Raw genomic sequence first — 56,958 nt, 5'->3', positions numbered from 1 at the left:
TGTGACACCCGCACCACCAGGTAAGTCCGGAGGTGTTTCGCGGTAGCCGGGCCTGCCCATCGCGGTGGTGTTACGCGACCGGAGGGCGAGCGCAAAGTGACAACACTGCACGGCGGAGGTGCCCGGTTCCTGCGGACCGGGGTCATGGGAATTCTGGTCGTCTCGGCGCTCGCCGCTCCCGCGGCGGCCGATGTCGGCTTCATCAGCGGCAGCAGTTCCGGTTCGGGGACCGGATCGGCCTCGCTCAGCGCCGACGGTCTCGCGAGTATGCCGATGGCGAGCCCGCGGGCGATGGCCGCGCTGAGCGTGGCGACCTCGCAGACCGGTAAGCCCTATCAATGGGGCGCGGTCGGACCGCACTCATACGACTGTTCGGGCCTGGTGCAGTGGGCATTTCGTCAGGTCGGCATCCTGCTGCCGCGCACCACCTGGCAGCAGGCGCGCGCCGGTAGCGCGGTCCCGTTCTTCGCCCTCATGCCCGGCGATGTGGTCATCGTGAACCCCGACGGGTCGCATGAGGGCATCTACGCGGGCGGCGGACTGCTACTCAACGCCTACGACTACGGGGTGGGCGTGGTCGCGACTCCGTTGAGCCAGTTCCACATCTACGCGATCCGCCGATTCTTCTGAACCGACTTCTACACTCCCACAGCCTCTTCCATCTCCTCCTCGGCGGCCTCGGACGGCGTCGATTCGCTCTCGGGAGCCGACTCGGCCGCATGCCGCCCGTGCTCCGCGGGAGCATTCGCGACGGCCCGCCGATGTTCGGTCAGTCCCGCGATCGCAACCAGCGCCAGCCCGGCCGCGAACCACAGCGCCAGGCTCGCGATCCGCCCGCCGAATCCGGCCGCGCCGTCGAAGTAGAGCAGGCTGCGGGCGCCCTCGACGAATCCCGCGCCGTTCCAGAAGGAATGCAGCGTACCGAAGAACCCGTTCTGCAATTCGGGCCGGTAGATGCCGCCGGAGGTGGTGAAGTTCAGCATCACGAACAGCACCATCATCGTCAGCGTCGTCCACCGCTTCAGGAAGGTGTGCGCGCCGATGCCGATCAGCAGGATGCCCGCCGAATACAGCCAGCCCATCGCCCAGATCTGCGCGTAGTCGTGGTCGACGACGCCGAAAACCGGTCCGGCCGTGACGATTCCGATGATGCTGACCAGCAGTGAGGTCACCAGTCCGCACAGCACCCGGATCGTCATGCTCGAGCCGGCCCCGGCCGCGCCGATCGCCGCGACGCTGCCGTAGGAGCCGATGCTCAACGCCACCAGCAGGAAGAAGATCCCCTGACCGGTCGGATCCCCGGCGGGCAGGGTGGTGATATCGGTGGTCCGCAGCGGCACATTCTGCTCGGTGGTGATGCGGCCGAACACCGCCTGCACGGCCATCGCCGTGGTATCCGAATTCGCCTTGGCCACCAGCAGTTCCGGCTGCCGCGCGTCGGGCACGTATGCCCCCGCCAGATCGCGGTCGCGCAGCCGTGCCACCGCCGCGTCGCGGTCGGCCAGGGTGATGACCTCGAGCCGATCGCCCGCGGTGTCCTTCATCGTCTGTGCGAGCACCTTCACCTGCGCGGTCTCGCCCACGACCGCCACCTTCAGATGGTTGGGCTCGGGGTGGTGGAACGCGCCCAGATACGCCAATGCCATACCGGCGCACATCAGCAGCGGGGTCAGGAGATGTCCGGCGAGATGCCGAAGCTGATGAGGGGCCATACGATCCACTCCAAGGGTTGGTAAATACAACTATCAATGGTTGTACTCTACAACTTGATCGTTGTACTATGCAACAATGACCCTCACCACGCGGACCGTGGCGATCCAGACCATTCAGCGCGAGCTGACCGCCTTCGCCCGGCGAGCCCGGGGCCGCGCCGCGGAGCTACATCCGGAGCTGTCGCTGGTCGCGGCGAGCATCCTGGATCTGGTCATCGATCGGGACGGCTGCCTGGCCACCGAGCTGGCGTGCCACTTCCTGCTGGACAAGTCCACGGTGAGCAGGCAGGTCGCGGCGCTCGAGCGCGAGGGCTATCTCGCCCGGGAGGTCGATCCCGCCAACCGCCGCAACCACATTCTGCGGGCCACCACCGAGGGCAGGCGCGTGGCCCGGGCGGCCCAGCGCGCCCGCGGACGCGCATTCGCCGAACGCTTCCAGGATTGGGACGATCGCGATATCGACCGGCTCGCCGCCTATCTGGTGCGTTACAACGCGTCCGACGGTTCCTGATTGGCGACCAGCTGGCGCAGCAGCGGACCGTAGGACGAATGCGCCAGCGCCGAGGCGAACTGGGCGGTCAGATAGTCGGCCGGATTGCCCGTGTCGTACCAGCGGCCACGAATCACCTGTCCGTATACGGCATTCGAGTCGGCGAAGGTGTTGATGGCATCGGTCAGATACACCTCGCCGGTGCGATGGGTGTACCAGTCGGCCACCTGCTTGCGCAGCTCCTCGACGATGCCCGGGGTGACCACGTAGCCGCCGATAGCGGCATAGGCGGACGGGGCGTCCTCCTGCTTCGGCTTCTCGCGCAGGCCGCCGATGCGCAGCAGCCCGTCCTCGAGGGTCTCGCGCACGACCGGCACGCCGTAGCGCTGGGAGTCGGCCGGATCCATCGGCATGAGCGCCAGCACCGGGGCCTTGGTCTTGTTGTAGGCGTCGATGAGCTGCTGGGCGCGCGGGATCTCGGCGACGAACACGTCGTCGGGCCAGAGCACCAGCATCGGCTCGTCGCCCAGGTTGCGGGCGGCGTTGAGCACCGGGGTGCCGTTGCCGTAGGGGCCGTGCTGGTCCAGGTAGCTGATATGACCCAGGCGGCCCAGCTCGCCGACCTCCTCGACGGCGTCGGCGTAGGCGGTCTTGCCGTCGGAGCGCAGCTGCGCCACCAGCGCCGGATTGGGCCGGAAGTGGTCCTGGATCAGAGACTTACCGGCGCTGACCACGATCGTGATGTCGGTGATACCCGAGGCGACCAGCTCGCGCACGGTGTGCTCGATCACCGGTTTGTCGCCGACCGGCAGCATCTCCTTCGGGATGGCCTTGGTCAGCGGCAGCAGGCGAGAACCGATGCCCGCGGCTGGGATCACGGCCTTGCGGATAGTCATGGAGCGATCATCACATACTCGTCCGGGCGGATTTGTCAGTAGGCGAGCGTAGATTTCGGTGCATGAACCTCGAACCCGCCTCGGCTACGCCACGGTTTTGGCCAGGTCACGAGGCGTTTAACGGGGTAGGCCAGGGTAGTGCCTCGCGGGCGGTGACGGGTTCGGATACCCAGGAATTCAACAGCAATTACGCAGCAATTAGCACTGATGTGCCGATCGGGGTCTCCGACCTCACGGTCACCGCCCGGCGTTGGGTGTTGCATATCGATATGGACGCGTTCTTCGCCTCGGTCGAACAGCTGACCAGGCCGACGCTGCGCGGTCGCCCGGTGCTGGTCGGCGGCATGGGCGCGCGCGGGGTGGTCGCGGGGGCCAGCTACGAATCGCGGGTGTTCGGCGCGCGGTCGGCCATGCCGATGCATATGGCTCGCCGGTTGGTGGGGGTCACCGCGGTCGTCGTCCCGCCGCGCGGGGTCGTCTACGGCGAGGTCAGCGGGCAGGTGTTCGACACGCTGCGTTCGGCTATCCCGGTGCTCGAGACGCTGTCGTTCGACGAGGCCTTCGGCGAGCCCGCCGAACTGGTCGGGGCGAGCGCCGGGCGGGTGCTCGAATTCTGCGAGCGGCTGCGGATGCTGGTGCGCGAGCGCACCGGATTGGTCGCCTCGGTCGGCGCGGGCACCGGTAAGCAGTTGGCCAAGATCGCCTCGGGCCTGGCCAAACCCGATGGGGTGCGGGTGATCTCACCGGTCGATCAGCAGACGCTGCTGGCCGCGTTGCCGGTGCGCAAGCTGTGGGGGATCGGGCCGGTGGCCGAGGGGCGGCTGCGCTCGGTGGGCATCGAGACGGTCGGCGCCTTCGCCGCGCTGCCCGAACAGGAGGCGATGTCGTTGCTGGGCGGCGCCGTGGGCGCGGCCCTGCACCGGCTGGCCCGCGGCATCGACGACCGCCCGGTCGCCGAGCGCGCCGAGGCCAAGCAGATCAGCGCCGAAACCACCTACGAGAGCGATATTCTCACCCTCGCCCAGCTGCGGGCGGCCATCGAGGAGATGGCGGCGCACGCGCATCGGCGGCTGGTCCGCGACGGGCGGGCCGCGCGCACGGTGGTGCTGAAGTTGCGCAAGGCCGATATGAGCATCGTGACACGGTCGTTCACGCTGCCGTACGCGACCGAGGATCCGGCCACACTCACCGCCGCGGCGCTGCGCTCGGCGATCGATCCGGAGGAGCTGGGCTCGATTCGGTTGGTGGGGGTGGGTTTCGGCGGATTGTCCACGGTGCGCCAGGAGTCGCTGTTCCCGGAACTGGATCAGGATCTCGCGGCCCGGCGCGCGCCCGGCCCCGCCGAACGCGGTCCGGGTCCGCTCGACACGCTCGACGAATTCGTCACGCCCGAGCCCACTCTGGCGATCGCCGAACCCGCCCCCGCGGGTCCGCAGGCGCCGGTTCCGCCCGCGACCCGCTCCTACACCACCGCGTTCTGGTATCCGGGCCGCGATGTGTCCCATCGCGAACACGGCCACGGCTGGGTGCAGGGCAGCGGGCACGGACGCGTCACGATCCGGTTCGAGACACGCTCGACAGGGCCGGGTCCGGCGTATACGTTTGCCGCCGACGATATCGATCTCTCCCCGGCCGACCCGCTCCTTAGTCTTCGTTGAATTTCGGCGGGTAGCGTGAGGCCACTCGTGCGGCGCTGCCGGCCCTGGTGGTCGCTGTCACGTGCACGGAACCAGACCAACTCGAACGCAAAGGACGAGCATTGAAGCTTCAGACGACTGGACGTATCGCGGTCGCCACCCTGGCCGTTGTGGCGGCGCTCGGGATGTCGGCGTGCGGTAGCGGCGACAAGAACGGGAACGGCAGCAAGGCCAGTAAGACGACCAGTGCGGTCGCCACCTCGGTCGCCAATGTGCCGCCGACTCCGACCGTCGCGGAGCTGAACACGGAACTGCAGCAGACGCTGGATCCGAATGTGCCCGACGCGCAGAAGGTCCAGTACCTCGAGGACGGCGAGGCCTCGCTGGCGAAGGATCCGGACATGATCAAGAAGCTGGTCACCGCCTACCAGCAGAACAACGCCAAGATCGATGTCATCAGCGTTTCCGCGCTGCTGGACCAACTGACGGCGAAGGTGAACTTCTCCGTCAACGGCGCCGCCCCCACCGAGGCCGATGTGCCGTTCATCGCGCAGGACGGCAAGTGGAAGCTGCAGAAGAGCTGGGCCTGCGCCGGTCTGCAGAATCTGGGCCAGACCTCGCCCGCCTGCAGCTGAGCGATCTCCTAGACATTCCGGCCGGTATCCGACGAATCGGATGCCGGCTGGAGTCGTTTCCACGCCCGGCGATATTAAGCGGACGCTGAGAATCGTCGGACGACTTCGCCGATCACGAAAGCGTCGCGCTAGCATCTGCCTCCGTGACGGACACGATGGTGAGAGCGGACGAGGCACCCGCGGCAGGCGAACAATCCGGACTTACCGGACGTCGCGGTGGTTGGGCCAAGCCCGTAGCCTTCGTCGCCGGTCTGTTCGCCGTGCTGTTCGCCGTCGCGGTACCGCTGCTGCCGATCCGCGTCGACAAGACGACTCTGTCCTGGCCGCAACAGGATTCGCCGCGCAGTATCACCGCGCCGCTGATCTCCTACGCGCCGTTGACCTTCGATGCCACGATCCCGGGCCGGGCCGCGGCGCAACTGGGTTCGCGCGGCGGGATCGTGACCTCGACGCTGCCCGACGGCGCACCGGATCTGGAGCATTACGGATTCGTCGCACGGGTGCGGCCCGCGCAGGACGATAAGCCCGTGCGGCTCGACCTGGTGCTGCGCAATCAGGCATTGCTGAGCGTGCCGCTGGCCGAACTCGGCGACGGCGCGATCACGGTGCACTCCACCATGACCTCCACCACGGTCACCGGCCCGGGTGTGAAACCGATTGAGCTGCAAGGCGATCAGCGGCCGCAGCTGGTGGGCATCTTCAGCGATCTGCCCGCCGCCGACGGCACCGTGGTCACCGCGCAGGTCGACAGCCGGTTCTCGATCACCCCGACCCTGCTCAAGCGGGCGGTGAGCGTGCTGGCGGTGGTGTTCACGCTGATCGCGCTGTTCGCGCTGAGCCGGTTGGATCTGCTCGACGGCCGCCGGATATGGCGGTGGGCGCCGCAGCGGTGGCGCACCTTCTCCCTCGTCGACGGCGTGGTGTTCGCGACCCTGCTGATCTGGCATTTCATCGGATCCACCACCTCCGACGACGGCTATCAGTTCGGCATGGCCCGCGCCTCGCTGAAAGCGGGGTACACGGCCAACTACTTCGCCTACTGGGGCGTTCCCGAAACACCCGTCGGCACACCATGGTTCGACCTGCTGGCTCGAATGTCGGAGATCAGCACCGCGAGCCCGTGGATGCGGCTGCCGACCCTGCTGGGCGCGGTCGTGTGCTGGCTGCTGGTCAGCCGCGAGGTGATTCCGCGGCTCGGCGTCGCGGCGCGCAACAGCAAGGTCGTAGTGTGGACCGGCGCGCTGGGCTTCCTGGCGGTATGGCTGCCCTACAACAACGGGCTGCGGCCCGAGCCGATCGTCGCGACCTGTGTGTTGCTGACCTGGTGCCTGGTCGAACGTGCCATCGGCGCGCATCGGCTGCTGCCCTACGCGCTGGCCATCGTGGTGGCCTCGTTCGCGTGTACCGCGAACCCGTCGGGATTGATCTGCTTCGCACCGCTGATCGCCGGAATGCGGACGATCTGGCGGCTCGGGGTGACACGCGCGGAATTCCTCGCCGGTGCGAATTCCGGTGCGCGCGTGTCCCGATGGGGCTGGATTCGGGCCTACGGCGCGCTGCTCGCTCCGCTGGCCGCCGCGGGCGCGATGGTGCTGGCCGTGGCCTTCGCGGTCATTCCGCTGGCCGATATGTTCGAGACCAATCGCATCCACCATATCGTCGGACCCGCCGACCCCTGGTACAACGAGTATCTGAGCTACCAGTGGCTGTTCATGCCCACCGCCGACGGCTCGATCGGCCGTCGTTTCGGCATGGTCGCGATGTGGCTGGGCCTGCTGGTGTGCGTATTCGTCCTGCTGCGCAAGGGCGGACGCATACCGTTCACCGCGGCCGGGCCGTCGCGGCGGCTGCTCGGCATCATCTTCGGCTCGATGCTGCTGATGGCGTTGTCGCCGACCAAGTTCACCCATCACAACGGGGTGTACGCGGGTTTGGCCGGATGTCTCGCGGCATTGACCGCGGTCGCGGTCGGTCCCCGGGTGATGCGCTCACCGCGTAATCGGGCGCTGTTCGCTGCGGTGGTCTTCCTGGCGCTCGCGCAGATCTTCACCAGTGTCAACGAATGGTGGTGGATCTCCAGCTTCGGCATCCCGTGGAACGACAAGGCGCCGTCGATCCACGGCTTCGGGCTGTATCACCTGTTCCTGCTGGTGGCCCTGGTGTGCCTGGCGCTGGCGGCCTGGTGGCATGTGCGTGCGCCGGAACCCGGTACGCCGCACCGGATCTCGCCGCGCGCCTGGCGACTGGTCAGGATTCAGCCGCTGACGGTGGCGGCGGCGCTGGTGGTGCTGTTCGAGGTCGCCTCGTTCGCGAAGGGCGCGGTCGCGCAGTATCCGGCGTTCTCGCTGGCGAAGTCGAATATCAGTGCGGTACTGGGTAAACCGTGTGGGCTGGCGAACGAGGTGCTGGTCGAGACGGATCCGAACGCGTCGCTGCTCACACCGCTGACCGGTGATCCGTTCACCGCCTTCGGCGGGCAGGCCGACGGCTTCGTGCCCAATGGCGTCGGCGATCTGACCCCCGACGGCGAACCGAACAACGGCAGCAGTATCGCGGGCGCCTTCAACAACAAGCCCGGCGGTGACAGCGGTACCCAAACCGGCGGCGCGCCACTGCCTTTCGGCCTGGATTCGGCGACCACACCGGAACTGGGCACGGCCGGGCATCCCGGCACGGCCGATCTCACCACCGGCTGGTACCGCCTGCCCGAGGGTGGGGATCGCAGCGGTCTGGTGGCGATCGCCGCGGCCGGGCGCATCCGCTCGCTGGACAAGGACGGCATCGCGACGCCGGGCCAGTCGGTCGAGATCGAGTACGGCGCCACCGATTCCGCGACCACCGCGCAGCCGCTGGGCCGGATCACCCCGATGGATATCGGCCCGATGCCGTCGTGGCGGAATCTGCGGGTGCCGATGGACGAGATTCCCGTGCGGGCCAACGTGATTCGCATCGTGGCCGCCGCCCGCGGCCTGGACCCCGGCCAGTGGCTCGCGCTGACCCCGCCGCGGGTTCCGCGCACGCGGACCCTCAACGATCTGGTCGGCTCGCATAGCCCGGTGCTCCTGGATTGGGCTGTGGGCCTGCAGTTCCCGTGCCAGCGGCCCTACGATCACAAGGACGGCATCGCTCAGACCCCGGCCTGGCGCATCCTGCCCGACCGCGGCGGCGCGCACGACACCAACCTGTGGGAGAGCCACGACGGCGGTGGGCCGCTGGGCTGGAGTCAGCAGTTGCTGCACTCCCAGACCCTGGCCACCTACCTCGATCACAGCTGGCGTGAGGACTGGGGCGAGCTGCAGCGGCTGAGCCCCATCAACGTCGATGCCACTCCGGCGGTCCCCGCGGTCACGCAGGAAACCCATACGGGCATGTGGACTCCGGGGCATATCAACACCACCTGGTGAGGGCGGCGTAACCCGCCGTCCGGCCGCGGGGCCGGGCGGCGGGGACTACTCAGCCGCGCCGGTAGTTGGTGTACTTACGCGCGGGTGCGACCGCGCGGCCGTTGGCGGGGAAATTCGCGTTCGGATAACCGCTTCCGGCCTGCGGCTGGGTCGCCTTGCGGCGGCGTTCGCGGCGGGACAGCGGCTGCTGGTCGTCCGACGGCGTGGGTTCGGGGACATGGTTCGCAGGCATGGAGGCCTCCTGAGGTATGTGGGCCGACGTACCGGGCGGTGGCCGGCCGGATCGGAATGCCGCAGGGCGGCAAAGGTCAACGCCTAGGGCCCGGAAGGGCGCAGGCGTGGGCGCTACGAATGCGCTCTAGGGATACAGTGCGGACCACATGGGATGAGACCCTATCAGCGAACGCGGGGGCGGTGCATCCCATTTGTCCCGTCAGGGCCCGACCACGCCCCGCAGGCGCATGACCTGTCCGGCGGTCAGATCCCGCAGGCCCGCCGGATCGACGGGTTCGGTTGCGGTGCGGGCCACTTGGACCACAGTGCTGCCCACCACCGCGACCGTGGCCACCGAATACAGCGTCATACCCTCGCTGGTGGTGCGCACCTGGAACGAGGCCGAGGCATCCCCCGCCCGCGGCTGATCCAGCACGCCCGCGCGGTAACTCAACGCCGTGCCGTCGGCATCGGTACCGGAGTACTTGCGGCACTGGCGAAGCAGCTGCTGCGCCGCCGAGAAGGCCTGCGCCGCACCGTCGCCGGGATAGCTCGCGATATCGATGTCGATGCTGCTGAAATCCGCCGCCGTATAGTGCACCGCTGCGCGCGCACTGGCTCCCGGCCTCTGATCGGCCACGGGCGCAAGGATCTTCGCGCAGGCCGGGGGATCGGTGCGGGAGCGGTCCACCGGCTGCTGCGGGCCGTTCCCGGGCGAGGCGTCCTCGAGCTGGGTGAAGCCGGGCGGCAGATCGGCCACGGTCAGCAATCGGGCCCGCAGCGCCGCGGCATCGGTCACCGCGGGCGTGGTGGCCGCCGGAGCGGTCGCGACCGGTCCGAAGCCGGGCAGCGAATCATCCTGGGCGGAGCCGCATCCGGCCGCGCCGACCATCGCCGCGCCCGCCAGCAGCCATCCGGCGTGCCTCACTGCCCCCATTGCACCTGGGTGCTGATGTTCTGCCGCAGCGCGACATTGGTGTGCGGATCGCGGTAGGCCTGCCGCCCGCCGATGGTCACCGAACCCGAAACCGGAAGCGGCAGACCGAGATCCACCGTGATGGTGCCGTTGCCCTGCATCAGGTAGTCCATGATGTCCAGCGATCCGGCGTTGTTCGGCAGCTTCCACACCGACGACCTCGGGGTCTGCCTCACATTCAGCTCGATGGTCAGCAGATTGCCCTCCCGGCTGGTCAGCGTCGCCGTGGTGACCTGATCGAGCTGCAGCCCGCCGGACACCTGCTGGCGCACCGTCCAGACCGCGCCCTCGCCCACCGGCTCGTTGGGCAGTGTGATCGACTGATAGACGGCCTGATAGAAGGCCTGCTCCAGGGCGGCACGCGCGGTGTCGGGAGTGGCGGGTTTGGGGGCCAGCCGCAGTGCGGTGACCGAACCGAGCTCGCCGACCTCGAATCCGGCATGGGAGCCGTCGGCCGACAGCAGCTGCTGGGCCAGGGTCGGATCGGGGGAGGTGGCGGTGCCGAGCGTGAGGTCGATGCCGTTCGGATCGGCGCGGGCGGTCAGCGGGATCGTCACCGAGGGCGGCGAGAAGTCGCGCATGGCCTGATCGTTGAGCTGCTGTTCGATGTGATGATCGGTGCGCAGCGTCACCTGCTGCGCGGTGCCGGGGGCGATATCGGGGCGCAGCAGCGAGCGCGGCGCGTCGCCCGGCTCGACCACGGTGGTCAGCGCCGCGGCGATCGGCATGGTGACCTCCTTGCCGATTCCGGCGGGCTCCACCTCGGCGTCGCCGCTGGATTCGGTGCGGTCGGCGCAGCCGACCCCCAATGCCGACAACGCGACCGCGAGCACCATCAGCAGCACACCGGAGCGGGCGGAACGCACGCCCCCGGCGCGCGCGAATGCCCCGAGCGAAGAGCGGGAGCGGGAAGACAACACCGTCACGCCGAACAGGGTACGACCGGTTCCTGATAATCAGCTGGGACGCGGCGATCTCCGGCGAGGCGAGGGGCGGTGCGAGCGCCGAGCGTCGGGACCGCTATCTCTATAGGGGATGATGTCTGCTGTGAGTAACGACCGGCAGCGCGAGCAGCACACCGACGACCAGGAGCCCGGGGCCGGGGAGGGCAGTGCGGTGCGGCCGCGGCGCCTACCCGCCCTGCTGTCGGTCGCCGCTGTGATCTTCGCGCTGGATCTGGCGACCAAGGCCCTGATCGTGGCGAATATGAAGCAGGGCGAGTCGATTTCGATCATCGACGATGTGTTCCGCCTGACCCTGGTGCGCAATGCGGGTGCGGCGTTCTCGATGGCGACCGGGATGACCTGGCTGTTGACGCTGATCGCCGCGGCCGTCGTGGTCGGGGTGATCCGCATCGGGCGCTCGCTGCGGTCGGTGGGCTGGGCGGTCGGATTGGGTCTGGTGCTCGGCGGTGCGGTCGGCAATCTGATCGACCGGCTGTTCCGCGCACCGGGTCCGCTGCAGGGGCATGTGGTCGATTTCATCTCCGTGACCAAATGGTGGCCGGTGTTCAACGTCGCCGACTCCTCGATCGTGTGCGGGGCGATCCTGCTGGTGGTGTTGACGGTGTTCGGTTTCGAACCGGACGGCACCCGATCGGGCCGCGACGAGGACGGGTCGGAGGCGGGCGCATGAGGGAAACTCGTGCCATGCCGGTGCCGGACGGGCTCGACGGGATGCGCGTCGATGCCGGACTCTCGCGTCTGCTGGGGTTGTCGCGCACGGCCGTCGCCACCCTCGCGGAGGAGGGGGCGGTACAGGTCGACGGCGTGCCCGTGGGTAAATCGGAGCGGCTCACCGGCGGTACCTGGCTCGAGGTCGAATTCCCCGAGCCCAAGCGCGAACTGACCGTCGAGGCGACGCCGGTGGACGGGATGAGGATCCTCTACGCCGACGACGACATCGTGGCCGTGGACAAGCCGGTCGGCGTGGCCGCGCATACCGGAGTGGGCTGGACCGGGCCGACGGTCGTGGGCGGGCTCGCGGCCATGGGCTATCGGATCTCGACCTCCGGTGCGCACGAACGCCAGGGCATCGTGCACCGGCTCGACGTCGGCACCTCCGGAGTGATGGTGGTCGCGCAGTCCGAGCATGCGTACACGGTGCTCAAGCGGGCGTTCAAACAGCGCACCGTGGACAAGCGCTATCACTCGCTGGTGCAAGGACATCCGGATCCGTCCAGTGGCACGATCGATGCGCCGATCGGGCGGGCCCGCGGCAACGATTGGAAGTTCGCGGTCACCGCCGACGGCCGGCCGAGTGTGACCCATTACGACACCATCGAGGCGTTCCAGGCGGCGAGCCTGCTCGACATCCATCTGGAAACCGGTCGCACACACCAGATTCGGGTGCACTTCTCCGCAGTCCGCCACCCCTGCTGCGGCGATCTGACCTACGGCGCCGATCCGCGGCTGGCCGAGCGACTGGGGCTGGAACGGCAGTGGCTGCATGCCCGGACGCTCGGCTTCGCCCATCCCGCCGATGGCCGCTGGGTCGAGATCACCAGCGAGTATCCGGCCGATCTGGACCATGCTTTGGGCGTGCTGCGTCATGCGTGAGTGGCTGCGCGCGGCGGCGACCGCCGCCGCGGCAGCCGTTCTCGTGATCGCGATACTGGTGCTCGGCTGGGCCTGGCCGCCGCGCGCCTCGGTGATCTCCACCGACCGGCTCGGCCCCGATGCGGACGAGCCGGTCGCGGATTATCTCGCGCGAGCGAGGCTTTCGCTGGCGGGCGCGGATTCCGGCGAGCATTGGGCCCTGGTGTCGTTCGCCACGGGCATTGCGCCGCAGGACATCCCGGCCCACGCCTGGGGCCTGCGCATCGCCCAGGTTCTGTACCACGTCCCGATCGACCGGGTGTTCACCCCGGTCGTCACCATCCCCGTCCCCGCGGGCGATGAGGCCGCCCTCGCCTCGGCTCGATTCGCCGCCGCCACACTGGATTTCACCCGAGCCGCCGACGACCGCACGGCCCGCATCGCCAAGCTCGCCGCCGCCCGCCTGCGCTCCGGCTGCCCGTGCACGGTCGCCCTGGTGGTCCGTGGCCGCCTCGATCAACTCCGAGACCTGTCCTCCCGCAACGACATCCGAGCTGTCCAGGCCCTGCCCGCCGACGCGGGCACCTTCGCGGTCCTCCCATTGCTCCCCGAGTACACCGACACGGCCGCCCCCGGCCCGGACGACGGGCCGGTCCCGGAGAACTGAGGAGGGCCTACAGACTGCGCTGCATCAGGATCGTGTCGAGCCAGCGGTCGTGTTTGTGGCCGACGTTGCGCAGTCGGCCCGCCTCGGTGAAGCCGCGGGAGCGGTGCAGGGCCGGGGAGGTGGGGTTGCCGCTGTCGGCGATGACCGCGATGACCTCGCGGATGCCGCGGGTTCGGCATTCGATCAGCAATTCGTCGAGGAGGATGCCGCCGAGGCCGCGGCCGGCGGCCCAGGGGGCGAGGTAGATCGAGTTCTCGACGGTGTTGCGGTAGGCGGGGCGCTGCTTCCACGGTCCGCAGTAGGCGTATCCGGCGATGCGGTCGTCGGATTCGGCCACCAGGAACGGCAGTCCGGCGGCGGTGATCGAGGCGAAGCGCTGCCGCCACTCGCCGAGGTCGGGCGCGTCGAATTCGAAGGTGGCCACCGTCTCGGACACGTAGTGCGCGTAGATCTCGGCGACCGCCGGGAGGTCCGCCTCGGTGCCGTGCCGCAGTGTCGGCAGTTTCTCTATAGAGGAAGCTGTCACTACTATAGTGTAGATGGATCTGGTTGCGCTCGGCCAGCGCATTGGGCGGCTGCGCCGCGACCGCGGCCTCACGCTGCAGCAACTGGCCGAGCTGTCCGCGGTGAGCGTCAGCATGCTCTCGGCCGTCGAGCACGGCGACAAGGCGCCCACGGTCGTCGTGCTGGATCGCATCGCGCGGGGTTTGGGGCTGCGATTGGCGGTGCTGGTGGCCGAGCCGCAGGACGAGCGCATGATCGTGCGCCGCGCCGCCGAACAGGATGAGATCCCCGAACAGGGCTGGCAGCGCACGATCCTCACGCCGGTGGTCGCGGGGGTGAACTTCGAATGGATCCGCTCCACCCTCCCGCCGGGCTGCGTCCCCGGCGAATACCCGTCCTACGCACCGGGTTCGCATGAATTCATCTACGTCGAATCCGGCACGGTCACCCTGACCGTCGACCGGACCCGGGTCGTCGAGCTGAGCGCGGGCGATTCGATCTATCTGGCCGCCGACGCCCTGCTGCACTACGCCAACAACTCCGAGCGGCCGTGCACCTACTACGTCGCCGCGCTCATCATGCGCCCGCGCGATGCTCGGCAAATGCACCGCATCCTGCCCGATTAGTCCGAGACGCTCTAGGCTGTCGAGCATGTCGATCACCGAGCAGGCATCGCGTGCGCCGGGTCTGACCGAGGCCGAGGTGCGGCAACGCATCAGCGACGGCCGAACCAACGATGTGCCGGATCGAGCGAGTCGTTCGGTGGCGGATATCGTCAAGGCCAACATCTTCACGCGGATCAACGCCATCCTCGGCGTGCTGTTCGTGCTGGTGCTGGCGACCGGCTCGCTCATCGACGGGATGTTCGGCCTGCTGATCGTCGCCAACAGCGTCGTCGGCATCGTGCAGGAGCTGCGCGCCAAACAGACCCTCGACAAGCTCGCGATCGTCGGCCAGGCCAAGCCGGTGGTGCGCCGCGACGGCACCGCCCGCGAGGTCGCACCGGGCGAGGTGGTGCTCGACGATCTGATCGAACTCGGCCCCGGCGATCAGATCGTGGTCGACGGCGATATCGTGGAATGCGAACTGCTCGAGGTCGACGAGTCGCTGCTCACCGGTGAGGCGGATCCGATCGACAAAACCGTTGGCGCGCAGGTGATGTCGGGCAGCTATGTGGTTTCCGGCTCGGGCGCGTATCGGGCGGGGAAGGTCGGTAAGGACGCCTACGCGGCCAAGCTCGCCTCCGAGGCCAGCAAGTTCACGCTGGTCAATTCCGAACTGCGCAACGGCATCGACACGATCCTGAAGGTCATCACCTATCTGCTGATTCCGGCCGGTCTGGTGACCATCTACAACCAGCTGTTCTCCAGCCACCAATCCTGGCGCTCGGCCCTCAACGGCATGGTGGCGGCGCTGGTGCCGATGGTTCCGGAGGGTCTGGTCCTGATGACCTCGATCGCGTTCGCGGTCGGCGTGGTGCGGTTGGGGCAGCGCAAATGCCTGGTGCAGGAGTTGCCCGCCATCGAGGGCCTGGCCCGGGTGGATGTGGTGTGCGCCGACAAGACGGGCACGCTGACCGAAAACGGCATGCGGCTGGCCGAAATTCGCACGGTCGGCGACGTGGAGGAATCGGCGCTGCGAGAGGTGTTGTCCGCCATGGCCTCCGACGATCCGCGGCCCAATGCCAGTGTGCTGGCGATCAAGGAGGCGACCGGGGACGGGCCCGGTTGGCGGCAGACCGGCCTCGCGCCGTTCTCCTCGGCGAAGAAGTGGAGCGGATACTCCTACGGCGAACATGGCAACTGGCTGCTCGGCGCGCCGGATGTGCTGCTGGACCCGAACTCCGAAATCGCCGCCACCGCACAGGAAATCGGCGCGAAGGGGCTGCGGGTGCTGCTGCTGGCCCGCAGCGATCGAGCCGTCGACGCGCCGGACGCGCCGGGGGCGGTGACGCCCGAGGCGCTGGTGGTGCTCGAGCAGAGGGTGCGGCCCGACGCGCGAGAGACGTTGGAGTACTTCGCCGAACAGAATGTGGCGATCAAGGTGATCTCCGGCGATAACGCCGTCTCGGTCGGCGCGGTGGCCGCCTCGCTCGGGCTCAGCGGCGGCGATCATGCCGTCGACGCCCGCACGCTGCCGTCGGAGCAGGACGAGCTGGCCGATGTGCTCGGCCACGAAACCACCTTCGGCCGTGTGCGCCCCGATCAGAAGCGGGCCATGGTCGCCGCGCTGCAGTCGCGCGGACATACCGTCGCCATGACCGGCGACGGCGTGAACGATGTGCTGGCGCTCAAGGATGCCGATATCGGCGTGGCCATGGGCGCGGGTAGTCCGGCCACCCGTGCGGTGGCGCAGATCGTGTTGCTGGACAACAGGTTCGCGACGCTGCCGTATGTGGTGGGCGAGGGGCGGCGGGTGATCGGCAATATCGAGCGCGTGTCGAATCTGTTCCTCACCAAGACCGTGTATTCGGTGCTGCTGGCCTTCCTGGTCGGCGTGGTGGGGATCGGCTCGCAGTGGTTCCATTACGATCCCGTGCCGTATCCCTTCCTGCCGCGGCATGTCACGATCGCGGCCTGGTTCACCATCGGCATTCCGGCGTTCATCCTGTCGCTGGCGCCCAATAACGAAAGGGCGCGAACGGGTTTCGTGCGCCGGGTGCTTCGGCTGGCGGTGCCGTCGGGTGTGGTGATCGGCGCGATGACCTTCATCGCCTACCTGATCGCCTATCAGGGCGCCGGCCAGACCGAGACCGAGAAGGTGCAGGCGAGCACGACCGCCCTGATCACGCTGCTGATCATCGCGGTGTGGGTGCTGGCCATCGTGGCGCGGCCGTGGAACTGGTGGAAACTGCTGCTGGTCTTCGGTTCGGCGGCGGGCTATCTGATCCTGTTCACGGTGCCGTTCACCAAGCACTTCTTCAAGCTCGATCCCGCCAACCTCGCGTTGACCGGAACGGCCGCGATCTGCGGAGTGATCGGCATCGTGCTGGTCGAGGCGGCCTGGTGGCTCAGCGCACTGGCGACCGGTGAGCGGCGCGGGTTGCTGCCGGACGCGCCCGGCGAAAAGGGCTGAGCGGCGCGGAATACTGCCGGCACCCCGGCGAAAAGGGCTGAGCGTCGCGGACCATTGCCGGGCACCCCCAGCGAAAAGGGCTGACCGCCGCGGACCATTGCCGGACACCCTCAGCGAAAAGGGCTGACCGCCGCGCGGATTCGTGTCCCGGAACTGGACAGATGCTATGGCGCGCCGTGAACTGCGTTGTGCCTCGTGTCGATTGGCGGCGAGGGTACCTTCGGCGGTATGGAGGTCCTGCTGCATCAGATCGATGCCTTCGCGGATGCGCCGTTCACGGGCAATCCGGCGGCGGTGATGCCGCTGCTGGAATGGCTGCCCGACGAGCTGCTGCAGCACCTGGCCGAGGAGAACAACCTCGCCGAAACCGCCTTCTACACTTCGGTTCTGCCGCTCGCGGCCGGGATGGCGCCCGATGACGGGCCCGCCCTGCATCTGCGCTGGTTCACCCCGGAGCAGGAGATCGATATGTGCGGACATGCGACCATGGCGGCCGCGGCGCAGATCCTCGAGGATCTGCATCCGGGCGCGGATCGGGTGCATTTCTTCACGCGCAGCGGATGGTTGAGCGTGGATCGCACCGATGACGATGAATTCGTGCTGGATCTGCCGGCCATGCCGTCGGTCGATGTGGTGCCGGATCCGGAATTGGTGGCGGCCGTGGGTGTGCGGGTGATGCGCGCGCTCACCGGTCAGGACGAGATTCTGGTGCTGGCCACCGAACGCGAGGTGCGCGAGGCGCGCCCGAATATCGCGGCCTTCCCCAAACTTCCGCGCGGCGTCGTCATCACCGCGCCCGGCGATACCGCCGATTTCGTCTCCCGCTACTTCGCCCCCGGCGCGGTCCCCGAGGATCCGGTCACCGGATCCGCCCACGCCCAACTGACCCCGATCTGGTCCCGCGACCTCGGCCGCATCGACCTCACCGCCCGCCAACTCTCCGCCCGCGGCGGGCGCATGCGTTGCACCCTCGCCGCCGACCGAGTCCTGCTCACCGGCCGCTGCCACCGTTATCTCGATGGGGTGGTGAACCTTCCGGGCTGATCCCGCCGCGCATCGCTCCGCGCTGCACGGCGGGAACAAGGGAGGGTGCGTGGGGAACAGGGGAGGCGCGTCAGGAACAAGGGAGGGTGCGTCGGGAACTAGGGAGGGCGCGTCGCCGCACGGCGGGAACGTCGAATCTGAGGCTTCGCAACGCGAACGGCGCTGGGTAAGATGGAGTGCTGTGGCGGTGCTCCTGTAGGCCGACTTGTACCGGTCCAGGGTCGGGATCGTCACGAGTGGAGGAGAAATCCAACTGTCTGTTCAATTCAATCACACCATTGTCGGCTGTCGCGACAATCGGGAAACCGCCGAATTCTGGGCGGAGGTATTGGGTTTGGACGTGGGGAAGGAATGGGGGCCGTTCATTCCGGTCGTCGTGGCCAATGGGGTCACCTTCGACTTCGCCCAGGTTCCACCGGATGTTCCCGAGATTGCGTCGATCCACTACGCCTTCCTCGTTTCCGAGGGTGAATTCGATGCGGCGTTCGCCAAGATTCAGGCCTGGAAACTGCGGTTCTGGGCGGATCCGCATCAGCACGGTGAGGGGGAGATCAACCATCACGATGGGGGTCGGGGTGTGTACTTCCTCGATCCCAATGGCCATTTCCTGGAGTTGATTACCGTTCCTTACGGTGGTTGGCCCTCGGAGTAGGTTGATCCTCGTGTCCCGGCCCTGGGGGCCGGGACACGAGGAACTAATGGGTGTTGGCCCTGGGGGCGGGGGTGAGGGCCTACTGCCGTTTCTCGAGGGCCTTCTGGACGAACTCGTTGGTATAGGTCTGCTCCAGCTTGATTCGGTCCTTGACCGGTTTCACCGAGCGGGAGTAGTTGCCCAGGATGCTCAGGACATTCTGTGCGCCTTCGGGTTTCATCACGCCGTCGCCGTTGAACATGCCGACGGAGTCGCGCAGGGACTGGATGTAGAGGTCCTTGCTGCCCGAGGCGTATTGGGCGGGCATCTTGGCGGCGATCTCCTCGGCGGTATGGGCCTTGATCCACTGCAACGTCTGGACGAAGGCGTCGGCCAGCTTCTGGACGATATCGGGATGGGCGTCGACCAGATCGCAGCGCATGTACAGCGAGGATGCGGGGTACAGGCCGCCCAGCGCCGCGCGAGTCCCGGCCTCGGTGCGCATGTCCAGCAACACCTTTGCCTCCCCGGAGCGCACCATCTGCGCCACCGTGGGATCGGTGGTCATGCCCGCATCGATGCCGCCGTGGTTCATCGCGGAGATGAACGTCTGCCCGGCGCCGGCCTGCACGGTCGAATAGTCGGCCGGTTTCAGGCCCGCCTGCCCGGCCAGCGCCTGGGTGATGAAGTCGGTGGACGAGCCGAATGACGTTACCCCGAGCTTGCGGCCGCGGAAATCGGCAGGGCCGGTGAGGGATTCGGCATCGGACTTCGACACCAGCTCCACCTCGCCGGGCACATCGGCGAATTGCACGACGGTGCGCAGACATTGGTCCTTGGACTGCATATCGATGGTGTGATCGTAGAAGCCGACCACGCCCTGCGCCTCGCCGGTGAGCAGCGCCAACTCGGCGCTGGATCCGGAGGACTGGCCGATCAGCTTGACGTCGATGCCGTTGCGCGCGAACCCGTCCAGCCGCTGGGTGAGCATGGCGGGCAGATAGATCACCTTCTCCAGCCCGCCGACGATGATGGTGATCTGCGGATGCCCGTCCACCATCGGGATGCGCCGCGAATCGCGGCATCCGGTGGCCAGCAGCAGCGCGCAGATCGCCAGCAGGACGACGGCGATACGCCTGCGGTAACGCATCTCTCAGACCTCCCGTGCCGACTGCGCCTGCGACGGACGCCATTTCAGCAGCCGGTTCTCCGCGACGCCGATACCCCATTCGGCCAGCAGCGCCACCACGGTGATGATGATCATGCCCGCGTAGATTCCGGCCGAGTCGAAGGTGTTCTGCGCGTTGGAGATCAGCAGACCCAGCCCCTTGGCGGCACCGGCGTACTCACCGACCACCGCGCCGATCAGTGCGAAGCCGAAGGCCGTGTGCAGGCTCGACAGGATCCAGGTCGTGGCGCTGGGCAGCACGATCTGCGACAGCACCTGCCAGCGCCCCGCGCCGAGGATGCGGGCGTTGTTGATGACATTGCCGTCCACCTCGCGCGCTCCGGTGAAGGCGTTGAAGAACACCGCGAAGAAGGTCAGCACCACCACTGTCGCGACCTTGGATTCGAGCCCGAAGCCGAACCAGATGATGAACAGCGACGCCAGCACGATGCGCGGAACCGCGTTGAGCGCCTTGATGAACGGCGCCAGCACCTCCGCCCAGTACCGGCTGCGCCCGAGCAGCACGCCCAGCACCACACCCGCGACGCTACCGATCACGAAGCCCAGCACCGCCTCCTCGACGGTGGTGAACAGCTGCAGCCAGATCGAGCCGAATTGCGTTCCCTGCGTGAACCATTCGACCAGCCGGTCCCAGATCCGCGACGGCTTGGAGTAGACGAACGGATCGATCCACAGCGTCGCGGTCAGCTCCCACGAGCCCAGCCACAGCACCACCAGCGCGGCCCGTAGCCCCCAGGTGCGCAGCGCCGACCGGCGGGCCTGACCGCGCACGCGGGCGAGGATCTGCGCCTCGGATTCGGCCTCGACCTCCGGTGCGGCCGTATCGATCTGGTCGATGACATCATGCGACACGACGGATTCCCTTCCCACGGGCGGCCTCGACCTGATCACGCAGCGTGCCCCAGATCTCGGTGTACAGCCGCCGGAATTCGTCGGTCATGCGGACCTCCTCCACATCGCGCGGGCGGTCCAGCGTGACCCGGAAATCGCCGCACACCGTGGCCGGGCTCGCGGTCATGACGACCACCCGATCGGCGAGTACGATCGCCTCCTCGAGATCGTGGGTCACGAAGATGACCGCCGCACCGGTTCCCGACCACACCCGCAGCAGCTCGTCCTGCATGAGCTGGCGCGTCTGTACATCCAGCGCGCTGAACGGCTCGTCCATCAGGATGATCTCGGGCTCGTTGACCAGCGTCTGGGCCAGCGCCACACGCTTGCGCATGCCGCCGGACAGCTGATGCGGGTAGTAGCGCTCGAATCCGGCCAGACCGACCTTGCGCACCCATTCGGCGGCCCGCTCGCGCGCCTTCGACTTCGAGATGCCGCCGAAACGCGGTCCGAGGGCGACGTTGTCGAGCACGGTCCGCCACGGCAGCACCGCGTCCTGCTGGAACATATAGCCGATTCCGGCGGGAATGCCCTCGACGTCCTTGCCGCGCACCAGGGTTCGTCCAGCGGAGGACTTCTCCAGGCCGGACACCAGCGACAGCGTGGTGGACTTGCCGCAGCCGGTGGGGCCGACGACGGCGACGAATTCGCCCGGGGCGACGGTGAAGTGGAGATTCTTCACCGCGGTGTGGATGCCGCCGCCGGAGCCGGGAAAGCGCTTCGTCGCGCCCCGCAGCTCGATGAGTGGGTTGGTCATGACTGGCTCCTGAAACTCCGAGGCCGCCAGTGCGGCTTCGTATCTGGAACCATAAGTGGGGTCGGTCACACCCCTACTGTTGTGCGCACAACATCCGCAACTCGCAATTGCGGCATTGTGCTCATTCTGCTCGGGGGTGACGACATGTTGTGATCATTCTGCTCATGGTGATACAAAGTGTCACGATGAACGTGTTCGGCCGCGGTGTGCGGTTGCGGACACAGATCGTGTTGCTGCAGGTCGTGCTCGTCGCGCTGACGCTGGGTATCGCGTTCGGCGTGTTCGCGTATGTCGGTGAACAGCGGCTGTCCGGGGAGTACGGGCAGCGGGCGCTGGCGATTGCGCGCACCGTGGCGGCCGAGCCGACGGTGCGGGCCGAGGTCGCTCGCTATTCGGCGGCAACCGCTGTGGGGCCCGAACTGTCCCAGGAACTGGCCGGCGGGCAGCTCGAGCGCATCGCCGAACAGGCCCGGGTGCGGACCGGCGCGCTGTATGTGGTCGTCACCGACGATGCGGGAATTCGGTTGGCGCATCCGGAGATCGCGCGGCTGGGGGAGCGGGTGAGCACCGATCCGTCCGCGGCCCTGGGTGGTTCGGAGGTGGTGATCCAGGAGCTCGGCACGCTCGGGGAATCCGTGCGCGCGAAGGTGCCTGTGCTGCAACCGGATAACGAGCGCGTGGTCGGCGAGGTGAGCGTCGGCATCTCCACCGCCGCCGTCCATCAGCAGCTGCTGCGCGATCTGCGCCGGGCCGCGCTGTTCGCGGCGACCGCGCTGGCGGCCGGGGTGGTGGGTTCGCTGCTGCTGGCCCGGCGCTGGCACGGGCTGACCCTCGGCCTCGAGCCCGCGGAGCTGGCCGAGCTGGTGCGTGAGCAGGCCGCGGTGTTGCACGGCATCGGCGAGGGCGTGGTGGCCGTCGACAACCGATGGCGCACCACCGTCATCAACGACGAGGCGCGTCGGCTGCTCGGTATCGGGGATATCGGCGGGCGTCCGGTCGACGACATCGGTCTCACACCACGGGTTCTGGCGGTCTTCCGCGCGGCGGACGGGCGGCCGGTCCCCGCGGCGGTCGGCGATCGGCTCGTGGTGCTCACCGCCCGCGCGGTCAGTCGGGACGGGCGGCCGCTGGGCGCGGTGCTGAGCGTGCGCGACCGCACCGATGTGGAATCGCTGACCCGCCAACTGGATGCGGTGCGCTCGCTCAGCACCGTGCTGCGGGCCCAGCGCCACGAATTCGCCAACCGCCTACATCTGCTCAGCGGTCTGCTGCACGGCGGCCGCCCGGAGGAGGCGTCGCAGTACATCGACGAGCTGCTCGGCTCCGGCCCGCTCGGCGCGGCCCTGCCCGGTGTGGACGCCATTCGCGATCCGTATCTGCAGGCCTTCCTCGCCGCCAAGGCCGCCCACGCCCGCGAGAGCAATGTCGGGCTGCGCCTGGGCCCCAACACCTGGGTCGATGCCAATCTCATTGCGCCCGTGGAGGTCACGACCGTGCTGGGCAATCTGCTCGACAACGCCATCGAGGCGGCCCGGGATATGCGGCCCATGGGCCGCGACGAAGGGCTCCCGGCGGAAGCGGCGGGTATTCGAGAAGTGGAGATCGAGTTGGTGCAGGAGGGGGCGATATTGCATATCGCGGTGGCCGACAGCGGGCCCGGGGTGCCGCCGGAGCTGATGGAATCGGTGTTCGCCGAGGGGGTTTCGACCAAGGCGGACGGGGATGTGCCCGGCGGACGCGGGGTCGGGCTGGCGTTGTCGCGGCAGGTGGCGCGGGCGCTGGGCGGGGATGTGGTGCTGTCGCATCCCGGTGGTGTCGAGACTTCCCTGGGCGGCGCGGAATTCATCGCGCGGCTGCCGGGGGTGCTGGTGGAGGGAGAAGTGGTGTGGGCGCAGTCGATCTGAACGTGCTGGTGGTGGACGACGATTTCCGGGTGGCGAATCTGCATGCCGGAATCGTCTCGGCGCTACCGGGTTTCGCGGTCGGTGCGGCGGTGAATACGCTGTCGTCGGCTCGGTCGGCCATCGAGGTGACGCGGTTCGATCTGGCGTTGGTCGATGTCTATCTGCCCGACGGTTCGGGCGTGGATCTGGTGCGCGAGATCGGTTTCGACGCGATGATGCTGACCGCCGCGACCGAGGCCGATACCGTCCGCTCCGCCCTGACCGCGGGCGCCCTGGCCTATCTGGTGAAACCCTTCGACCATTCGGCGCTGGCGATGCGCCTGGCCGGATACGCCCGCTACCGCCGGCTGCTGTCGGCCTCGGTGGTCACCGCCCGCGATATCGATGCCGCGGTCGAGGCGCTGCGCCCCTCCGGTGCGGCGGGTTCGGCCGTGGTTCCCGCATCGCCCACCAAAGACCTTGTGCTGCAGGCGGTCCGAACCTCGCCCACCCCGATGTCTGCGGCCGAGGTCTCGACCCGCACCGGTGTCTCCCGCGCCACCGCGCAGCGCTATCTGGCCACCCTGGTCGCCACGGGCGCGCTGCGCATGCAGCTGCGCTACGGCAGCACCGGCCGCCCGGAACAGGAGTATTCGGCGGTACCCGGCGCGCGACCCTGACTCCCGATGGGCGCTGACTACGGCGAGACCGCGACCCCGAGCGCCTGCGCCGCGAGGAACCTCGGCATGGACTCCGCATAGAACCGATCCCACTCCCGGATCTCGAACCCCGCGCCCTCCAGCAGGCCGCGGATATCGCGATCGAGATGACAGCCGCCGAACAGCGTCTTCTGGATCGGGTTGAGACGATGCTGCCAGACCCGCACCTCGGTATCGGGTGCGAGCCCGTGCTCCACGAAATGCAGTGCGCCGCCGGGCACCAGCACCCGGCGCAGCTCCCGCAACGCGGTCTCGATTCCCGGAACGGTGCACATGGTCCAGGTCGACAGGGCGCTGTCGAAGCTGTTGTCGGCGAAGGGCAACGCCTGTCCGTCCAGGCCCGCCCGCTCCACCGGAACCGGCGCGTGCGCCAGCCGCTTCGCCGCGAGCCGCCAGCCCAGATCGGCGGGTTCCACGGCGCTGACCGAGGCGACGGTCGTCGGATAGAACGGCACATTGAGCCCGGATCCGAAGCCGATCTCCACGACCCGGCCGCTCAGCCCCGCGCACACCCGGCGTCGTTTGTCTTTGTTGAGCTCCAGGCCGCACGACCGATCCACGATCCGCGGCAACACCTGATCGCTGTAGAAACCCACGCCCCCACTGTGTCACGCCACCGTATGCCAGCGCATATCGGCGCTGCGTGGATCGCGCAGGCTGCGCATGCGGTGGCGCAATTCGGCCGCGGCGGCGAGATCGCCGGATTCGGCCCGGCGAATGTAGGAGGTGAGCGTGTGCAGATCGCGAATCTGGCGTAGCACCTCGAAACCCTCCCACTCGCGCACATCCCAGCCGTAGGCCAGGCCGAATTCGTGTAATTCGGTGGCGCAGTGCCCGAATCGGACGCCGCCCTGATAGATGTTGACCAGATCCAGTTCGCGCGGGGCGACGGCGACCTCGTCCCAGTCGCCCAGCAGCGCCCGATCCCCGTCCCACAGCGTGTTGCCCGGATAGGCATCGCCGTGCACCATGCCGACGCCCAGGGCCGAGGGCAGCGCGTCGTACCGCTCGACGAGCCGGGCCCGGCGCTCGTCGAGCCAGCGCCGATCGGATTCGGGCAGGGCGCGCGGCCGCGCGTCGAGCGCCTGCGCCAGCCCGTCCAGCGGGACATAGCGCGGCAGTTCGAAGGGCGGATCCGCCAGCTCGTGCAGATCGCGCAGGATCGTGCCGAGTTCGCGCGCGGGCGGCCGGGATCGGTCGCCCTGCGGGTAGTAGCGCCAGAATGTGACTGTGGCGCCGTGGATTTCGATCGCCTCGTCGTATGCGGGCTCGGTGACCGCGAGGCCCTGTCGGGCGAGCCAGCGGGTGATCACCACCGACGCCCCGGCGCGCAGGCCGCGATTGTCCGTACCGCTGATCCGGACCACCACGCGGTCGCGCTCGAGGACGTAGACGATATTGGAATGCGCATGCACCAGCCGGGCGGCGTGCGCGTCCAGGCCCGCGCGGCGGCAGGCGGCGCGGAGGGTCGGCCAGGCGGGCCGGTCGATCACTGCCGTGCTCATGTTTCGGTGGTTCTGAAAGAGGAGATTTCGTCACGGAGTCGGCGGCCGGTCCCGGACAACCCCTGCAGATGGGTGTCCACCTGCCGCAGACCCTCGAGGACCGGATGGATGCGCTGCCCGGGCGGTAGCGCCAGGACCGGAGTGAGGATCTCGCCCGCACCGTCGATCGAGCCCTGCGCGATCCGGGCGATCGCCACGTCGACGCGGGCCAGCGCCTCGTCGCCGTAGCTGCGTTCGTGGCTGGGGCCCGACTGATAGTCGGCGATCGCCCGGTTCGCCCAACGCTCGGCCTCGTCGTAGTCGCCGATCAGGCGGAAGGCGCTGCCGATGTAGTAGGCCGCCTTGGTCATCGAAAACCGCAGCACCCCACCGAATTCGGTAATGTCGTCGCCCCCGTCCGCCTGTTCGCCGGCCGCCAGCGCCCGGGCCACGGCGGCGCGCGCCTCCTCGGCGCGGCCGAGCCGGGCCGCGCAGCGGGCCTCCAGCGCGGCGAGGCGGACCCGCTGCTCGCCCGGCGGCGCCACCAGCGCGCCGTGGCGGGCGAATTCGATGGCCCGCACCGGATTTCCGCTCCATTCGGCGATCAGCGCCTTGGCCCCGTCCGCCCACGCCAGCAGGGCGGTGTGCTGGGCCCGCTCCGCGAGCCGCTCGGCCGCCAGCGCGTGTTGCATGGCCGCCACCGAATTGCCCAGATTGTCGGTGACCTGTGCCAGCAACACGATCGCCGCGCCGCCGAGGAACATCAGCTCCCGGGCGCGCGCGGGGGCCGGGCCGCGCCGCAGCAGCTGCCACACCTGATCGCGCAGCAACTGCAGATCGGCGAACAGCGGCTGCGGTGGTGCGTGGACGTAACTGGTGGCGATCCGCGCGATCTCGTAATGCAGGCAATCGACCGAAAGCTGGTCGGCCGCTTCGGTGGTCGCCCACTCGGCGAAGGCCAGTGAGCGCACCGCGGCCGCGCTGATACCGTCGGGGGCCAAGACTCCGCACTCGCCCGCCAGCGCCATCAGCGAGCCCCCGGCGTCCAGTTCGGCATCGAGATCCTGGGCGATCTTGGCCGAGGGTCTGCGCTGGCCGTTCTCGATCCGCGACAGCGCCCCCGCGTCGTAGCAAATGCTTTTGGCCAGGCCGCGCAGCGACCTGTCCTGTTGCAGGCGCAATCGCCGCAACTCGCCCCCGAATGCCTGCCAGTCGTTCATACCGCTAACAATCCGTTTCAGTACAACAACTTTCACCATTCGTTGCGCAGCCATGGCAACTACTGGCAACACTGCAACGGTACCGCATAGCGCTCATCTGCAAGCACAATTGCACGTGCATTCGGAATGGAGAATCGGTCTCGATGCGTTGCGACCGAGCGGTCGGTGACCGGGATGTGCCGAATGCCCAAGATTAGCGGAGCGGTGAGGCGGTTCATGATGGGACCATCGGAAGTCACTGGGGTGCAGGGCGTCTCGCTCGTCGACGCGCCCGGATTCGGCTGCTCTCGCGGGGAGCCGCGGTTACGTCGGTTCACGAAGATCTCCGCATTCTGCGCGGGCGCCAACCAGGGCCGGCGCGCGGCGCGGCGGGCGCGCGGATGAACCGGCATATGCGGCAGGTCCAGCCGCTCACGGTGAACGGCGCCCATCTGATCTGGCAGGCGCACAGGCGGTGCGGTCTGGACAACTGCCCGCAGAAGGCCGCAGCGCTGGTGGTGCTGGTCGAGGCGGGGAAGGTGCGATTGGACAGCTCCCGGCTGTCGTGCCTCGAACAGCTCCACGATGCCTTCGAACGTCGCCGAACTTAGCCCGGTGTCATGCTGGGACGGTGACCTTGTTCGAGGTGTGGGCGCCGCGGGCGCGGCGGGTGCGGGTCGAGGTGGACGGTCGCGAGCACGCCATGACGGCGGATACGCGAGGTTGGTGGCGGGCCGAGCTCGCGGCGGAGGACGGCCTCCGCTACGGGTTCCTGCTCGACGACGATCCGGCCGTCCTGCCCGATCCGCGCTCGCCGCGTCAGCCGGACGGTGTGCACGGCCGGTCGGCGGTGCATGCGCTCGACAGCGGCCGATGGACCGATGCCGGGTGGACCGGCAGGCCGTTGGCCGGATCGGTGTTCTATGAGCTGCATATCGGGACGTTCACGCCCGCGGGCACCTTCGACGCGGCGATCGGGCGGCTGGATCATCTGGTGAAGCTGGGCGTCACGACCGTGGAGGTGATGCCGGTCAACGCGTTCAACGGCGTGCACAACTGGGGATATGACGGCGTGCTGTGGTACGCGGTGCACGAGCCCTACGGCGGTCCGGACGGGTTGCAGCGCTTCGTCGACGCCTGTCACGCGCGGGGGCTGGCGGTGGCATTGGACGTGGTCTACAACCATCTCGGACCGTCCGGGAACTATCTGCCCCGATTCGGCCCGTATCTGAGCGCGGGGCGAAACACGTGGGGGCAGAGCGTGAATCTGGACGGGCCGGGGTCGGACGAGGTGCGCCGGTTCATCGTCGGCAATGCGTTGCGCTGGTTCGACGAGTTCCATATCGATGCGCTGCGCCTGGACGCCGTGCACGCGCTGGTCGACCACCGCGCGATTCATCTCCTCGAGGAGCTGACGGTGGAGACCGAGCGGCTCGCGGCGCGGGTGGGCAGGCCGTTGACGTTGATCGCCGAGAGCGATCTGAACGATCCCCGGTTGATCACCCCGCGCGCGGCGGGCGGGTATGGGCTGCAGGGCCAGTGGAACGACGATCTGCATCATGCCGTGCACACCGCCGTCTCCGGTGAAAGGCAGGGCTACTACGCGGATTTCGGCTCGCTGCGCTGTCTGGCCGAGACGTTGCGGCACGGGTTCTTCCATGCCGCGACCTATTCCAGCTTCCGGGGCCGTATTCACGGGCGGCCCTTGGATACTCGGGTGATCGCGGCCAGTGCGCTGCTGGCCTACACCTGTAACCACGATCAGGTGGGCAATCGCGCGCTCGGGGATCGGCCCAGTGCGTATCTCGACGCGGGGCAGTTGGCGATCAAGGCGGCGCTGGTGCTGTTGTCGCCGTATACGCCGATGCTGTTCATGGGGGAGGAGTGGGGCGCGCGTACTCCGTTCCGGTTCTTCACCTCTCATCCGGAACCGGAACTGGCCGCGGCCGTCGCGCAGGGCCGCAAGGACGAATTCGCCGAACACGGCTGGCCTGCCACCGAGATTCCCGATCCGCAGGATCCGGCGACCTTCGAACGCTCGAAGCTGGATTGGGCCGAACTCGACGAACCGGAGCAGGCGCGGCTGTTGGAGTGTTATCGCGCGCTGCTGGCGCTGCGTCGCGACCATCCCGATCTCGCCGATCCCTGGTTGGAGCGACTCGCCGTCGACTTCGATGCGGAGCGGGGTTGGATCGCCGTGTGCCGTAACCGGATTCGTCTGGTGTGCAATCTGTCCGAGGTGCCCGTCGTCGTGCCGTTCGACGGGACCGTGCTGGCGGCCTGGGGTGAGGTCGAGCGGAACGCCACGGGCACAGGCCTTCCCGCGCATTCGTTCGTCGTGCTGGAATCGGTCAGCGCGCGGGCGGAAACCGCTTGGTGAGCCAGGCGGTGATGTAGTAGAGAACCTCTGGGGCGATGGTGGTTTCGATGGTTCCGTATTCGGTGGGCAGGCCGGTATTCGCCGGTTGCATGAGGTGGTTGAGGCCGTCGAAGACGTGGACGTCGGCGTCGGGATCGGCGGCCAGGTCCTGGCGGGCCAGCGGCTCGCTCTGGGCGGGCGGGACCTGAAGGTCCTTGGTGCCGTAGAAGGCGAGCACCGGTACGCGCAGGGCCTTCAGGGCCGGGGTGGGGTCGTAGTCGATGAACGAGGCGAAGTACGGCGAGGTGTAGAAGTCGGCGCCCGCGTCCGGGATCTGCTGATCGACCGGTAGCGGGGTGTTGTGGTCGTGGATGTACCGGCGCACCTGATCCATATCGCCGGTGCGGATCAGAGTCGTGAGGGTGCTGACGAATTCGATCTGCTTCTGTATTTCCTCCGGGCTCGCGCCCTGGGCCCGGAGCAGGACCTGATTCTGTTCCAGCAGGACGTCCGAGCCCGATGCGGCGGGGCCCGCCATCATGATCACGAAGGCCACGCCGCTGTCCGGGCGCGAGGCGACCAGGGGAGCGAGGTAGCCGCCCTCGCTGTGGCCGAGCAGGCCGATCCGGGTGCGGTCGATATCGGTGCGGCCGCGCAGGAAGGTCAATCCGGCGACCACGTCGTTGGACAGATCGGTGTAATCGGCGGTGGAGAGTTTGCCGCCGGTGCCGCCGATGCCTCGGTCATCGGTGCGTAATACGGCGTATCCGGCCTTGGTGAGTGTATCGGCGATGAGCAGGAACGGCTTATGCCCGAACACTTCCTCGTTACGGTCCTGGGCGCCGCTGCCGGTGATCAGCACTACCGCCGGATACGGGCCGGGGGCGCCCGGCAGGGTGAGGGTGCCCGCGATGGTGATATCGCCGCTGCGGTAGGTCACATCTTCGGACTTGTACGGCCACGGGGGTTTCGGCTCCTGCGGGCGCGGCGGGGTGGGCACCGCGCCGCGTCTCATGGTCAGCGGCCATTGGTTGCCGGACTGGCTGAAGGTGCCGGTGATGGTGTCGGAGTCGTAGCGGCCCTTGAAGTTCGGCACGCCCGGAATGCCGGGGACGGTGAAGGTGATGTTGTTCGGATCGGTCGAGACTCCGGTCGCGGGTTGGTCGTATATCCCCTGGTCGGGGACGGTGACGGCGGCGACGTCCTTGGCGAAGGTGACCCCGACGGGCAGTTGCTTGTCCGGGAGGGCGAGCACGCCGTTCCAGTCGCCCGCCAAGCCCTGGCCCGGGGCCATCGTCGGCTTGGGCGTTTCCGACGACGAGCAGCCCGCCACCACGGCCACGAGCAGAACTACGACGGCCACCGAGCGCAACGATCGCATAACCCAGCGTAAACACCGCGGTGCGATCGATGCCGCGGTATTCGCACCGTTCGCCCAGATCGCGGCGTGTCTCACCGCGGCGGGCCCGACGGCGCGGGAAATCACCGGTCGGTCAACATCATTGCCGACCGCTCTTGTTCGCAAGTACCGTGGGTATGTGAGCAACGACGCTTTTTTATCCCCCCGTGCGGACCTTCCCGCCGAGGTCGGCGGGTATGCCGCCGCCGAATTCGAGCCGCTGGTGCGTGCGTTCGCCCGGCTGGTGGGTAAGCGGCGCGGGGCGGGTGGGGCCCTGTCGGTGCATCGGCACGGCGAGGCGTTGGTCGAGGTCTGGACCGGGGAGGCGGCACCGGGTGCGGCATGGACCGGCGATACCGGCAGCATCGTGTTCTCGGCGACGAAAGGCATTGCGGCGACGGTTGTTCACCGCCTGGCCGATCGCGGGCTGATCGAATACGACGCTCCGGTGGCGCGGTACTGGCCGGAATTCGGCGCGGCGGGCAAGGATCGAATCACGGTGCGGCAGTTGCTCACTCACCGCGCCGGACTGTCCGGGCTGGCGCCCCTCGCCGCCGGATTGGACGAGGTGCTCGACCATCGGCTGATGGAGCGGCGGCTGGCGGCGGCGAAACCCGATCGGCTGCTGGGTGTTCCGGCCTATCACGCGCTGACCTTCGGCTGGTTGCTGGCCGGGCTGGCGCGGTCGGTGACCGGCCGGGGCATGGGGGAGTTGTTTCGCACCGAGGTCGCCGAGCCGCTCGGCATCGAGGGGATGTATCTGGGGCGCCCGCCCGCGGACGCGGCGACGACGGTCGCCGCGCTGTCGGGATCGCGGCTGGCTGCGGCCGGTTCGATGGTCGGCGCGCTGTTCCTCGGGCATGCGTCCGGCATTCCGGGCGCGCCCGGAGCCGCCACCCGCGCGCTGTTCCTGCCCGGTCTCGAGGCACTGCTCGAGGGCGACGAACCGCCCATCATGAACACCGAATTGGCCGCCGGCAACGGCGTGTGCACGGCGACCGCGCTGGCCACCATGTACGGCGCCCTGGCCTGCGGGGGCATGGCCGACGGCGGGCAGTACCTCTCGGCCCGAACGATCCGCGCCCTCACCAAGATCGAGAGCTACCACCTCGACCACGCCCTGTTCTACGTCCCGATGCTGTGGCACCTCGGCTACCACTCCCTCCCGATTCCCGGCGCCCACAACGGTTTCGGCCATATCGGCCTGGGCGGCTCCTTCGGCTGGGCCGACCCCCGCTCGGGATTGTCGGTGGGTTTCGTCCACAACCGCTTGACCCTCAACAAGTTCGCATGGGACCAACTCGCCGCCAGCTGGGTCCTACCGTTGGCAGTCCGCAACGCCCGCCCCACCCGCCCCACCCAGGTCAGCCAACCTCAGGCCGCCTGACCCCACCCTCGCTTCGCTCGGGCGGGGACAGGGGTGTTCGCGGCGGGGACAAGGAGGGTTCGCGGCGGGGACGGGGAGAGTGCGCGGGGGGACAGGGAGAGTTTGCGACGGGAACGGGGAGAGTGCGCGGCGGGGACAGGGAGGGTTCGCGGGGCGGGGGCGGGGAGGGTTCGCGGGGCGGGGCTCCGTTGTGGCTGTGGTTGTGGTGACAACGACCACATTCGCTTCCCTCCAGGTGTGGGGGCACGCAAACTGAAACGGTAGCTAGTCAGTTGCTGTAGATCTCGGATTCTCTGTTGGAAATCTGTCGAGTGGTGGCGTACTGCGCGTCGAGGGGTATGCGCAGTACGCCGGTGCGGTCACGCGGGTGAGGTGGTGCGCCAGGTTCGGGGTGGGAGGCCGTAGGTGTGGCGGAATTGGCGGGTGAAGTAGCCGGGATCGGGAAGGCCTACGCGGCGGGCTATCTCGGCGATGGGCAGGGTGGTATCGGCGAGTAGGCGGCGGGCTTCGGTCATGCGGCGCTGGAGGATCCATTCCTGGACTGTGCGGGCGACGGCATTGCGGATCTGTTGCGGGAGGCCGGATTCGACTGCACCCTGGCCGCTTCGGAGCGACGCCGGCATATGGGCGGAGTCGTCTACTACCGGGCCGTCACATGAGATTCACAGCGGCTGGGCGCCGGGTTCGAGCAGGCGTTTGGGGTGCATGCCGTCGACTTGGCCGATGAACGGTGGATGGATGCTGTAGCCGAGCATGCGGCGGATGTCCTCGGAGACGGCGCGCACGGTGTCCCGGGTCGTGGACAGGGTGAACGCCTCCTGCGGGCGCAGCCACGGTTCGCAGTACTGGGCGGTGGCGGCCAGGCGGGCGGTGCTCGAGCGATTGGCGCCGCCGCCATGCCAGAGGGTGCCGAGGAAGAACACACAGGATCCGGCCCGCATCACCACGGGTGCGCGCTCGCCCTCCTCGGGCAGGCGATCGCCCCACAGATGGCTGCCCGCAACGATATCGGTGGCTCCGTTGGCGGCGGTGAAATCGTCGATCGCCCAGATCGTCGCGGCGCCCAGGGCCTGCCTCGGCCTGGGCAGCGGATAGAAGCTGTCGTCGGTGTGCAGCATCTGCGCCTGTTCGCCGGGCAGGATGTTGATCATCTGCAGCATCGACAGCAGATAGTTCGGCAGGAGCAACCGGTCCAGCAGCGCCAGCACCCGGGGATGATCGGCGATCCGATCGCAGGCGCGGGTCTTGTTCAACACGCTGTACACCCGCTGCGTGGTATGCCCCTCGAACCGGTTGCGGCCGTGCCGATCCAGCAGTGGCGCAACGGCTTCGCGGATCTCGCCGAGCTCGTCGGGCCTGAGCAGATCGGGCAGGATCACATACCCGTCCCGCCGGACCGCGGCCAGATCCGCCTCGACGACCGTCGCGTCGATGCCCGCGCCGGCGCTCGCGGTCCGGCGATACGTGCCCGCCAGATCGCCACCCAGATCCGTCAACGACGACACTTCGGTGCTCATGAGCGGCTCCTCGAGTCCGTAACATAACTGAGTTCTGTTATGGTTCGACTATGGCACGGCCTCCGATCGGGCGTCAACAACTACTCGACGCGGCCCGCGACGAACTGGTCCGCGGCAACGGCGTGATGGAACTGAGCGCGCTCACCCGCCGCACCGGACTGAGCACCGGCGCGCTCTACCACCACTTCGGCTCCAAAAGCGGTCTGCTGGCGGCGATCTACGACGGCTTCTACGCAGCACTGCGCCACGCCCTCGCCGACGCGCATCTGCCGCCCGACGCCGACTGGGGCATCCGCGAACACGAACGCACCCGCCGATTCGTCGCGTACCACTTCGGCGAGCCGCTCGCCCCGATCCTGCTCGATCGCACCGCGCTGGACCCGCAGCTGATCGAATTCGAGGCGGTCTACATCCAGGGCCTCATCGACGATGCCGCCGACAACATCCGCCGCGGCCAGGCCCTCGGCCAGCTCCCCGCCGACCTCGACCCCGACTGCGCGGGCGCCTACGTCATCGGCGGCCTGCGCCATGGCATCGCCCGGCAACTGCGCGCCACCCCACCGCCGACACCCGACCGAGCCACCGAACAGCTGTGGCGTCTGACCGCCGCCGCGCTCGGAACGGCCTGAGTTCAGGTGAGATAGCGGTACACGGGGGAATCGGGATCCAGGCGTTCGCACTGGATGGGCGAGTGCTGGATGCGCTTCAACAACGGATCCAGACCGTCGGGCGAGCCGAGTTCGATACCGACCAGCGCCGCACCGGTCTCGCGGTTGTTGCGCTTGACGTATTCGAACAGGGTGACATCGTCGTCGGGGCCCAGGACCTCGTCGAGGAAGCGGCGCAGGGCACCGGGTTCCTGCGGGAAGTCGACCAGGAAGTAATGCTTGAGTCCCCGATGGACGAGCGAGCGTTCGATGATCTCGCCGTAGCGGGAGACGTCGTTGTTACCGCCCGAGACCAGGCAGATCACCGTGGAGCCCGGCTCGACCGCGACCGCGGGCAGTGCGGCGACGGCCAGGGCCCCCGCGGGTTCGGCGATGATGCCCTCGTTCTGATACAGCTCGAGCATCGTGGTGCAGATCGCGCCCTCGTCGACCAGCGTGATCCGGAAAGAGCCTGCGCCCGTGGGTGTTTCGGTCGCGGTCAGCAGCGGCAGCGAGGCGTGCGAGATCACCCGGCCGCCGAACTTGGCGACCATCGCATAGGGCAGATCGCCGATCCGGCGGACCGCGGCCCCGTCGACGAACGGATCGATCTCCGGCAGTGTCACCGGCCCGCCCGCCACGAGGGCGGCCGTCATCGATGCCGCGCCCGACGGCTCCACACCCAGAATCGCTGTCGCGGGCGAGCGTTCGCGCAGATACGTCGCGATCCCCGCCAGGCAGCCGCCACCACCGACCGGCACGATCACCAGATCCGGTGTGTGCCCGAGCTGTTCGAGGAATTCCGCGGCGATCGTGCCCTGGCCGGCGGCGGTGCGCGGATCGTCGAAGGGCGGCACCATGGTCGCGCCCGTGCGGGCGACATCGTCGGCGGCCGCGGCGGCCGCGGCGTCGTAGGTGTCGCCGGTCGCGATCAGCTCCACGAATTCGCCGCCGTGCGCGCGGATCCGGTCGCGCTTCTGCTTCGGCGTGGTGGTCGGGACGTAGATGCGCCCGGAGATGCCCATCGCCCGGCACGCGAATGCCACACCCTGCGCGTGGTTTCCGGCGCTCGCGGTCACCACGCCCGCGGCGCGTTCGGCGGCGGTGAGCTGGACGATCAGGTTGTAGGCGCCGCGCAGCTTATAGGAGCGGACCGAGGTGAGATCCTCGCGCTTGACGTAGACGTTCGCACCGGTCAGCGCCGACAGCCGGTCCACACGCTGGAGCGGCGTCGGCTCGATGATGTCCGAAATTCGCTTGGCGGCAGCATCGATCTCGTCCGCGCTCAGCTCGGGCGGCGGACCGGGCACTTGCTCTGCGAGATCAAGCGGATTCGGCACTCGACCATGCTATCCGGGGGCGTTGCGGGCGCCCCCGGCCGCATGCGCAATCTACTGCGGGGTGAGGACGAACAGCGGGATCTCGCGATCGGTCCGCTTCGTGTACTCGGCGTAATCGGGCCAGGCCTCCACGGCCCGCGCCCACCACTGCGCCTTCTCGTCGCCGAACACCTCGCGGGCGGTGTAGTCCTTGACCACCTCGCGATCACGGAGTTCGACATGTGGATGCGCCTTGACGTTGTAGTACCAGACCGGGTTCTTCGGCGCGCCGCCGCGCGAGGCGACGATCGCGTATTCGCCGTTGTTCTCGACCCGCATGAGCGGGGTCTTGCGCAGCTTGCCGGTCTTCGCGCCCTTGGTGGTGAGCAGGATGATCGGCTTGCCCTGCATGGTGTTGCCCTCGGCGCCGTTGCTGGCCTCGTACTGCGCGGCGTGGTCGCGGGCCATATCGGACGGGCTGGGTTCGTACTCTCCGGTGAGTGGCATATCACTGGTAATTCCCCGGCTATCGCTCGTTATTCCCTCGCATTCCTCCGCAAAAGTTCGCCTACCCGAACTTGACAGTCCGAGTACCCTGACTACATGGCAGCGGTCAACCCCATCCCGCGGTCGGCGAGTATCGATATCGCCGGTACGGCGTGGCCCGTGTACAAACTCGAGGCCTTGGTCCTCGCGCTGCTGACTTGTGTCGTACTCGCCGTGGTCACCGGCTCCCCGCAGGTGGCCGTGCTCGCGGCCGCCGCGGTCGCGGCCCTGCGTTGGGTGATTGCCGTCGCACGCGGAAAGTGGCAGCTGTCACATTGATAAACCCCTAGTTCAGCGCGAATCGTAGTGTCGGCCGATTGTTTGCTCCGAACTGCGAGGCGATGTGATGACCGATAGCGCCCATGCTCTTTCGTTCCATGAGGGCACCGATGTCGGACGTCTCGACGAACAGGTGTGGCTGCTGGACGTGCAGGATCGGGTGCCCGGCATCCAGTACCTGCGGGAATGGTCGCGCGCGGCATTGAATCTACGGCCCGGTGAGCGCGTCCTCGACGTCGGCAGCGGCACCGGCACCGAGGTCCTCGCCGCCGCGGAGCGGGTCGGAGTGACCGGTGAATCGGTGGGCATCGACCCCAATCCCGGGATGATCGAGCTGGCTCGCAAGCGAGCGGCAAACCCGGCTGACGCCGGGTACAGCGAGGAAGTGGCCGGGTACAGCGAGGAAGAGGCCAGGTACCGCGAGGGGGTGCCGGGGTACAGGAAAGCGGGGGCCGGGTACGTCGACAGGGGCCTGGTCTCCTTCGTCACCGGCTCGGCCTACCGGCTGCCGTTTCCCGATGGTTCGTTCGATGCCGTGCGCTGTGAGCGGGTGTATCAGCATCTCGAGGAGCCGGGGGTGGCGACGGATGAGATCCTGCGCGTGTTGCGGCCCGGCGGGCGGGTGGTGTTGATCGATACCGATTGGTATACCGCGATCGTGCATCCGGCCGATCCGGTGATTCTGCTGGCGCTGCACGATTTCATGCTGGCCGGGATTCCCAATCCGGCGGCGGGGCGGCGGCTGCGCGGTCTGCTCGCCTCGGCCGGCGGTGTCATCGATTCGACCCAGGCCGTGGCGGGAGTGTGGGAGCCCGCCCAGTTCCGGCCGCCGTATGCCGAACTCAGCCGGCGCGCCGAGGCCGCCGGTGCGATCAGCGCCGCCCAGCGCGCGCGATTCCTCGCCGATCTGGACGCCGGTGTGGCCGCAGACGACTATCACGTCTCCGTCACCCTGGCCGCGGTGCTCGCGCATAAGCCGTAACCCGTTGCGCCCGAGCCGGAACGCTAACCTGGGACCGGGACCACGGAAGGCGGGATGTGGCGGACAGACAACGACCAGCGGTGATGACCGACGTCGCCAAGCTGGCGGGCGTGTCGCATCAGACGGTCTCGCGTGTGCTCAACGGTAGCCCGCAGGTGCGGCCGGAGACGCGTGAGCGGGTGCTGGCCGCGGTCGCCGAACTGGGTTATCGGCCCAACGCCATGGCCCGCGGACTGGTGAGCCGCCGCTCGAAGGTGCTCGGCGTGGTCACCTTCGACACCATTCTCTACGGCCCGGCGTGCATGCTGCTGGGCATCGAAAGGGCCGCGCGCGCAGCGGGTTACGGCGTCGGCATCGTCACCCTCGAGAAGGTCGATCGCGACAGCGTGCTGGCGGCGGTGAACACCCTGGGTGGTCAGGGCGTCGACGGGGTGATCGTCATCGCGCCACAGGAGGCCGCGGCCGCGGCCCTGCACAGCCTGCCCACGCCGCTGGCGGCGGTGGTGGTGGAGGCGGGGCGCGAGGTGGGCTTGCCGTCGGTATCGGTGGATCAATTCGAGGGCGCCCGATCGGCGGTCCGGCATCTGCTCGAGCTCGGGCACCAGACGGTGTGGCATCTGGCCGGACCGGATGGTTTCTGGGAGGCGCGCGACCGCCGCGAGAGCTGGCAGGACACGCTGGCCGCCGCGGGTGCGCCCGTGCCGCCGCCCGCCGTGGGCGATTGGAGCGCGCGTTCCGGCTATGTGGCCGGGCGCGCGCTGGCCGAAAACCCCGATATCACGGCCGTATTCGTGGCCAACGATCAGATGGCGCTCGGCCTGCTGCGCGCCTTCGCCGAGCGCGGCGTGCGGGTGCCCGAGCAGGTATCGGTGGTCGGATTCGACGATATCCCCGAGGCGGCATATCTATCGCCGTCGCTGACCACGGTCCGTCAGGACTTCGACGAGGTCGGCCGGCGCAGCATGCGACTGCTGCAACAGCTGCTCGAGGCCGCCGAGCCGGTGTCGGAACCGCCGGTGGCGCCGACGCTGGTGGTGCGGGAAAGCTCGGCCGCACCGCGCTAGACCGCGTGTCCGCTCTGGGCAGATAGCCGTCTGCTACTACAGTTTCGATCATGACGTCCGCCCTGTGGAAGGTCTGCGCGATCGCCGTCGGTGCCGTCATGTGCTGCGCGCCGACCGCGCGGGCGGATGTCGAGGAGATGACGCCGCACGAGAAGTCCTTCGCCTCGGTATTCGGCAGTTTCACGGTCGGCAGCCGCTTCGAGACCGTCAATCGGATTGCGCCGCTGAACCTCATGGGCACCACGCGCGAGGCATTGCTCAGCGGCATCTCCTACGGCCGCATCAACGGCCCCGCGGTCGGGGTGTTGAAAACGGGCTACCACATCGGCTGCGCGGTCAATATCGGCGGCGGCAGCGTGGGCACCTCGCCGCAGGTGACCGTCACCAGCCCCGGCGCCCAGAGCGGACTCCCTCAGGTACAGGCCGAATTCCAGCCCATCGTGAGCATGAGCCTGGCACCCGGCGAGGTGAAGGAGATCCCCGTCGGCGAAAAGGAAATGGCCCCCGGTCGCGTCGTCCAGATCGTCATCCGCGACTTCCACCTCACCGTCAACCAATGCAGCGGCCCCGTCACCATCCGCCAATACGCCTACGTCTACGCCAGATCCGCCGACGTGGACGACAGCGGCGCGGTCTTCGGCGACCCCACCTGGCTCTAGCTATCCCGCCAGGCAGCCCGGGCCCAGCAGCGCCTTCAGATCACCCATCAGTGCCGAGGACGGGGAGACCCGCAGGTTGTCGGCGACCTGCAGCAGGGTGGTGCTCTCGCGGGCGCCGACGTGGCGGATCAGGACGTTCGCCGTGCCGGGGTGGCTGTTCAGGACTCGCTTGAGGGCGCCGATCTTATCGGGGGTGCACAGGCGGGTCGGGATGATCACCGAGAGCGGCTTCTCCACGCCGATGGACGAAAGGTCCGGCACCACAAGGTCGTTGGCGATCAGCGAGACGCGATCGTCGCGGGCGGAGACGCGGGCCTTGACCAGGACGATGGCGTCCTCGGTGACGTCCATGCCGTACACCGAATAGGACTGCGGGAAGAACAGCACCTCGATGCCACCGCTGAGGTCCTCCAATTGCGCCGACGCCCAGGGCATGCCGTTCTTGTTCACGCGGCGGGTGACATTGGCGAAGATGCCGCCGATGGTGACCTGCGCGCCGTCCTTGACATCGCCCTCGAGAATGGCGGGGATCGGGGTGTCGGACTGGGCCGCGAGCACATGTTCGACGCCGTTGAGTGGATGGCCGGAGACGTAGAGCCCCAACATCTCCCGCTCCAGGGCGAGCTTGTGTTTGGTCTCCCATTCCTCGTCGGGGACCTTCACATCGAAGACGCTGGCCACCGAGTCGTCGCCCGCGTCCAGCCCGCCGAACAGGTCGAACTGGCCCATGGCCTCGGCCTTCTTGGTGGACATCACCGCGTCGATGGCATCGGAGTGCACCAGCAGCAGGCCCTTGCGTGGATGTCCGAGCGAATCGAAAGCGCCTGCCTTGATCAGGGATTCGGTGACCTTCTTGGTGCAGGCGAGGGCGTCGATCTTGTTCAGATAGTCGGAGAAGTCGGTGAACTTCGACTTCTCCTTGCGTGCGGCGATGATCGAGGCGACCACGTTCGCGCCGACATTGCGTACCGCGCCCATGCCGAAGCGAATGTCGTTGCCCACGGACGCGAATTCGAGTTCGGACTCGTTGACGTCCGGCGGCAGCACCTGGATGTTGAGGCGGCGGCAGTCGGCCAGATAGACGGCGGCCTTGTCCTTGTCGTCGCCGACGGAGGTGAGCAGACCGGCCATGTATTCGGCCTTGTAGTTGGCCTTGAGATAGGCGGTCCAGAACGACACCAGGCCGTAGCCCGCGGCATGCGATTTGTTGAACGCGTAGCCGGCGAACGGGAGAATCGTGTCCCACAGCGCCTTGATGGCGGGCTTGGAGAATCCGTTCTCCATCATGCCCTTCTCGAAGCCCTCGAATTCGGCCTCGAGCACCTCGGCCTTCTTCTTACCCATCGCGCGGCGCAGGATATCGGCTCGGCCGAGTGAGTAGCCGGCCACCTTCTGCGCGATCTGCATGATCTGCTCCTGATACACGATCAGGCCGTAGGTATCGCGCAGGATCTCCTTCAGGGGCTCCTCGAGCTCCGGATGGATGGGCTTGACCTCTTGGCGCCCGTTCTTACGGTCGGCGTAGTCGTTGTGGGCGTTCATGCCCATCGGGCCGGGGCGGTACAGCGCGAGCACCGCGACGATATCCTCGAAGCCGGTGGGCTGCATGCGCCGCAGCAGATCGCGCATGGCGCCGCCGTCGAGCTGGAACACGCCGAGAGTGTCACCGCGCGCGAGCAATTCGTAGGTGGCCGTATCCTCCAGCGGCAGCGTGTCGAGATCGAGTTCGATACCGCGGTTGGCCTTGATGTTGACCAGGGCGTCACCGATGACGGTGAGGTTGCGCAGGCCCAGGAAGTCCATCTTCAGCAGGCCGATGGCCTCACACGACGGGTAGTCCCAGCCGGTGATGATCGCGCCGTCCTGTGCGCGCTTCCACACCGGGATGGCGTCGGTGAGCGGTTCGCTCGACATGATGACCGCGCAGGCGTGCACGCCCGCGTTGCGGATCAGGCCCTCGAGACCGCGCGCGGTCTCGTAGATCTTGTTGACGTCCGGATTGGTGTTGATGAGCTCGCGGACCTCGGCGGCCTCTTTGTACCGCTCATGTTCGGGATCCATGATGCCCGACAGCGGAATGTCCTTGGCCATGATCGGCGGCGGCAGCGCCTTGGAGATCTGGTCGGCGATCGCGAAGCCCGGCTGGCCGAACTGTACGCGCGCCGAATCCTTCAGCGCCGCTTTGGTTTTAATGGTGCCGAAGGTGATCACCTGGGCGACCTTGTCGCTGCCCCACTTATCGGTGGCGTAGCGGACCATCTCACCGCGGCGGCGATCGTCGAAGTCGATATCGATATCGGGCATGGAGACGCGCTCGGGATTGAGGAAGCGCTCGAACAGCAGACCGTGCGGAATCGGGTCGATATTCGTGATGCCCATCGAGTAGGCGACCAGCGATCCGGCCGCCGAACCACGGCCCGGGCCGACATTGATGCCGACCGAGCGGGCGTAGGTGATGAGGTCGGCGACGATGAGGAAGTAGGCGGGGAAGCCCATTTCGTTGATGACGCCGATCTCGTAATCGGCGCGCGTGATGTATTCCGGCGGAACGCCATGGGGGAAGCGGCGATCCAGGCCCATCATGACTTCGCGGCGCAGCCAGCTGCCCTGGGTCTCACCCTCGGGGACCGGGAAGATCGGCATCCGGTCGTGGTGGGCCCACACCTCGTCGTAGGACTGCACGCGCTCACCGATGAGGACCGTATTGTCGCAGGCGCCCGGGACTTCCGCGTCCCAGATGGCGCGCATATCCGCGGCGGATTTGAGGAAGTATCCGGAGCCGTCGAACTTGAAGCGGGTCGGATCGGACAGGGTCTTACCGGTCTGGATGCACAGCAGCGCCTCGTGGTTGGCCGAGTCGGTCTCGTGCACGTAGTGGCAGTCGTTGGTCGCCAGCGGCGGGATGCCGAGCTTGCGGCCGACCTCGATCAGGCCCTCGCGCACCCGGCGCTCGATGGACAGGCCATGGTCCATGATCTCGAGGAAGAAGTTCTCCTTGCCGAAGATCTCCTGCCATTTGGCCGCCGCCTCGAGCGCCTCGCGCTCATGACCCAGGCGCAGGCGGGTCTGCACCTCGCCCGAGGGGCAGCCGGTGGTCGCGATGATGCCCTCGGCGTACTGGGCGATGATCTCCTCGTCCATCCGCGCCCACTTGCCCAGCTGTCCCTCGATGGAGGCCAGCGACGAGAGCTTGAACAGGTTGCGCAGGCCCGTCGCGGTCTCCGCGACCATCGTCATATGCGTGTAGGCGCCCGAACCCGAGACGTCGTCGCTCTTCTGGCTGGGATCGCCCCACTGCACGCGCTTGGTGTTGAACCGGGACTCCGGCGCGATGTAGGCCTCGATGCCGATGATCGGCTTGATGCCCTGCTTCTTGGCGGAGTTGTAGAACTCCGAGGCGCCGTACATGTTGCCGTGGTCGGTCATGCCGACCGCGCTCATCCCCAGCCGCTCCGCCTCCTTGAACAGAGGCGTGATCTTCGCCGCGCCATCGAGCATCGAGTACTCGGTGTGGTTGTGCAGATGGACGAATGATCCCGACGAGGCAGACACGCCATCGGATTCTAGAGGCACCCACCGACGAAATCCGCCCGACACGGTCCGACACGCAGAACCGGCTCATGGTATAGGTCACGTGCCTGGTCGGGGCCGTATCAAGATCGGCGTGTCGTGGTTCTGCGTGTCCCCGAACCGACCGCGCCCGGGGAGTAGAGCATCGAATGTCGATATCGATCTCGAGGTGGTGCCGGTGCGCGCGGCCTCGGGCCCGGGCACCGAGACGATCATCGAACTGTCCTTCAAGACCGATACCCAGGACGATGCGCGCACGCTGCGCGACAAGGCCATCGGCACGCTCCGTTCGAAGGGCTGGCTGGCGCCGGCCGATGTGCTCGAGACCGATCTCATTCTGACCCGGTACTGATATCCGGTTGCGGGGCAGCCGATTCCGGCAGGGTCAGCACGGCCACGGTCCCGCCGTCCGCGGCGGATTCGATGGTGGCGCTGCCGTGATGGAGCTGGGCGACCCAGCGCACGATCGACAGGCCGATGCCGTGGCCGGTGGCCGATCCGGTGGTGCCGTGGGTGAACGGATCGCCGAGCCGGGCGTCCACGCCCTGACCGTGGTCGCGGACGCAAACTCGGCCCGCGGCGACGGTGACCTCGACCCGGCCGCCGCCGTGGACGAGGGCATTGTCGACGAGATTGCGCACGGCGAGGGTCAGCAGATCCGGATCCGCCTGCACCACAGTGGGTTCGGTGCTCAGGCCGATATCCGGGCCGCATTCGGCGACCACGCCCTCGACCAGTTGATCCAGCCGCAGCCGCATCGTCTCCGGTCGCACCACCCCGGTCTGGGTGCGGGCGCGGGCGAGGAGCCCGGTGACCAGGCGGCCCATCCGGTCGGCCAGTCGGCGCACATCGGTGAGAGCGGCTGCGGCGCGGGCGGGTTCGCGCAGACCCGCGTCGGTGTGCAGGCGCAGCGTGGCCAGCGGGGTGCGCAGTTCATGGGCGGCGTCGGCGAGGAAGCGTTCCTGATCGTCGAGCAGGCGCACCGCCGAACGCATGCTCAGCCCCGACAGCAGATGTCCGGCGGCGGCCGCCAGCGCGATCAGGGCCGCGCCGCCCAGCTCCAGCGCCAGCACCAGACCGTCGTGATCGCGTTCGGAGGGCGCCGGATCGACGGCCGCGAAAACCACCGCGCCGACGGATGATTCGGAATTCCACACCGGCACCGCGGCCACCCGCACGGGATGTCCGCCGCCGCCCGGTACGGTCCGCACGAGCTGATCCTGTTCGCGGGCGGCATCCGCGGCCAATGTCGTCAGTCCCGCGTCGGTCGGCAGCCCCGGGCGGCGATGTCCGAACGCCTCGTGCCACTGCCCGGAACCGTCGCGGGTCAGCACCGCTACCGAGACGACGCCCTGAGCCAGATCGTCGTCGCGCAGCACCTCGAGCAGGAGTCCGCCGTTGTCGTCCCAGAACACATCTCGGGCCAATCCGGTCGCGACCCGATCGACGCGATCGTCGATGGCCCGATGCCGCGAGCGCCCGTCGATGGTCGCGGCGAAGACGCCGAACACGATCAGGCAGATCGCGGTGATGGCGGTGAACAGTGCGGTCAGCATCCAGCGGGTGCGTCGCAGCCGCGCGAGGGCCGGGCGCGGATCGCGGCCGTTCACGGTCGCACGGTGAAGCCGACGCCGCGGACGGTCTCGATGAGCGGCGGCGCGCCGAGTTTGCGGCGCAGCTGGGCGATCACCACGTCGACCACATTGGAGGCGGGTTCGGCCATCTCGTCCCAACAGCATTCGATGAGTTCGGTGCGGGTGACCACCGTTCCCGCGCGGGCGGCCAGCAGTTCGAGCACGCCGAATTCCTTGGGCGTCAGGGTCAGCAGCACCCCGGCCCGCTGCACCCGCCGCCGCGGCCGATCGACCACCAGATCGCGGATCTGGGTACGGGTCGGCGCCGGGCGCTCCTGGCGGCGGCACAGCGCGCGCACCCGGGCGGCCAGTTCGTCGAGGTCGAACGGTTTGACCACGTAGTCGTCGGCGCCGTGGGCGAAGCCGTCGAGGCGGTCGGCCAGTCCGTCGCGGGCGGTGAGGATCAGCACCGGGGTGCGCTCGCCCGATTCGCGATGCGCGCGCACCAGATCCAGGCCGTCGCCGTCGGGCAGGCCGCGATCGATGATCAGGCAGTCGTAGCCGTTGACCGCGATCTTGAGATCGGCATCGGCCATGTCGCGCGCGAGATCGACCGCGAAACCCGCGGCCCGCAGACCGTCGGCGACCTCGTCGCCCAGTTCCCGATCGTCCTCACATACCAGTACGCGCATCCTGCTCATTCCAGCACAGCGCGATGCGGTGCCGGTGACGGCGCGGTCGGAGGACACATCGGTCACACTGGCAGCTGTCTCATGAGAAATCTGTGAGGAACATTAACGCGCGCGTACCGCGGGAGCGATGATTCGGGTAGTCGCCTACTCAAGTACGGGGACGAACGGGGCGGGAGGATTTCACCCATGAAACGACTGGTGATCTGCTGTGACGGCACGTGGGGCGCCGAATGCAACCCCTCGGTGTCCAATATCGTCAAGATCGCCGAATCGGTCCGGCTGCACACCACCGCGGCGCGGGGCGCCGGGGTGGGTCAGCGCGTCTTCTACATCGACGGGCCCGGTTCGCGCGGCTATCTCGCCGACAAGCTGCTCGGCGGCGCGTTCGGGCTCGGTCTGGACGCCAATCTGTCGACCATGTACTGGCAGCTGGCGTTGAACTGGGAACCCGGCGACGAGATCTACATCTTCGGCTTCAGCCGCGGCGCCTACACCGCGCGCAGCCTGGCGGGCATGATCCATCGCCTCGGCCTGCTGACCGCCGACGCGATGATCGATCAGAAGTATCCGCAGGCGCTGCGCATCTACCGCCAGCGCAAGCACGGTCCCGACGATCCCGATCCGCAGGAGTGGGTGCGCTTCCGCGAGGAGAACTGCCACTATCCGGTGCCGATCAAGTTCATCGGGGTCTTCGACACCGTCGGCGCGATGGGCGTGCCGATGGTGACCTCGTGGCGCTACCGCTTCCACGATCTGCGCCTGTCGCCGACGGTCGAATACGCTCGCCAGGCCCTGGCCATCAACGAGCGCCGCCGCGCCTTCGCGCCGTGCCTGTGGGAGGTGCCGGATTCCGGGCGACCCGATCCCGAACGCGTCAAACAGGTCTGGTTCAAGGGCGTGCACACCGATATCGGCGGCGGCTATCCTGACTGCCGGCTGTCCGATATCACGCTGCGCTGGATGGTGGACGAGGCCGAGCGGCGGGGACTGGCGTTCGATCGAGATCGGTTGGAGCAGCTCATCGCTCGCCGTCCCGGCTTCGACAACTCGGTGACGCCGCACAATTCGCTCACCGTCGGCTATCGCGTGCTGAATCTGGCGTCGCTGCTGGTGCATCCGGGCAGTCAGCGGTTCTATCCGGACTCCTGGCGGCGCCTGGGCGATCCCGACGATCACCGCGTCTATCTGTCGACCACGGCCCAGCCGGATTCGGACTACCATCCGCCGAACGTGCTGCGCTGGGAGAACGAATTGGCCGGCTCGCTTCCCTACGAGCCGGCCGAGACGACCTCGGAGCTGCCGCAGTCGATCACGGCCTGAGTCGTCAGTTCGTGCGCACCGACAGGCCCGGATTGGCCTGCAGCACAGGGTTGATCGGCTGACCGATCAGCAGCGGGATCACGCCGCAGCCGTCGTCGGGGGAGGTGGGGTCCATGGCGACGGCGCTGGTGATGCCGACGGCCTTGGTGCCGGCGAAGATCGGGCCGCCGCTGTCGCCGTGCTGGCCGCAGACGTTCGCGGCGAACATATGCTCGAGGCGGGTGGACTCCTTGTCGTTCGGCTGCATCTTCACATTCAGTTCCAGATCGGTGTCGAGCACCTGTCCGCAGGTGTAGCCGGTGCGCAGGCCCGCCTTGCAGATGATGCCGCCGGCCACCGGATCCATCGTGCCGTCGATGCGGATATCGGGCGCGTTCGGCGGAGCGCCCGCGGAACCCTCGCTGCTGCTGGTCGGCAGGTGCAGTCCGGCGGCCGAACCGGCCGACAGCGGGCCCGGCACCGTGATGCGGCGGGTGGTGATCATGTTGTTGCGGAAGCGCCCGGCCGCGGCGTCGCCGATGCGGATGACCGAGAAGTCGTGTGGGCCGAGGTTGGACGTCTCGAAGTAGCCGAGGTCGGCGCCGCGGCGCTTGTCGTGGGCGTCGACGGCGGTCTCGAAGACGTGCCGCGGCTGCGGCGACTTATCGGCCTCGGGGACCAGGTTGTCCGGATTGCAGTGTCCCGCGGTGATATTCACGGCATGACCGGCGGCGTCGGTGCCGTTGAAGCCGAATGAGCACTTACCGGTCCTGCCGTAGTAGTCGAAGGCGAAGGGCTGGCCGCCGATGACGGCCTCGGCGCCGGTGCCCTCGAGCGGAGCCGGTCCGGCGGCATCTGTGGTGGAGGGCCGGGCCACCGGCACGACCGCGGTGATCGAGCGGATCCGGCCCGCCTCGCTGGGCAGCTGCGTGCCCTGGGCGACCCGCACGGTGAGGCTGTTGTGGACCACGTCGATGCCGTAGCCCACCACGGACTGGGCGATCGCACTGGACTGGTGGGCGAGCCACTGCTCGAAGGCGGTGCGCCGCCCGCGCAGGGTGGCCTCGCTGTCGGCGACGGTCTCCACGGCGAAGCCCGCCTGCTGCGCGGCCTTTCGGGCCGCGGCGGCGCTGACGCCCTCGCTCAGCGCGACGATGCCGCGATCGCCGTCCATGCGGACCCCGGCGAAGGCGTTCGGATGCGCCACGCGCGCGGTCGCGGCGAAGGCGGTGAGCTGTTCGGCGGTCCGGATGCGCGTGAGGTACTGCTGCGCGTCGATCTTCAGATCGCGCTGCAGCGCGTCGACCAGATCCGCGGGAATCTCCGGCGACTGCGGCGCTGCCGAGGCCGGGGCGGCGAGCGATCCGATCATGGTCACTGCGACACAACAGCCGAGCGCTACCCGACGCACGCGAAAACCGAACTCCATCTTCAGCTGCCTCCCTGACGAAACGCGATGGATCGTGCGGATGCAGCCGATGATGCTACGTCTCACCAGTCACAAAAGGGACCGAGTGGTCGGGCAGCGTGTCGCGCGCTCGGGCGTGTCACCGCACGAGCAGCGCGACCGGGAGCCGGGCGAACAGCTTCTCCATGCGGGCCGGGCCGGTGAACATATGCCCGGTGAGCCGGTCGGTCCAGCTGCCCGGAGGCAGCTCGAGGGCGGTGTCGCCCCAGCCGGAATCGGTCAGTGCGACGCTGTGGCGGGTCGCGGCGACGATCACCTGTGGTTGCTCGCCGGATCGACCGCGGGCGTAGGCGAGCAGATGTGCCGACCGCTCGCCGCTGGCGAACAGCGGGGTGTAGGCGCCGCCGACGAAGCAGTCCGGACGTTCGCGGCGCAGCCACAGCGCATAGGCGACCACCCACATCTTCGCCGCCCCGGAGGCGTCCAATTCCGGTGTTCCGGTGAGGGATTGGAGCATGGCCAGGCGCTGTGAGAAGTCCACCGGGCGGCGGTTGTCCGGATCGACGAGCGAATCCTCCCACAGCTCGCAGCCCTGATAGAGATCGGGGATGCCGGGGCCGCACAGCTGTAACAGCTTCTGTGCCACCGAATCCGACCAGGCGTGCGGGGCCAGCCTCGTCACCAGTTCGCCCAGTTCGGCGCCCACCGGACCGTCGATCACCGCGTCGACCCAGCGGTGCAGTTCGGCCTCGAAATCGGAATCGGGCTCCTCCCAGGAGGATCGGGTGCCCGCCTCGCGAACGGCCTTCTCCGCGAACAGATGCAGCCGCTCGCGCAGCCCGGGCACCGTGGCGGCCGCGTGATCGTCGGCGGGCCAGATCCCGAACATGTTCTGCAACAGGAACAACGACGTCGCCTCGTCCGGCGGCGGGGTGATGTCGTTCCAGGCCGCCACCGCCTGCGCCCAGGTCTCGGCGGTCTGCGACAGCACCGCGATGCGGGCGCGCACATCCTCGCCGCGCTTGGTGTCGTGGGTGGACAGCGTGGTCATGGCGGCCGGCCAGCGGCGGGCGCGATCGGCATTGGTGAGGTGGAACTCCAACGGCGAGCGCGCGAATCGCGCCGGATCGCCGCCGACCTCCTGCAGCGACACCAGCCGCGCGGCCTGATAGAACATGGTGTCCTCGACGGCCTTGGCCGTGATCGCCCCGCATACCTGCTGGAAGCGCACGGCCGCCTCGCCGCCCGCGCTCAGCGCGCCGACCAGCACCGCCAGCGGTGCGGCCAATTCGCCGTTGCGCCTTTCGATCTCGGCCACGACCGTGGCGAGCACACCCGCCAACGGCGCGTAGTCGGTGCGGTAGACCGGCATATGCGACAGCGCCTCGATGGTGGCGTTGGTCAGCGCCATGGTGTCGAAGTCCTCGGCGCCGCCGTCGCGCTTGACCGCCGCCACGAGCCGCCGGACCTCGGGCACCAGCAGCTTCTCCGCCACCGCGCGCTTGATCCGATGTTCGGTGTCGGCGAACCATTCCCCGTCGCTGCCATGTCCGCACAGCTCGCGCGACAGTTCGGTCAGGGCCTGCTCCCCGGCGGGATCGACGAACACTCCGCCCAGCACGGCCAGCGCGTCGTAGCCGGTGGTGCCGTCGATGGGCAGGGTGGCGTCCAGAGGTTCGGTGCGCGCGAGGATCTTCTCCACCAGCAGCAGCCGGTTCGGGCCGAGCAGGCGGCGCAGCCGCGCGAGATAGCCCGCGGGATCGGCCAATCCGTCGGGGTGGTCGATCCGCACGCCGTCGATGAGATCGTGTTCGCACCAGGCGGCGAGTTCGCGATGGCTGAGCTCGAAGACGGCCGGATCCTCCTGCCGGATCGCGGCCAGGCTCGACACCGCGAAGAAGCGGCGATACGTGCACACCCCGGCCTTCCAGCTGACCAGGCGGTAATGCTGTTTGTCGTGGATGCGCAGCGCGTTCTCGCCGTCGGTGCCCGGCGCGATCGGCAGGCGCAGATCGTGCAGGGCCAGCATCGGCTCGGGGCCGCTGCGGTCCACGGTCAGCGAGGCCGGATCGTTCTCGGTCTGCAGCACCGGCAGCGCCAGCCGCCCGCCCGCCCCGTTGCCCGGACTCCAGTCGATATCGAAGAAGTGCGCGAACTGCGAGCCCTTCCCGTTGCGCAGCACATCCCACCACCACGGATTCTGGCGCGGATCGGCCACGCCGACATGGTTGGGCACCAGATCGACGATCAACCCCATGCCGCGGGCGCGCACCTCGTCGGCGAGCGCCTTGAGCCCGGCCGGGCCGCCCAGGGCCGCCGAGACCGTGGTCGGATCGGTCACGTCGTAGCCGTGCGTGGATCCGTGCGCCGCGGTCAGGATCGGCGACAGGTACAGGTGCGAGATGCCCAGCTGCTGCAGGTACTCCGCGATCGCGCGGGCATCGGTGAAGGTGAGTGCGTCGGGGCGCAGCTGTAACCGGTAGGTGCTGCGGACCGACGTCCGGCGGGCGATCGGCCCGGTGGCCTCGTCAACCAATTCGGTATCTGTCATCTCTTCTGGATCAGGTGGTACGGCGGAGAACGAGCAGGCAACGCGCGGTGACCGCGACCGTCGCCGCGGCCGGATACTCCGCCCGCGATTCTCCGGTCGGGGTCGAACAGTCCAACGCCACCGACCACCGCTCGCCGAATTCGGCGCCCGGCAGAGTGAAGTCGATCGAGGCGTCGTGGGCATTGAAACACAGCAGGAAGGAATCGTCTGTGATGCGTTCGCCACGCGTGCCCGGCTCCTTGATGGCCGCGCCGTTGAGGAACACCGCCAGCGAGCGCCCGAATCCGGAGCCCCAGTCGGCGCTGGTCATCTCCTCCCCGGCCGGGGTCAACCAGGCGATATCGCCCGGCTGGTCGTGGTCGGGGGCGGGCAGGCCGTCGAAGAAGCGCCGGCGGCGGAACACCGGATGTTCGGCGCGCAGCGCGATCGCCGCGCGGGTGAATTCGACCAGATCCGAATTCTTCTGTGCCAGCGTCCAATCCATCCACGACAGCGGCGAATCCTGGCAGTAGGCGTTGTTGTTGCCGTTCTGGGTGCGGCCCATCTCGTCGCCGTGCAGCAGCATCGGGGTGCCCTGCGACAGCGTGAGCGTCGCGATCATGTTGCGGCTCTGCCGCTCTCGCAGCGCCAGCACCGCCGGATCGTCGGTCGGACCCTCCACCCCGCAGTTCCAGGAGCGGTTGTGGCTCTCGCCGTCGCGATTGCCCTCGCCGTTGGCCTCATTGTGTTTCTCGTTGTAGGACACCAGATCCCGCAGCGTGAATCCGTCGTGGGCGGTGACGAAGTTGATGCTGGCGCTGGGGCGGCGGCCGGTGGCCTCGTACAGATCCGAGGAGCCGGTGAGCCGGGAGGCGAACTCGCCCAGCGTCGCCGGTTCGCCGCGCCAGTAATCGCGCACGGTGTCACGGTATTTGCCGTTCCACTCCGTCCACAGGCCCGGGAAGTTGCCGACCTGATAGCCGCCCTCGCCGACGTCCCACGGCTCGGCGATCAGCTTGACCTGGCTCACCACCGGATCCTGCTGCACCAGATCGAAGAACGTGGAAAGCCGGTCCACATCGTGCAATTCGCGCGCCAGGGTGGCGGCCAGATCGAAGCGGAAGCCGTCGACGTGCATATCCAGGATCCAGTACCGCAGCGAATCCATGATCAGCTGCAGGGTGTGCGGATGGCGCACGTTGAGGCTGTTGCCGGTGCCGGTGTAGTCCATGTAGTGCGAGGGATCGTCCTCGAGCAGCCGGTAGTAGGCGGCGTTATCGATGCCGCGCAGTCCGATGGTCGGGCCGCGATGATTGCCCTCGCCGGTGTGGTTGTAGACCACGTCGAGGATGATCTCGATGCCCGCGGCGTGCAATTCCCGCACCATGGCCTTGAATTCGGTGACCGCGGCGCCGGGGCGGCGATCGGCGGCGTAGTCGTGGTGCGGGGCCAGATAGCCGACGCTGTTGTAGCCCCAGTAGTTGCGCAGGCCCTGATCGAGCAGCATCCGATCCTGAATGAACTGATGGACCGGCATGAGCTCGATCGCGGTGATACCCAACGACTTCAGATGGTCGATGACGGCCGGATGCGCGATGCCGGCGTAGGTGCCGCGCAGCTGCTCGGGCACCAGCGGATGTGTCATCGTCATGCCCTTGACGTGGGCCTCGTAGATGACCGTCTCGTGATAGGGACGGGTGGGCGCGCGATCGTCGGCCCAGTCGAAGAACGGGTTGATCACCACGCCGGTCATGGTGTGGCCCAGCGAATCCCGGCCGTAGGTATGCAGCGACGCATCGCTGCCGAACTCGCCCGCGAATGCCTTACCGTACGGGTCGAGCAGCAGTTTGCTTGCGTCGCAGCGTAATCCGCGGTCGGGATCGAAGGGGCCGTGCACCCGGAAACCGTAGTGCTGGCCGGGCGCGACGGTCGGCACGTAGGCATGCCAGACGTAGGTGTCGACCTCCTCCAGCGCAATTCGCGTCTCGGCGCCCCCATCGTCGATCAGGCAGGCCTCCACCCGCTCGGCGACCTCGGAGAACACCGAGAAGTTGGTGCCCGCTCCGTCGTAGGTCGCGCCCAGCGGATACGCGGTCCCCGGCCAGACGCCCAGCGGGGCCACATCACCGGTCGGATCGGGCAGCATGCCACCGACAGTAGCCGTCGGTGCCGACGGGTCGGTGCGCGTGGTGTTCGAGTGCCGGTGTTTCGCGCATTCGCTACGGGTTCGGTGCGGGGGCGCAATTCTGGACGAATCGGTCACGTTCGGGATCTGGGCTTTTGACCATTTCGTGGCGGCCGAGTGATCCGCGCGCGATCTGCCACAGTGACCCGTTTCCGGCGGTCGAATGGTAACTTGAACGACGTTCAATCTTTGCTTCGCAGAGGAGTTCCGTGACACCCGATGAGATCACCGCACTCGATGCCGCGCACGTCTGGCATCCCTACGGCGGCTTCCCGGCGACCACCGAACCGCTGATCGTGGCCTCGGCCGCGGGCACCCGCCTCACGCTGGCCGACGGGCGCGAGCTCGTCGACGGGATGAGTTCGTGGTGGGCGGCGGTGCACGGTTATCGGCATTCGGTGCTGGACGCCGCGCTGACGGCACAGGCGGGGCGGATGAGCCATGTGATGTTCGGCGGGCTCACCCATGAGCCCGCGGTGCGGCTGGCGCAGCTGCTGGTCGAGCTGACTCCCGCCGGGCTGGACAAGGTATTCCTCTGCGACTCCGGCTCGGTGTCGGTGGAGGTGGCGGCCAAGATGTGCCTGCAGTACTGGCGTGCGTGCGGGCGGCCGGAGAAGCGACGGCTGTTCACCTGGCGCGGTGGATATCACGGCGACACCTTCACGCCGATGGCCGTCTGCGATCCCGAGGGCGGTATGCATTCGCTGTGGACGGATGTGCTGACCGAACAGGTCTTCGCGCCCATGCCGCCGAAGGACTATGAGCCGGAGTATGTTTCGCAGCTGGATCGGCTGCTGGCCGCCCACGCCGACGAGCTCGCGGCGGTGATCGTGGAGCCGATCGTGCAGGGCGCGGGCGGTATGCGATTCCACGATCCGCGCTATCTGAACGAGCTGCGCCGACTGTGCGACGAGCACGGCGTACTGCTGGTATTCGATGAGATCGCCACCGGATTCGGCCGCAGCGGAACGTTTTTCGCCGCCGACCGGGCTTCGGTCGCCCCCGATGTGATGTGTGTCGGCAAGGCGCTCACCGGCGGCTATCTGACCCTGGCCGCCGCCCTGTGCACCACCCGGATCGCCGAAACCCTCAGCGCCGCACACGGCGGCCTCATGCACGGCCCGACCTTCATGGGTAATCCGCTGGCCTGCGCGGTCGCGGTCGCCTCGATCGAACTGCTGCTCGCGCGCGACTGGCGGGCCGAGGTGGCCGCGATCGAAGCGGGCCTGACCACCGGATTGGCCGCCGCCCAAGCGATTCCGGGCGTGGCCGACGTGCGCGTGCTCGGCGCGATCGGCGTCGTGGAACTGGATCACCCCGTCGATATGCGCAAGGCCACCCACGCCGCCGTCGAATCCGGTGTCTGGCTACGGCCTTTCCGCAATCTGATCTACACCATGCCCCCGTACATCAGCACCGCCGAGGACATCGCACGCATCACCACCGGGGTGGTGGCCGCGGCGTCGGCCTGATTCGGGATCGCACCGATCGCCCGCTTCGCCTGGAACCTATACGACCGATTGGTTGTATTCTTGCCGGATGGCACACTACTACCACGTCTGTTTCGTCGTCCCCGACCTCGAGGTGACGATGCGCGATCTGACGGCCGCGGCCGGGCTTTCCTGGGGGCGGGTGGTCGAGGCCGAGGTGGAAGGGGCGGTCGTACGGGTCGTCTACTCCGACGGGCCCGCGCATGCCGAGCTGGTTCAGGCACCGTCCGGTGGGTCGTGGGGTGACACCAGCCGGGCCCGGTTCCATCACATCGGATTCTGGACCTCGGATTTGGCCGCCGGTGCGGACCGGCTCACCGCCTGCGGCTTCCCCGAGGTGGCGCCCTTCGGGCGTGCGGCCGAGGGGCCTTGGGCGTACTTCGCCGTCGACTCGATCGGTGGCCATGTCGAATTGGTCGATGCGGCCATGCGAGGAACGGACGCGGTGAGTTGGATACCCGACGTGCCCGCGGCGGAGGTGATCGACGAGCACGTCCACTCTTGCTCCTGAACGGCGTTCAAGTATGCTGCCTACCTGTGAGTGATCCGTTGAGCTGGTTGGATGCGCGGGCCGCCGAGCGGGTGCGGGCGGGGCTGCGGCGGGAGCTGCGGGCGCGGGCGCCGGAGACCGGGCTGATCGATCTGGCTTCCAATGACTACCTGGGGCTTTCGCGGCATCCCGAGGTGGCCGAGGGGGCCATCGAGGCGGTGCGTAAGTGGGGGACCGGGTCGACCGGGTCGCGGCTGGTGACCGGAACGACCACCGAACACGAGGAGCTCGAGGCCGAACTCGCCGACTTCGCGGGCGCGCGGTCGGGGCTGGTGTTCGCCTCCGGATATGCCGCGAATCTCGGTGTGGTGACGGCGTTGTCGGGGCGGGGCGCGCTGGTGGTGTCGGATGCGGGCAGTCACGCCTCGCTGGTCGATGCCTGCCGGTTGTCGCGGGCCCGGGTCGAGGTCGCCCCGCGCGGCGATGTCGAGGCCGTGGATCGGCTGCTGGCCGCGCGGTCCGAGGAGCGGGCGCTGGTGGTGACCGACTCGGTATTCAGCGCCGACGGCGATCTCGCGCCGCTGGTGGAACTGCATCGCGTGGTGCGGGCCAACGGCGCGGTGCTGATCGTCGACGAGGCACACGGCATCGGCGTGCGCGGTGCGGGCGGGCGCGGCCTCGTGCACGAACTGGGCCTGGCCGGACAGCCCGATCTGGTGATCACCGCGACGCTGTCGAAGGCCCTTGCCGCACAGGGTGGTGTGGTGCTTGCCGACGAGCGGGTGCGGGCGCATCTGATCGACGCGGCGCGCACCTTCATCTTCGATACCGGCCTGGCCCCGGCCGCGGTGGGCGCGGCCCGCGCGGCGCTGCGGCTGCTGCGCCGCGAACCCGCGATGGCCACCCGCGTGCGCACCCGCGCCGCCGAGATCGCCCGGATCGCCGGTGTGCCGCAACCGGATTCGGCGGTCGTCTCGGTTGTGCTCGGCGAGGCGCGGCGCGCCTACGACGCCGCCCAGGCCTGCCGGGCCCGCGGCCTCAGCGTCGGGTGCTTCCGCCCGCCCTCGGTGCCCGAGGGCACCTCCAGGCTGCGGCTGACCGCCCGGGCCGACCTTACCGATATCGAAATGCACATCATCACAACGGTTCTCACCGACGTGCTGGCGCAGGCACGCGAGCCGGAGGGCGCGCTGTGACCGTCCTGATCGTGACCGGCACCTCCACCGAGGTCGGCAAGACCGTGACGACCGCGGCGCTGGCGGCGGCCGCCCGCGCCGCCGGGCGGTCGGTGGCAGTGTGTAAACCGGCCCAAACCGGTATCGCCCCAGGCGAACCCGGCGATCTGGCCGAGGTGCACCGCCTCGCCGGAGTCACCCGCACCGTCGAATTGGCCCGCTATCCGGACCCTTTGGCCCCCGATACGGCCGCACGCCGCTGCGGACAGCCGCTGCTCACGCTCGGCGAGGTCGCCGCCGCCGTAGACGCGCTGTCCGATGCCGATCTCACCCTGGTCGAGGGCGCGGGCGGATTACTGGTCCGGCTGGGCGAATTCACCGTGCTCGACCTGGCCCAGAAGCTCAACGCCCCGGTCCTGGTCGTCACCGCCGCGGGCCTGGGCACCCTCAACCACAGCGAACTCACCACCCGAGCCCTGACCTCCGCCGGACTGCACTGCGCGGGCCTGGTCATCGGATCCTGGCCTGCCACACCGGATCTCGCCGCCGAATGCAACCGCACCGACCTGCCCGCGGTCACCGGCGTCGACGTGGTCGGCGCGATCCCCGAGGGCGCGGGCCGGTGGGACACACACCGTTTCACCACCGAGGCCCCCGCCTGGTTCCACCCCGACTGGTCCGCCCGCTATCTCGCCTGATCCTGGCCGCGCATCGCGCCTCCCTCGCCTATCGGCCGTGCTCAGAGATCCAGGACGAGATCGGTCTCGGGCCGCGAGCAGCAGATCAGGGCCTCACCCGGCGGCGGAGACTCCAGCGGGTCGGGCTCGTATCGCACACTGCCGGACAGGATCTCGGTCCGGCAGGTATGACAGACGCCGGTCCGGCAGGACCAACGGACCGGCACATCGCAGGCCTCGGCGAGCCCGAGCACGGTGGTGTAACCCTCGCTCCACGGCGCGGTGACGCCGCTGCGGGCGAAGGTGATTCGAGGCCCGGTTCCGGCGGGGCCGGATGGCGGATGCGGCGGAGTATGGACGGCGTCGGTGAGTCCGGGGTTGATCGCCGGGAGCGTGCCGAACAGTTCGGAATGGATGCGGCCGTCGGCCAGGCCGATACCGGCAAGCGCCTCGCGCATGGCGGTCATGAAAGCGCCTGGGCCGCACAGATATGCGGTCGCATCGGTGGGCGGCCGAAGCGCCGCGAGTGCCGCGCCGGTGAGACGGCTCGGCGATGCCGGTGGGCTCGGGGCGGTGTAGAAGATGTGCTCGTGACTGTGCCCGAGGCCCGCGAGCAGGCGATGTGCCTCGGCCGCGAAGGCCTGTTCGGCGGGGGAGTGAACGGTGTGCAACCACCAGATCTCGCGCGCACTCCCGGCATCGGCGAGCGCCCGCAGCATCGCCAGCACCGGTGTCACCCCGACACCAGCCGAGATCAGAAGCACCGGAGTGAGCTCCTCGAGCAGGACGAAATCACCACGCGGAGAGGCGATATCGAGCATATCGCCGATTCGCAGGCGGGTGTGTAGATAGGTGCTGACCAGCCCGCGCGCCTCACGCTTCACGCTGATGCGGTACCCGCCGTCCGGCGAGTACCCCGACAGCGAGTAGTTGCGCACCGGCGCCGGATCCCCGGCGCCGGCGGCCCGCACGGTGAGGTACTGGCCGGGGGCGGGGCGGGGAAGTGGGACACCATCGGGCGCGACCAAGTGGATCGACGTCACGGTCGCGCTCTCCGGCTCGATCCCCGCGACACGCAGCGGCCGGAATCCGGTCCAGCCGCCGACAGCCGTTGTGCCGGTGGGCATGTGGTGTTCGGCGGCGTCGAGCAGATCACGGAAGGACCCC

Annotated in this window: 52 protein-coding genes (1 of these 52 cut by a window edge); 28 read left to right on the top strand and 24 right to left on the bottom strand. The window is 68.4% G+C overall.

Annotation, left to right across the window (positions count from 1 at the left end; translation table 11 throughout):
• The first annotated feature begins 144 nt into the window (after nt 1-144).
• Nucleotides 145-630 carry an NlpC/P60 family protein gene (locus ACIA76_RS30795; protein ID WP_397156815.1) on the top strand — a complete coding sequence of 162 codons (486 nt, stop codon included), beginning with the start codon at nt 145-147 and terminating at the stop codon, nt 628-630.
• 8 nt (nt 631-638) lie between these two features.
• Here the strand turns inward: ACIA76_RS30795 and ACIA76_RS30790 are convergent, their stop codons facing one another.
• Nucleotides 639-1,712, bottom strand: coding sequence for a hypothetical protein (locus ACIA76_RS30790; protein WP_397156813.1), 1,074 nt, complete (start codon nt 1,710-1,712; stop codon nt 639-641).
• Between the two features lie 76 nt (nt 1,713-1,788).
• Here ACIA76_RS30790 and ACIA76_RS30785 point away from each other — a divergent pair, with 76 nt between their 5' ends.
• Nucleotides 1,789-2,223 (top strand): MarR family winged helix-turn-helix transcriptional regulator, encoded by a 435-nt coding sequence (locus tag ACIA76_RS30785; RefSeq protein ID WP_397156811.1) that lies wholly within the window; start codon nt 1,789-1,791, stop codon nt 2,221-2,223.
• Here ACIA76_RS30785 and ACIA76_RS30780 read toward each other — a convergent pair.
• Complete coding sequence (locus tag ACIA76_RS30780; protein ID WP_397156809.1) at nt 2,199-3,098, bottom strand: UTP--glucose-1-phosphate uridylyltransferase; 900 nt, start codon at nt 3,096-3,098, stop codon at nt 2,199-2,201. The two genes, ACIA76_RS30785 and ACIA76_RS30780, sit on opposite strands and share 25 nt — an antisense overlap.
• A gap of 269 nt (nt 3,099-3,367) precedes the next feature.
• On the opposite strand from ACIA76_RS30780, the gene ACIA76_RS30775 reads away from it, so the two are divergent.
• The 3 genes from ACIA76_RS30775 to ACIA76_RS30765 all read left to right on the top strand — a co-directional run bounded on the left by ACIA76_RS30775 (nt 3,368) and on the right by ACIA76_RS30765 (nt 8,774).
• Complete coding sequence (locus tag ACIA76_RS30775) at nt 3,368-4,756, top strand: DNA polymerase IV (protein ID WP_397157006.1); 1,389 nt, start codon at nt 3,368-3,370, stop codon at nt 4,754-4,756.
• Nucleotides 4,757-4,857: 101 nt separating this feature from the next.
• Nucleotides 4,858-5,370: a hypothetical protein gene (locus tag ACIA76_RS30770; protein WP_397156807.1), complete on the top strand. Its 513-nt coding sequence runs from the start codon at nt 4,858-4,860 to the stop codon at nt 5,368-5,370.
• A gap of 155 nt (nt 5,371-5,525) precedes the next feature.
• Nucleotides 5,526-8,774 carry an arabinosyltransferase domain-containing protein gene (locus ACIA76_RS30765; RefSeq protein WP_397157004.1) on the top strand — a complete coding sequence of 1,083 codons (3,249 nt, stop codon included), beginning with the start codon at nt 5,526-5,528 and terminating at the stop codon, nt 8,772-8,774.
• Nucleotides 8,775-8,823: 49 nt separating this feature from the next.
• Here the strand turns inward: ACIA76_RS30765 and ACIA76_RS30760 are convergent, their stop codons facing one another.
• From ACIA76_RS30760 to ACIA76_RS30750, 3 genes are all read right to left on the bottom strand, one after another.
• Nucleotides 8,824-9,006: a hypothetical protein gene (locus tag ACIA76_RS30760; RefSeq protein ID WP_397156805.1), complete on the bottom strand. Its 183-nt coding sequence runs from the start codon at nt 9,004-9,006 to the stop codon at nt 8,824-8,826.
• A 201-nt stretch (nt 9,007-9,207) separates the two neighbouring features.
• The gene (locus ACIA76_RS30755; protein ID WP_397156803.1) at nt 9,208-9,915 is read right to left on the bottom strand and encodes a hypothetical protein; all 708 of its coding nucleotides are present in this window, start codon (nt 9,913-9,915) and stop codon (nt 9,208-9,210) included.
• Nucleotides 9,912-10,889, bottom strand: coding sequence for a hypothetical protein (locus ACIA76_RS30750; RefSeq protein WP_397156801.1), 978 nt, complete (start codon nt 10,887-10,889; stop codon nt 9,912-9,914). The genes ACIA76_RS30755 and ACIA76_RS30750 overlap by 4 nt, the downstream gene beginning before the upstream one ends.
• Nucleotides 10,890-11,001: 112 nt before the next feature.
• On the opposite strand from ACIA76_RS30750, the gene lspA reads away from it, so the two are divergent.
• The 3 genes from lspA to ACIA76_RS30735 are packed head-to-tail and all read left to right on the top strand — an operon-like array spanning nt 11,002 to nt 13,167.
• Complete coding sequence (gene lspA, locus ACIA76_RS30745; protein ID WP_397156799.1) at nt 11,002-11,598, top strand: signal peptidase II; 597 nt, start codon at nt 11,002-11,004, stop codon at nt 11,596-11,598.
• Nucleotides 11,595-12,521, top strand: a complete 927-nt coding sequence (locus tag ACIA76_RS30740) for an RluA family pseudouridine synthase (RefSeq protein WP_397156797.1) — start codon at nt 11,595-11,597, stop codon at nt 12,519-12,521. The genes lspA and ACIA76_RS30740 overlap by 4 nt, the downstream gene beginning before the upstream one ends.
• Entirely contained in the window at nt 12,514-13,167 is a 654-nt protein-coding gene (locus tag ACIA76_RS30735) for a hypothetical protein (RefSeq protein ID WP_397156795.1), read from the top strand. The genes ACIA76_RS30740 and ACIA76_RS30735 overlap by 8 nt, the downstream gene beginning before the upstream one ends.
• A 7-nt stretch (nt 13,168-13,174) precedes the next feature.
• Here ACIA76_RS30735 and ACIA76_RS30730 read toward each other — a convergent pair whose 3' ends face one another.
• Nucleotides 13,175-13,693 (bottom strand): GNAT family N-acetyltransferase, encoded by a 519-nt coding sequence (locus ACIA76_RS30730; RefSeq protein ID WP_397156793.1) that lies wholly within the window; start codon nt 13,691-13,693, stop codon nt 13,175-13,177.
• Between the two features lie 13 nt (nt 13,694-13,706).
• On the opposite strand from ACIA76_RS30730, the gene ACIA76_RS30725 reads away from it, so the two are divergent.
• The 4 genes from ACIA76_RS30725 (at nt 13,707) to ACIA76_RS30710 (ending at nt 18,442) form a co-directional block, all read left to right on the top strand.
• Entirely contained in the window at nt 13,707-14,297 is a 591-nt protein-coding gene (locus ACIA76_RS30725; RefSeq protein ID WP_397156791.1) for a helix-turn-helix domain-containing protein, read from the top strand.
• A gap of 25 nt (nt 14,298-14,322) precedes the next feature.
• Nucleotides 14,323-16,746 (top strand): cation-translocating P-type ATPase, encoded by a 2,424-nt coding sequence (locus ACIA76_RS30720; RefSeq protein WP_397156789.1) that lies wholly within the window; start codon nt 14,323-14,325, stop codon nt 16,744-16,746.
• Between the two features lie 228 nt (nt 16,747-16,974).
• On the top strand, nt 16,975-17,790 hold the full coding sequence (locus ACIA76_RS30715; RefSeq protein WP_397156787.1) for a PhzF family phenazine biosynthesis protein: 816 nt from the start codon (nt 16,975-16,977) through the stop codon (nt 17,788-17,790).
• Between the two features lie 253 nt (nt 17,791-18,043).
• Nucleotides 18,044-18,442 (top strand): VOC family protein, encoded by a 399-nt coding sequence (locus ACIA76_RS30710; RefSeq protein WP_397157002.1) that lies wholly within the window; start codon nt 18,044-18,046, stop codon nt 18,440-18,442.
• A gap of 79 nt (nt 18,443-18,521) precedes the next feature.
• Here the strand turns inward: ACIA76_RS30710 and ACIA76_RS30705 are convergent, their stop codons facing one another.
• Genes ACIA76_RS30705 through ACIA76_RS30695 form a run of 3 tightly spaced genes read right to left on the bottom strand, consistent with a single transcriptional unit; the run spans nt 18,522 to nt 21,258 of the window.
• A complete protein-coding gene (locus tag ACIA76_RS30705) occupies nt 18,522-19,571 on the bottom strand; it encodes an ABC transporter substrate-binding protein (protein WP_397156785.1) in 1,050 nt (349 codons plus the stop codon).
• 3 nt (nt 19,572-19,574) lie between these two features.
• Complete coding sequence (locus ACIA76_RS30700) at nt 19,575-20,462, bottom strand: ABC transporter permease (protein WP_397156783.1); 888 nt, start codon at nt 20,460-20,462, stop codon at nt 19,575-19,577.
• Nucleotides 20,452-21,258: an ABC transporter ATP-binding protein gene (locus ACIA76_RS30695; RefSeq protein ID WP_397156781.1), complete on the bottom strand. Its 807-nt coding sequence runs from the start codon at nt 21,256-21,258 to the stop codon at nt 20,452-20,454. The genes ACIA76_RS30700 and ACIA76_RS30695 overlap by 11 nt, the downstream gene beginning before the upstream one ends.
• A gap of 164 nt (nt 21,259-21,422) precedes the next feature.
• Here ACIA76_RS30695 and ACIA76_RS30690 point away from each other — a divergent pair, with 164 nt between their 5' ends.
• The gene (locus ACIA76_RS30690) at nt 21,423-23,162 is read left to right on the top strand and encodes an ATP-binding protein (protein ID WP_397156779.1); all 1,740 of its coding nucleotides are present in this window, start codon (nt 21,423-21,425) and stop codon (nt 23,160-23,162) included.
• On the top strand, nt 23,144-23,821 hold the full coding sequence (locus tag ACIA76_RS30685; RefSeq protein ID WP_397156777.1) for a response regulator: 678 nt from the start codon (nt 23,144-23,146) through the stop codon (nt 23,819-23,821). The genes ACIA76_RS30690 and ACIA76_RS30685 overlap by 19 nt, the downstream gene beginning before the upstream one ends.
• A 17-nt stretch (nt 23,822-23,838) precedes the next feature.
• Here the strand turns inward: ACIA76_RS30685 and ACIA76_RS30680 are convergent, their stop codons facing one another.
• The 3 genes from ACIA76_RS30680 to ACIA76_RS30670 are packed head-to-tail and all read right to left on the bottom strand — an operon-like array spanning nt 23,839 to nt 26,564.
• On the bottom strand, nt 23,839-24,456 hold the full coding sequence (locus ACIA76_RS30680; RefSeq protein ID WP_397156775.1) for a class I SAM-dependent methyltransferase: 618 nt from the start codon (nt 24,454-24,456) through the stop codon (nt 23,839-23,841).
• A gap of 12 nt (nt 24,457-24,468) precedes the next feature.
• The gene (locus ACIA76_RS30675; RefSeq protein WP_397156773.1) at nt 24,469-25,365 is read right to left on the bottom strand and encodes a phosphotransferase; all 897 of its coding nucleotides are present in this window, start codon (nt 25,363-25,365) and stop codon (nt 24,469-24,471) included.
• Nucleotides 25,362-26,564, bottom strand: coding sequence for a helix-turn-helix domain-containing protein (locus ACIA76_RS30670; RefSeq protein ID WP_397156771.1), 1,203 nt, complete (start codon nt 26,562-26,564; stop codon nt 25,362-25,364). The genes ACIA76_RS30675 and ACIA76_RS30670 overlap by 4 nt, the downstream gene beginning before the upstream one ends.
• A gap of 392 nt (nt 26,565-26,956) precedes the next feature.
• On the opposite strand from ACIA76_RS30670, the gene ACIA76_RS30665 reads away from it, so the two are divergent.
• The gene (locus ACIA76_RS30665; RefSeq protein ID WP_397156769.1) at nt 26,957-27,154 is read left to right on the top strand and encodes a hypothetical protein; all 198 of its coding nucleotides are present in this window, start codon (nt 26,957-26,959) and stop codon (nt 27,152-27,154) included.
• A 20-nt stretch (nt 27,155-27,174) separates the two neighbouring features.
• Nucleotides 27,175-28,923: a malto-oligosyltrehalose trehalohydrolase gene (gene treZ / locus ACIA76_RS30660; RefSeq protein WP_397156767.1), complete on the top strand. Its 1,749-nt coding sequence runs from the start codon at nt 27,175-27,177 to the stop codon at nt 28,921-28,923.
• Here the strand turns inward: treZ and ACIA76_RS30655 are convergent.
• Complete coding sequence (locus ACIA76_RS30655) at nt 28,895-30,265, bottom strand: alpha/beta hydrolase family protein (protein ID WP_397156765.1); 1,371 nt, start codon at nt 30,263-30,265, stop codon at nt 28,895-28,897. The two genes, treZ and ACIA76_RS30655, sit on opposite strands and share 29 nt — an antisense overlap.
• 175 nt (nt 30,266-30,440) lie before the next feature.
• On the opposite strand from ACIA76_RS30655, the gene ACIA76_RS30650 reads away from it, so the two are divergent.
• Entirely contained in the window at nt 30,441-31,688 is a 1,248-nt protein-coding gene (locus ACIA76_RS30650) for a serine hydrolase domain-containing protein (RefSeq protein ID WP_397156763.1), read from the top strand.
• Between the two features lie 359 nt (nt 31,689-32,047).
• On the opposite strand, the gene ACIA76_RS30645 is transcribed toward ACIA76_RS30650, so the two are convergent.
• Nucleotides 32,048-32,311: a helix-turn-helix transcriptional regulator gene (locus ACIA76_RS30645; RefSeq protein WP_397156761.1), complete on the bottom strand. Its 264-nt coding sequence runs from the start codon at nt 32,309-32,311 to the stop codon at nt 32,048-32,050.
• A 39-nt stretch (nt 32,312-32,350) separates the two neighbouring features.
• Nucleotides 32,351-33,205, bottom strand: a complete 855-nt coding sequence (locus ACIA76_RS30640; RefSeq protein ID WP_397156759.1) for a phytanoyl-CoA dioxygenase family protein — start codon at nt 33,203-33,205, stop codon at nt 32,351-32,353.
• Between the two features lie 50 nt (nt 33,206-33,255).
• Between ACIA76_RS30640 and ACIA76_RS30635 the strand changes: the two genes are divergently transcribed.
• Nucleotides 33,256-33,834 carry a TetR/AcrR family transcriptional regulator gene (locus ACIA76_RS30635; protein WP_397156757.1) on the top strand — a complete coding sequence of 193 codons (579 nt, stop codon included), beginning with the start codon at nt 33,256-33,258 and terminating at the stop codon, nt 33,832-33,834.
• 2 nt (nt 33,835-33,836) lie between these two features.
• Here ACIA76_RS30635 and ilvA read toward each other — a convergent pair whose 3' ends face one another.
• Together ilvA and ACIA76_RS30625 are read right to left on the bottom strand one after the other, a co-directional pair.
• Nucleotides 33,837-35,192, bottom strand: a complete 1,356-nt coding sequence (gene ilvA / locus ACIA76_RS30630) for a threonine ammonia-lyase IlvA (RefSeq protein WP_397156755.1) — start codon at nt 35,190-35,192, stop codon at nt 33,837-33,839.
• 51 nt (nt 35,193-35,243) lie between these two features.
• Nucleotides 35,244-35,678 carry a nitroreductase family deazaflavin-dependent oxidoreductase gene (locus tag ACIA76_RS30625; RefSeq protein ID WP_397156753.1) on the bottom strand — a complete coding sequence of 145 codons (435 nt, stop codon included), beginning with the start codon at nt 35,676-35,678 and terminating at the stop codon, nt 35,244-35,246.
• Between the two features lie 96 nt (nt 35,679-35,774).
• Here ACIA76_RS30625 and ACIA76_RS30620 point away from each other — a divergent pair, with 96 nt between their 5' ends.
• The 4 genes from ACIA76_RS30620 (at nt 35,775) to ACIA76_RS30605 (ending at nt 38,701) form a co-directional block, all read left to right on the top strand.
• Entirely contained in the window at nt 35,775-35,996 is a 222-nt protein-coding gene (locus ACIA76_RS30620) for a hypothetical protein (protein ID WP_397156751.1), read from the top strand.
• Nucleotides 35,997-36,063: 67 nt separating this feature from the next.
• Nucleotides 36,064-36,978: a methyltransferase domain-containing protein gene (locus ACIA76_RS30615; protein ID WP_397156750.1), complete on the top strand. Its 915-nt coding sequence runs from the start codon at nt 36,064-36,066 to the stop codon at nt 36,976-36,978.
• 83 nt (nt 36,979-37,061) lie between these two features.
• Complete coding sequence (locus ACIA76_RS30610) at nt 37,062-38,042, top strand: LacI family DNA-binding transcriptional regulator (protein WP_397156748.1); 981 nt, start codon at nt 37,062-37,064, stop codon at nt 38,040-38,042.
• A gap of 50 nt (nt 38,043-38,092) precedes the next feature.
• Entirely contained in the window at nt 38,093-38,701 is a 609-nt protein-coding gene (locus ACIA76_RS30605) for an MspA family porin (protein ID WP_397156746.1), read from the top strand.
• On the opposite strand, the gene dnaE is transcribed toward ACIA76_RS30605, so the two are convergent.
• Nucleotides 38,702-42,253, bottom strand: a complete 3,552-nt coding sequence (gene dnaE / locus ACIA76_RS30600; RefSeq protein WP_397156744.1) for a DNA polymerase III subunit alpha — start codon at nt 42,251-42,253, stop codon at nt 38,702-38,704.
• Between the two features lie 127 nt (nt 42,254-42,380).
• Here dnaE and ACIA76_RS30595 point away from each other — a divergent pair, with 127 nt between their 5' ends.
• Nucleotides 42,381-42,623 (top strand): hypothetical protein, encoded by a 243-nt coding sequence (locus ACIA76_RS30595; RefSeq protein WP_397156742.1) that lies wholly within the window; start codon nt 42,381-42,383, stop codon nt 42,621-42,623.
• On the opposite strand, the gene ACIA76_RS30590 is transcribed toward ACIA76_RS30595, so the two are convergent.
• Together ACIA76_RS30590 and ACIA76_RS30585 are read right to left on the bottom strand one after the other, a co-directional pair.
• On the bottom strand, nt 42,604-43,881 hold the full coding sequence (locus ACIA76_RS30590) for a sensor histidine kinase (protein ID WP_397156740.1): 1,278 nt from the start codon (nt 43,879-43,881) through the stop codon (nt 42,604-42,606). The genes ACIA76_RS30595 and ACIA76_RS30590 overlap by 20 nt on opposite strands.
• The gene (locus ACIA76_RS30585; protein ID WP_397156738.1) at nt 43,878-44,603 is read right to left on the bottom strand and encodes a response regulator transcription factor; all 726 of its coding nucleotides are present in this window, start codon (nt 44,601-44,603) and stop codon (nt 43,878-43,880) included. Before ACIA76_RS30585 ends, ACIA76_RS30590 begins: the two co-directional genes overlap by 4 nt.
• Nucleotides 44,604-44,723: 120 nt before the next feature.
• On the opposite strand from ACIA76_RS30585, the gene ACIA76_RS30580 reads away from it, so the two are divergent.
• Nucleotides 44,724-45,857, top strand: coding sequence for a DUF2235 domain-containing protein (locus ACIA76_RS30580; protein WP_397156736.1), 1,134 nt, complete (start codon nt 44,724-44,726; stop codon nt 45,855-45,857).
• A gap of 4 nt (nt 45,858-45,861) precedes the next feature.
• Here ACIA76_RS30580 and ACIA76_RS30575 read toward each other — a convergent pair whose 3' ends face one another.
• From ACIA76_RS30575 to glgX, 3 genes are all read right to left on the bottom strand, one after another.
• Complete coding sequence (locus ACIA76_RS30575; RefSeq protein WP_397156734.1) at nt 45,862-47,214, bottom strand: S1 family peptidase; 1,353 nt, start codon at nt 47,212-47,214, stop codon at nt 45,862-45,864.
• Between the two features lie 169 nt (nt 47,215-47,383).
• The gene (gene treY / locus ACIA76_RS30570) at nt 47,384-49,795 is read right to left on the bottom strand and encodes a malto-oligosyltrehalose synthase (RefSeq protein WP_397156732.1); all 2,412 of its coding nucleotides are present in this window, start codon (nt 49,793-49,795) and stop codon (nt 47,384-47,386) included.
• A gap of 10 nt (nt 49,796-49,805) precedes the next feature.
• A complete protein-coding gene (glgX, locus tag ACIA76_RS30565) occupies nt 49,806-51,920 on the bottom strand; it encodes a glycogen debranching protein GlgX (protein WP_397156731.1) in 2,115 nt (704 codons plus the stop codon).
• Nucleotides 51,921-52,168: 248 nt separating this feature from the next.
• Here glgX and ACIA76_RS30560 point away from each other — a divergent pair, with 248 nt between their 5' ends.
• From ACIA76_RS30560 to bioD, 4 genes are all read left to right on the top strand, one after another.
• Nucleotides 52,169-53,431 (top strand): adenosylmethionine--8-amino-7-oxononanoate transaminase, encoded by a 1,263-nt coding sequence (locus ACIA76_RS30560; protein WP_397156729.1) that lies wholly within the window; start codon nt 52,169-52,171, stop codon nt 53,429-53,431.
• Between the two features lie 67 nt (nt 53,432-53,498).
• The gene (locus ACIA76_RS30555; protein WP_397156727.1) at nt 53,499-53,960 is read left to right on the top strand and encodes a VOC family protein; all 462 of its coding nucleotides are present in this window, start codon (nt 53,499-53,501) and stop codon (nt 53,958-53,960) included.
• A gap of 26 nt (nt 53,961-53,986) precedes the next feature.
• A complete protein-coding gene (locus ACIA76_RS30550) occupies nt 53,987-55,135 on the top strand; it encodes an 8-amino-7-oxononanoate synthase (RefSeq protein ID WP_397156725.1) in 1,149 nt (382 codons plus the stop codon).
• A complete protein-coding gene (gene bioD, locus ACIA76_RS30545; protein WP_397156723.1) occupies nt 55,132-55,812 on the top strand; it encodes a dethiobiotin synthase in 681 nt (226 codons plus the stop codon). Before ACIA76_RS30550 ends, bioD begins: the two co-directional genes overlap by 4 nt.
• 41 nt (nt 55,813-55,853) lie before the next feature.
• Here the strand turns inward: bioD and ACIA76_RS30540 are convergent, their stop codons facing one another.
• Nucleotides 55,854-56,958: the 3' portion of an MOSC domain-containing protein gene (locus ACIA76_RS30540; protein ID WP_397156721.1), read on the bottom strand. 611 nt of this gene lie beyond the right edge of the window; only the last 1,105 of its 1,716 coding nucleotides appear in the window; its start codon lies off the right edge, out of view; it ends in the stop codon at nt 55,854-55,856.

Source organism: Nocardia sp. NPDC051570 (assembly GCF_044454005.1).
Taxonomy (GTDB): domain Bacteria; phylum Actinomycetota; class Actinomycetes; order Mycobacteriales; family Mycobacteriaceae; genus Nocardia.
The sequence above is the reverse complement of the archived record's forward strand: the minus strand, read 5'-3'. Positions and strand labels throughout refer to the sequence as shown.

Excerpts from the sequence above, each read along its gene's own strand:
- glgX (WP_397156731.1), bottom strand. The coding sequence starts at position 51,920 with ATGCTGCCCGATCCGACCGGTGATGTGGCCCCGCTGGGCGTCTGGCCG.
- ACIA76_RS30635 (WP_397156757.1), top strand. The coding sequence starts at position 33,256 with ATGGCACGGCCTCCGATCGGGCGTCAACAACTACTCGACGCGGCCCGC.
- ACIA76_RS30740 (WP_397156797.1), top strand. The coding sequence starts at position 11,595 with ATGAGGGAAACTCGTGCCATGCCGGTGCCGGACGGGCTCGACGGGATG.
- lspA (WP_397156799.1), top strand. The coding sequence starts at position 11,002 with ATGTCTGCTGTGAGTAACGACCGGCAGCGCGAGCAGCACACCGACGAC.
- ACIA76_RS30645 (WP_397156761.1), bottom strand. The coding sequence starts at position 32,311 with ATGCCGGCGTCGCTCCGAAGCGGCCAGGGTGCAGTCGAATCCGGCCTC.
- ACIA76_RS30665 (WP_397156769.1), top strand. The coding sequence starts at position 26,957 with ATGCGGCAGGTCCAGCCGCTCACGGTGAACGGCGCCCATCTGATCTGG.
- ACIA76_RS30695 (WP_397156781.1), bottom strand. The coding sequence starts at position 21,258 with ATGACCAACCCACTCATCGAGCTGCGGGGCGCGACGAAGCGCTTTCCC.
- ACIA76_RS30625 (WP_397156753.1), bottom strand. The coding sequence starts at position 35,678 with ATGCCACTCACCGGAGAGTACGAACCCAGCCCGTCCGATATGGCCCGC.
- ACIA76_RS30580 (WP_397156736.1), top strand. The coding sequence starts at position 44,724 with ATGAAACGACTGGTGATCTGCTGTGACGGCACGTGGGGCGCCGAATGC.
- ACIA76_RS30790 (WP_397156813.1), bottom strand. The coding sequence starts at position 1,712 with ATGGCCCCTCATCAGCTTCGGCATCTCGCCGGACATCTCCTGACCCCG.
- ACIA76_RS30775 (WP_397157006.1), top strand. The coding sequence starts at position 3,368 with ATGGACGCGTTCTTCGCCTCGGTCGAACAGCTGACCAGGCCGACGCTG.
- ACIA76_RS30640 (WP_397156759.1), bottom strand. The coding sequence starts at position 33,205 with ATGAGCACCGAAGTGTCGTCGTTGACGGATCTGGGTGGCGATCTGGCG.
- ACIA76_RS30610 (WP_397156748.1), top strand. The coding sequence starts at position 37,062 with ATGACCGACGTCGCCAAGCTGGCGGGCGTGTCGCATCAGACGGTCTCG.
- ACIA76_RS30760 (WP_397156805.1), bottom strand. The coding sequence starts at position 9,006 with ATGCCTGCGAACCATGTCCCCGAACCCACGCCGTCGGACGACCAGCAG.
- ACIA76_RS30615 (WP_397156750.1), top strand. The coding sequence starts at position 36,064 with ATGACCGATAGCGCCCATGCTCTTTCGTTCCATGAGGGCACCGATGTC.
- ACIA76_RS30735 (WP_397156795.1), top strand. The coding sequence starts at position 12,514 with ATGCGTGAGTGGCTGCGCGCGGCGGCGACCGCCGCCGCGGCAGCCGTT.
- ACIA76_RS30605 (WP_397156746.1), top strand. The coding sequence starts at position 38,093 with ATGACGTCCGCCCTGTGGAAGGTCTGCGCGATCGCCGTCGGTGCCGTC.
- ACIA76_RS30765 (WP_397157004.1), top strand. The coding sequence starts at position 5,526 with ATGGTGAGAGCGGACGAGGCACCCGCGGCAGGCGAACAATCCGGACTT.
- ACIA76_RS30795 (WP_397156815.1), top strand. The coding sequence starts at position 145 with ATGGGAATTCTGGTCGTCTCGGCGCTCGCCGCTCCCGCGGCGGCCGAT.
- ACIA76_RS30785 (WP_397156811.1), top strand. The coding sequence starts at position 1,789 with ATGACCCTCACCACGCGGACCGTGGCGATCCAGACCATTCAGCGCGAG.
- ACIA76_RS30720 (WP_397156789.1), top strand. The coding sequence starts at position 14,323 with ATGTCGATCACCGAGCAGGCATCGCGTGCGCCGGGTCTGACCGAGGCC.
- ACIA76_RS30690 (WP_397156779.1), top strand. The coding sequence starts at position 21,423 with ATGGTGATACAAAGTGTCACGATGAACGTGTTCGGCCGCGGTGTGCGG.
- ACIA76_RS30620 (WP_397156751.1), top strand. The coding sequence starts at position 35,775 with ATGGCAGCGGTCAACCCCATCCCGCGGTCGGCGAGTATCGATATCGCC.
- ACIA76_RS30705 (WP_397156785.1), bottom strand. The coding sequence starts at position 19,571 with ATGCGTTACCGCAGGCGTATCGCCGTCGTCCTGCTGGCGATCTGCGCG.
- ACIA76_RS30675 (WP_397156773.1), bottom strand. The coding sequence starts at position 25,365 with ATGAGCACGGCAGTGATCGACCGGCCCGCCTGGCCGACCCTCCGCGCC.
- treY (WP_397156732.1), bottom strand. The coding sequence starts at position 49,795 with ATGACAGATACCGAATTGGTTGACGAGGCCACCGGGCCGATCGCCCGC.
- ACIA76_RS30715 (WP_397156787.1), top strand. The coding sequence starts at position 16,975 with ATGGAGGTCCTGCTGCATCAGATCGATGCCTTCGCGGATGCGCCGTTC.
- ACIA76_RS30555 (WP_397156727.1), top strand. The coding sequence starts at position 53,499 with ATGGCACACTACTACCACGTCTGTTTCGTCGTCCCCGACCTCGAGGTG.
- ACIA76_RS30725 (WP_397156791.1), top strand. The coding sequence starts at position 13,707 with ATGGATCTGGTTGCGCTCGGCCAGCGCATTGGGCGGCTGCGCCGCGAC.
- ACIA76_RS30670 (WP_397156771.1), bottom strand. The coding sequence starts at position 26,564 with ATGAACGACTGGCAGGCATTCGGGGGCGAGTTGCGGCGATTGCGCCTG.
- ACIA76_RS30780 (WP_397156809.1), bottom strand. The coding sequence starts at position 3,098 with ATGACTATCCGCAAGGCCGTGATCCCAGCCGCGGGCATCGGTTCTCGC.